Origin of the sequence: Bacillus sp. H1a (genome assembly GCF_000633475.1) — a bacterium.
GTDB classification, from domain to species: Bacteria; Bacillota; Bacilli; order Bacillales; family Bacillaceae_G; genus Bacillus_A; species Bacillus_A paramycoides.
The window spans coordinates 57,672-115,342 of the sequence record NZ_AYMH01000037.1 but is presented as its reverse complement, the minus strand read 5'-3'; the positions used below and the strand labels follow the sequence as shown (position 1 = coordinate 115,342).

At 35.2% G+C, this 57,671-nt stretch carries 44 protein-coding genes, 6 pseudogenes and 1 riboswitch (2 of these 51 cut by a window edge); of the genes and pseudogenes, 32 read left to right on the top strand and 18 right to left on the bottom strand.

The genetic code is table 11. The features are described from left to right. From U860_RS0116995 to U860_RS0116925, 14 genes and pseudogenes are all read left to right on the top strand, one after another. A protein-coding gene (locus U860_RS0116995; protein ID WP_025149505.1) for a DUF3578 domain-containing protein crosses the window boundary here: on the top strand, nt 1-2,421 show its 3' portion. It extends 117 nt beyond the left edge of the window; only the last 2,421 of its 2,538 coding nucleotides appear in the window; its start codon lies beyond the left edge, outside the window; its stop codon occupies nt 2,419-2,421. Then, the gene (locus U860_RS0116990; protein WP_025149504.1) at nt 2,396-4,840 is read left to right on the top strand and encodes a restriction endonuclease-like protein; all 2,445 of its coding nucleotides are present in this window, start codon (nt 2,396-2,398) and stop codon (nt 4,838-4,840) included. Before U860_RS0116995 ends, U860_RS0116990 begins: the two co-directional genes overlap by 26 nt. Before the next feature lie 226 nt (nt 4,841-5,066). Further along, nucleotides 5,067-6,575 (top strand): hypothetical protein, encoded by a 1,509-nt coding sequence (locus U860_RS0116985; protein ID WP_025149503.1) that lies wholly within the window; start codon nt 5,067-5,069, stop codon nt 6,573-6,575. Between the two features lie 20 nt (nt 6,576-6,595). Further along, the gene (locus U860_RS0116980) at nt 6,596-8,584 is read left to right on the top strand and encodes a hypothetical protein (protein ID WP_025149502.1); all 1,989 of its coding nucleotides are present in this window, start codon (nt 6,596-6,598) and stop codon (nt 8,582-8,584) included. 13 nt (nt 8,585-8,597) lie between these two features. Next, the gene (locus tag U860_RS0116975; RefSeq protein ID WP_025149501.1) at nt 8,598-9,548 is read left to right on the top strand and encodes a hypothetical protein; all 951 of its coding nucleotides are present in this window, start codon (nt 8,598-8,600) and stop codon (nt 9,546-9,548) included. 62 nt (nt 9,549-9,610) lie between these two features. Beyond that, a complete protein-coding gene (locus tag U860_RS0116970) occupies nt 9,611-14,944 on the top strand; it encodes a DEAD/DEAH box helicase (RefSeq protein WP_025149500.1) in 5,334 nt (1,777 codons plus the stop codon). A gap of 342 nt (nt 14,945-15,286) precedes the next feature. Then, nucleotides 15,287-15,754, top strand: a pseudogene (locus U860_RS0116960) (TIR domain-containing protein); the annotation flags it as partial. Nucleotides 15,755-15,935: 181 nt separating this feature from the next. Continuing rightward, complete coding sequence (locus tag U860_RS0116955; RefSeq protein WP_025149498.1) at nt 15,936-17,003, top strand: hypothetical protein; 1,068 nt, start codon at nt 15,936-15,938, stop codon at nt 17,001-17,003. Between the two features lie 126 nt (nt 17,004-17,129). Next, nucleotides 17,130-17,268, top strand: a pseudogene (locus U860_RS37030) (MerR family transcriptional regulator); the annotation flags it as partial. A gap of 54 nt (nt 17,269-17,322) precedes the next feature. After that, on the top strand, nt 17,323-17,649 hold the full coding sequence (locus U860_RS0116950; protein ID WP_025149497.1) for a nucleoside triphosphate pyrophosphohydrolase: 327 nt from the start codon (nt 17,323-17,325) through the stop codon (nt 17,647-17,649). Between the two features lie 196 nt (nt 17,650-17,845). Continuing rightward, nucleotides 17,846-18,700 carry a DnaD domain protein gene (locus U860_RS0116940; RefSeq protein WP_025149496.1) on the top strand — a complete coding sequence of 285 codons (855 nt, stop codon included), beginning with the start codon at nt 17,846-17,848 and terminating at the stop codon, nt 18,698-18,700. Then, nucleotides 18,697-19,983 carry a replicative DNA helicase gene (gene dnaB / locus U860_RS0116935; protein ID WP_025149495.1) on the top strand — a complete coding sequence of 429 codons (1,287 nt, stop codon included), beginning with the start codon at nt 18,697-18,699 and terminating at the stop codon, nt 19,981-19,983. The genes U860_RS0116940 and dnaB overlap by 4 nt, the downstream gene beginning before the upstream one ends. 424 nt (nt 19,984-20,407) lie before the next feature. Beyond that, complete coding sequence (locus U860_RS0116930) at nt 20,408-20,953, top strand: hypothetical protein (RefSeq protein WP_025149494.1); 546 nt, start codon at nt 20,408-20,410, stop codon at nt 20,951-20,953. A 2-nt stretch (nt 20,954-20,955) separates the two neighbouring features. Beyond that, nucleotides 20,956-21,615 (top strand): PspA/IM30 family protein, encoded by a 660-nt coding sequence (locus U860_RS0116925; RefSeq protein WP_025149493.1) that lies wholly within the window; start codon nt 20,956-20,958, stop codon nt 21,613-21,615. A 45-nt stretch (nt 21,616-21,660) separates the two neighbouring features. Here the strand turns inward: U860_RS0116925 and U860_RS0116920 are convergent, their stop codons facing one another. Continuing rightward, nucleotides 21,661-22,236, bottom strand: a complete 576-nt coding sequence (locus tag U860_RS0116920; RefSeq protein WP_025149492.1) for a TetR/AcrR family transcriptional regulator — start codon at nt 22,234-22,236, stop codon at nt 21,661-21,663. Nucleotides 22,237-22,378: 142 nt separating this feature from the next. Between U860_RS0116920 and U860_RS0116915 the strand changes: the two genes are divergently transcribed. Continuing rightward, complete coding sequence (locus U860_RS0116915; RefSeq protein WP_025149491.1) at nt 22,379-23,854, top strand: MDR family MFS transporter; 1,476 nt, start codon at nt 22,379-22,381, stop codon at nt 23,852-23,854. A gap of 60 nt (nt 23,855-23,914) precedes the next feature. Here the strand turns inward: U860_RS0116915 and U860_RS0116910 are convergent, their stop codons facing one another. From U860_RS0116910 to U860_RS0116880, 6 genes are all read right to left on the bottom strand, one after another. Further along, nucleotides 23,915-24,442, bottom strand: coding sequence for a permease (locus tag U860_RS0116910; protein ID WP_025149490.1), 528 nt, complete (start codon nt 24,440-24,442; stop codon nt 23,915-23,917). Then, complete coding sequence (locus U860_RS0116905; protein ID WP_025149489.1) at nt 24,439-24,921, bottom strand: hypothetical protein; 483 nt, start codon at nt 24,919-24,921, stop codon at nt 24,439-24,441. The genes U860_RS0116910 and U860_RS0116905 overlap by 4 nt, the downstream gene beginning before the upstream one ends. Next, a complete protein-coding gene (locus tag U860_RS0116900; protein ID WP_025149488.1) occupies nt 24,914-25,255 on the bottom strand; it encodes a PadR family transcriptional regulator in 342 nt (113 codons plus the stop codon). The genes U860_RS0116905 and U860_RS0116900 overlap by 8 nt, the downstream gene beginning before the upstream one ends. 353 nt (nt 25,256-25,608) lie before the next feature. Then, nucleotides 25,609-25,734, bottom strand: a complete 126-nt coding sequence (locus U860_RS31645; protein WP_002170647.1) for a YjcZ family sporulation protein — start codon at nt 25,732-25,734, stop codon at nt 25,609-25,611. Between the two features lie 1,209 nt (nt 25,735-26,943). Next, nucleotides 26,944-28,119, bottom strand: a complete 1,176-nt coding sequence (locus U860_RS0116885; RefSeq protein ID WP_025149487.1) for an MFS transporter — start codon at nt 28,117-28,119, stop codon at nt 26,944-26,946. A 289-nt stretch (nt 28,120-28,408) separates the two neighbouring features. Then, on the bottom strand, nt 28,409-28,720 hold the full coding sequence (locus U860_RS0116880) for a helix-turn-helix transcriptional regulator (RefSeq protein ID WP_002170651.1): 312 nt from the start codon (nt 28,718-28,720) through the stop codon (nt 28,409-28,411). A 143-nt stretch (nt 28,721-28,863) separates the two neighbouring features. Between U860_RS0116880 and U860_RS33545 the strand changes: the two are divergent. Then, nucleotides 28,864-28,944, top strand: a pseudogene (locus tag U860_RS33545) (HPP family protein); the annotation flags it as partial. Between the two features lie 17 nt (nt 28,945-28,961). Here U860_RS33545 and U860_RS0116875 read toward each other — a convergent pair. Beyond that, entirely contained in the window at nt 28,962-29,228 is a 267-nt protein-coding gene (locus tag U860_RS0116875) for a YmzC family protein (protein WP_025149486.1), read from the bottom strand. A gap of 551 nt (nt 29,229-29,779) precedes the next feature. On the opposite strand from U860_RS0116875, the gene U860_RS0116870 reads away from it, so the two are divergent. The 5 genes from U860_RS0116870 (at nt 29,780) to U860_RS0116850 (ending at nt 35,325) form a co-directional block, all read left to right on the top strand. Beyond that, nucleotides 29,780-30,628, top strand: a complete 849-nt coding sequence (locus U860_RS0116870) for a PRD domain-containing protein (protein WP_025149485.1) — start codon at nt 29,780-29,782, stop codon at nt 30,626-30,628. Nucleotides 30,629-30,773: 145 nt separating this feature from the next. Further along, nucleotides 30,774-32,672, top strand: coding sequence for a beta-glucoside-specific PTS transporter subunit IIABC (locus U860_RS0116865; protein ID WP_025149484.1), 1,899 nt, complete (start codon nt 30,774-30,776; stop codon nt 32,670-32,672). A gap of 92 nt (nt 32,673-32,764) precedes the next feature. After that, nucleotides 32,765-34,204 carry a 6-phospho-beta-glucosidase gene (locus U860_RS0116860; RefSeq protein ID WP_025149483.1) on the top strand — a complete coding sequence of 480 codons (1,440 nt, stop codon included), beginning with the start codon at nt 32,765-32,767 and terminating at the stop codon, nt 34,202-34,204. A gap of 176 nt (nt 34,205-34,380) precedes the next feature. Continuing rightward, nucleotides 34,381-34,914, top strand: coding sequence for a CDP-diacylglycerol--serine O-phosphatidyltransferase (gene pssA, locus U860_RS0116855; protein ID WP_025149482.1), 534 nt, complete (start codon nt 34,381-34,383; stop codon nt 34,912-34,914). A gap of 39 nt (nt 34,915-34,953) precedes the next feature. Beyond that, on the top strand, nt 34,954-35,325 hold the full coding sequence (locus U860_RS0116850; RefSeq protein WP_025149481.1) for an ATP synthase subunit I: 372 nt from the start codon (nt 34,954-34,956) through the stop codon (nt 35,323-35,325). Nucleotides 35,326-35,428: 103 nt separating this feature from the next. Here U860_RS0116850 and dhaQ read toward each other — a convergent pair whose 3' ends face one another. After that, the gene (gene dhaQ, locus U860_RS0116845; RefSeq protein WP_025149480.1) at nt 35,429-36,427 is read right to left on the bottom strand and encodes a DhaKLM operon coactivator DhaQ; all 999 of its coding nucleotides are present in this window, start codon (nt 36,425-36,427) and stop codon (nt 35,429-35,431) included. Between the two features lie 13 nt (nt 36,428-36,440). Beyond that, nucleotides 36,441-37,013 carry a dihydroxyacetone kinase transcriptional activator DhaS gene (gene dhaS, locus U860_RS0116840; protein WP_025149479.1) on the bottom strand — a complete coding sequence of 191 codons (573 nt, stop codon included), beginning with the start codon at nt 37,011-37,013 and terminating at the stop codon, nt 36,441-36,443. Nucleotides 37,014-37,191: 178 nt separating this feature from the next. On the opposite strand from dhaS, the gene dhaK reads away from it, so the two are divergent. The 4 genes and pseudogenes from dhaK to U860_RS36475 form a co-directional block, all read left to right on the top strand. After that, the gene (dhaK, locus tag U860_RS31640; RefSeq protein ID WP_025149478.1) at nt 37,192-38,943 is read left to right on the top strand and encodes a dihydroxyacetone kinase subunit DhaK; all 1,752 of its coding nucleotides are present in this window, start codon (nt 37,192-37,194) and stop codon (nt 38,941-38,943) included. A 293-nt stretch (nt 38,944-39,236) separates the two neighbouring features. Then, nucleotides 39,237-39,343: riboswitch (SAM riboswitch) on the top strand. Nucleotides 39,344-39,425: 82 nt separating this feature from the next. Continuing rightward, nucleotides 39,426-40,484, top strand: a complete 1,059-nt coding sequence (locus tag U860_RS0116830) for an LLM class flavin-dependent oxidoreductase (protein WP_025149477.1) — start codon at nt 39,426-39,428, stop codon at nt 40,482-40,484. Then, nucleotides 40,477-41,433, top strand: coding sequence for an alpha-L-glutamate ligase (locus U860_RS0116825; RefSeq protein ID WP_025149476.1), 957 nt, complete (start codon nt 40,477-40,479; stop codon nt 41,431-41,433). The genes U860_RS0116830 and U860_RS0116825 overlap by 8 nt, the downstream gene beginning before the upstream one ends. Before the next feature lie 61 nt (nt 41,434-41,494). Further along, nucleotides 41,495-41,581: pseudogene (locus tag U860_RS36475) on the top strand (dihydroxyacetone kinase); the annotation flags it as partial. Nucleotides 41,582-41,778: 197 nt separating this feature from the next. Here the strand turns inward: U860_RS36475 and U860_RS0116815 are convergent. After that, nucleotides 41,779-41,937: a hypothetical protein gene (locus U860_RS0116815; RefSeq protein WP_025149475.1), complete on the bottom strand. Its 159-nt coding sequence runs from the start codon at nt 41,935-41,937 to the stop codon at nt 41,779-41,781. Nucleotides 41,938-42,629: 692 nt separating this feature from the next. Between U860_RS0116815 and U860_RS0116810 the strand changes: the two genes are divergently transcribed. After that, entirely contained in the window at nt 42,630-45,017 is a 2,388-nt protein-coding gene (locus U860_RS0116810; RefSeq protein ID WP_025149474.1) for an immune inhibitor A domain-containing protein, read from the top strand. Nucleotides 45,018-45,299: 282 nt separating this feature from the next. On the opposite strand, the gene U860_RS0116805 is transcribed toward U860_RS0116810, so the two are convergent. Both U860_RS0116805 and U860_RS37025 read right to left on the bottom strand, forming a co-directional pair. Then, on the bottom strand, nt 45,300-46,130 hold the full coding sequence (locus tag U860_RS0116805; RefSeq protein ID WP_025149473.1) for a VanW family protein: 831 nt from the start codon (nt 46,128-46,130) through the stop codon (nt 45,300-45,302). Nucleotides 46,131-46,218: 88 nt separating this feature from the next. Further along, a pseudogene (locus tag U860_RS37025) lies at nt 46,219-46,401 on the bottom strand (hypothetical protein); the annotation flags it as partial. A gap of 587 nt (nt 46,402-46,988) precedes the next feature. On the opposite strand from U860_RS37025, the gene U860_RS0116795 reads away from it, so the two are divergent. The 3 genes from U860_RS0116795 to U860_RS0116785 all read left to right on the top strand — a co-directional run bounded on the left by U860_RS0116795 (nt 46,989) and on the right by U860_RS0116785 (nt 49,804). Beyond that, complete coding sequence (locus tag U860_RS0116795) at nt 46,989-48,722, top strand: S-layer homology domain-containing protein (protein WP_025149472.1); 1,734 nt, start codon at nt 46,989-46,991, stop codon at nt 48,720-48,722. A gap of 141 nt (nt 48,723-48,863) precedes the next feature. Then, entirely contained in the window at nt 48,864-49,178 is a 315-nt protein-coding gene (locus tag U860_RS0116790) for a PadR family transcriptional regulator (RefSeq protein ID WP_025149471.1), read from the top strand. A gap of 17 nt (nt 49,179-49,195) precedes the next feature. Continuing rightward, complete coding sequence (locus U860_RS0116785; protein WP_025149470.1) at nt 49,196-49,804, top strand: DUF2812 domain-containing protein; 609 nt, start codon at nt 49,196-49,198, stop codon at nt 49,802-49,804. A 36-nt stretch (nt 49,805-49,840) separates the two neighbouring features. Here the strand turns inward: U860_RS0116785 and U860_RS0116780 are convergent, their stop codons facing one another. Then, complete coding sequence (locus U860_RS0116780) at nt 49,841-50,311, bottom strand: hypothetical protein (protein WP_025149469.1); 471 nt, start codon at nt 50,309-50,311, stop codon at nt 49,841-49,843. A 204-nt stretch (nt 50,312-50,515) separates the two neighbouring features. On the opposite strand from U860_RS0116780, the gene U860_RS0116775 reads away from it, so the two are divergent. Next, entirely contained in the window at nt 50,516-50,827 is a 312-nt protein-coding gene (locus U860_RS0116775; RefSeq protein ID WP_002170671.1) for a heavy metal-binding domain-containing protein, read from the top strand. 408 nt (nt 50,828-51,235) lie between these two features. Here U860_RS0116775 and U860_RS0116770 read toward each other — a convergent pair whose 3' ends face one another. The 3 genes from U860_RS0116770 to U860_RS0116760 form a co-directional block, all read right to left on the bottom strand. Then, entirely contained in the window at nt 51,236-52,561 is a 1,326-nt protein-coding gene (locus tag U860_RS0116770; RefSeq protein WP_025149468.1) for an alpha-glucosidase/alpha-galactosidase, read from the bottom strand. Between the two features lie 77 nt (nt 52,562-52,638). Further along, entirely contained in the window at nt 52,639-54,171 is a 1,533-nt protein-coding gene (galT, locus tag U860_RS0116765) for a UDP-glucose--hexose-1-phosphate uridylyltransferase (protein WP_025149467.1), read from the bottom strand. Further along, nucleotides 54,168-55,337, bottom strand: coding sequence for a galactokinase (locus U860_RS0116760; RefSeq protein WP_025149466.1), 1,170 nt, complete (start codon nt 55,335-55,337; stop codon nt 54,168-54,170). The genes galT and U860_RS0116760 overlap by 4 nt, the downstream gene beginning before the upstream one ends. Nucleotides 55,338-55,595: 258 nt before the next feature. On the opposite strand from U860_RS0116760, the gene U860_RS0116755 reads away from it, so the two are divergent. Both U860_RS0116755 and U860_RS36470 read left to right on the top strand, forming a co-directional pair. Continuing rightward, on the top strand, nt 55,596-56,501 hold the full coding sequence (locus U860_RS0116755) for an AraC family transcriptional regulator (RefSeq protein WP_025149465.1): 906 nt from the start codon (nt 55,596-55,598) through the stop codon (nt 56,499-56,501). Then, nucleotides 56,494-56,607: pseudogene (locus tag U860_RS36470) on the top strand (hypothetical protein); the annotation flags it as partial. The gene U860_RS0116755 and the pseudogene U860_RS36470, both read left to right, overlap by 8 nt. A 78-nt stretch (nt 56,608-56,685) precedes the next feature. Here the strand turns inward: U860_RS36470 and U860_RS0116750 are convergent. Beyond that, nucleotides 56,686-57,671, bottom strand: the 3' portion of a protein-coding gene (locus U860_RS0116750) for an MFS transporter (protein WP_025149464.1). It continues 196 nt past the right edge of the window; 986 of the gene's 1,182 nt are visible here — the last part of the coding sequence; its start codon lies off the right edge, out of view — the gene reads right to left on this strand; it ends in the stop codon at nt 56,686-56,688.

The following is a 57,671-nucleotide window of genomic DNA, read 5'->3' as shown; positions in this document are numbered from 1 at the left end:
AAACTTGGAATAGAAAAAGAAGCAGGAACATTATTGGATTTTAATGTAACCATTGATGAGATTCTACGAGTTTGGCAAAATTTCATAAATGATAGAATAATTAATAATCCTGACTTTTATCCAGGTGGGAGATCAAATTTCCTTGTATCGCTATTTGTAGAACTACCTTTCATAGAGGTAACAAAGATTAATGGAGAAAAGGCTATTACATTTAAAGAATTCCAAACAGATAACCTACCAAGTGAAAAATATGATAAAGTCATGCTCTTTTTAGAAGAGATAATGAATGGTACATATAATCCAAGTACGTTACGTGAACAAACGGATGAGAATTTATATAGAGTGAAATCTAATGCGCGCCAGGATTTGAGAGTGTTGGGGTTTTTGAATGAATCTCATGAAATGAATAAGCTTCTATTAAATGAATATGTTCAATCGAAAGATAAGAAAACCTACATGGCACAGCTGGTTTTAAAACAGGATTATTTCTGTCATGCTTTATTTGTTCTTGGATTGTTAGAGAAGTATTCAAAGGATGAAAAGAAAAAAGCTCTAGTCGACTTAGGGATGACGATTGTCCGAAATTCAGTAGGGAATAATTTAATGCTTGAATCGGTGGCGAGGAAGCGTACGAATAACTTACTGGATTGGTTTGAACGAGTAGGACTAATTAATGATGAATGGATTCCTGTTGAACAAGATGTAAAAGATGATGGAGAAAAGGGCGGTAGTATGAACAGTAATTTACGTGAAGGTTTTTTAATGGTGATGGATGGTTATCTAGATGCAAAAAAGGGTAGTACAAAAGACCATAGATTAGCCAAGTTTTTTCGAGAGGACATAACGGCGGAAATTAAGCGTTTACCTTTTATAGATCATAGTAAGTACAGTGTTACAGGCTCAGCTGGAATAGGGGTTTGGGCATCTATTCCATGGATTGCTATTATGCATAAGGATATTACCACATCAACTCAACGGGGATATTATATCGTTTATTTATTTAGTGAAGATATGGAACGACTCTATTTAACTATAGGACAAGGGGTGAAAGATACACCTAATAATGAGATGAAGAAGATTAAGCAAGAAATTCGTCAACATATAAATATGTCTAACAAGGTGAAGAAGGACGATAATATTTACCTTGGTACAGGCCCAAAAGCGACGGGTTATGCAAATTCTACAGCTGCCTATATTGTATACGATGTGAACCAAATGCCAGATGAGGTTGAGTTAGTAGAGGATTTAAAAGAAATGCTTCACTATTATGATGGATTCATTAATTATAAAGAGAAAGGCATTAAATATGAAATGATTTATGAGAGGAAAGAAGTGTATTTAGATCAACAATCAATTATCGATCATGTGTCTTCTTATATTCAAAGTAAAGGTTTCTTTTATGAGAAAAAGGATCTTATTAATTTCTTCCTTTCATTAAAGACGAAGCCGTTTGTAATTTTATCAGGTATTTCAGGTACAGGGAAAACGAAAATTGTTCAGTGGTTTGCGGAGAGTTTAGGAGCAACGGAAGAGAATGGACAATTTACGCTTATTCCGGTTCGACCTGATTGGAGTGATAGTTCTGATTTGTTTGGGTATGTGAACCTTCAAGGGGAGTTTCAAGAAAGACCGTTAATTAAAGTTCTTGAAAATGCAGATGCAAATCCAAATAGACCTTATTTTGTAGTGTTGGACGAGATGAACTTAGCTCGAGTGGAATACTACTTTAGTGATTTTTTAAGTGTAATTGAAAGTCGTAAATGGAAAGAAGGAAAAATTGTTACATCACCAGTTCTTCCCGAGTCAATTACGAATAAGCATATTACGATTCCATCAAATGTATATATTATCGGAACTGTGAATATGGATGAAACGACACATCCGTTAAGTAAGAAAGTATTAGATCGTGCGAATACAATTGAATTTAATACCGTTAACTTAGGTTATTTTAATTTCTTAATGGATATAGAAGAGAAGGAAGCTGAAATTGTTTCTAATAGCTCTTTAGCAACAAAGTATCTTCATTTAAAAGAATGCTTTAAAGAAAACGAAGATCTTGTGAGGAATATATCAACTATTTTAATAGAAATAAATAAAACACTTGAATCAGTTGGGGCTCAAGTTGGATATCGTATACGAGATGAAATCTGTTTCTATATGGCATACAACGAAAAAGGGAAGTTATTATCGTTTGATGAAGCGCTTGATTATCAAATATATCAAAAGATTTTACCGCGTCTTGCAGGAAGCGATGGAAGAACAGAAGAGGTATTAAAGCAGTTATATGTATTATGTGCAAATGAAGAATATGATAGTAGCAATAATCACGCTTCCTATGCTAAGTATCCTCGTTCTGCTAACAAGCTGTCTCATATGTTAAGGAGGTTCGAGTATGATGGTTTCACCTCTTTCTGGATCTAATAACGAGATAGAGCTAGTTAAGATTGAAACAGAGGAGCTATCATTGACGATTAAAGGAAATCCTTATCATGAAAAATATGAGAGTTTAAAAGAATATCACGCTATGAACGCGGCTGAAATGATGTATTTTCATGTAGATGGGAAGGCAGAAATCGTTTCTGTATTTGATACTAGATTGCAGAGGCTAGAAGAATGGAACGAACATCCACCAATCTTTTTTGAAAATAGAAGTTATCAGCTTGTTGTTGTTCCGAAAAATAACAAGCAGCTCTCTTTTTATCATGAACATCCGGGGTTTCGAAAGCAAGTTAGTTCCATTCAAATGGGTTCACTTCATGTGTTAATGGGGAATCTTTCATTTCCAAATGAAGTAGGAAATACAACGTTTGAAATTAAAGATGAGAAAGAAACTTTATTAACCGTTACATTTGAAGTTTTTCCGGCAAAACTTGATTATAAGGATGATTACAGAGCCTTATTAGATGAAATAAATGATGAAATTTATAATTTAGCGTTCCATTTACTAAAGAGAACTTACTTAGGAGCATCTGCAATTTACGCTACAAATCCATCGAAGAGTGAGTTTTATCGTATTTTAAATGATTCCTTTGAGCGATTTATGAAGTCGATCTCTCATATTAAAAGGCAACCGCATCATACGCTTATGACTAGACATCAACTTGTACGAGGAGAAAAAATTCGTAAATTGGATTCTGTCGGAATGAATTATTTGCGAAAGCGACCACACTTACTACAAGGAGAAAACAGTATACCGACTAAAGGAATTACAGCTTATAAGGAAGTGTCTTATGATACGCTGGAAAATCGTTTTGTTAAATGGATGATTCAAAGAGTCGTACATAAAATAGATGATTTAATTAAGGCGCTAGAGAAAAAGTCTAGATATACACGTGGTGAAACTGATGAAGATTTACTACAACGTGTAAAAAGTATGAAGTATCGAATGAAAAATGAATTGAACGATCCATTTTGGAGAGAAATTGGAAAATTGGATCGCTCAGTCTTTTCACTCGTTATCCAAATGGCGGCAGGCTATAGAGATGCGTATCAAACCTTCTTAATGCTATCGAGGGGGTTAACATTACGAGGGCAAATTTTCAAAATGTCGGTAAAAGATGTCGCAAGGTTATACGAATACTGGACATATTTAAAACTCGGACAAATTCTATCAAAGAAATATATACCGCTTCACCAAGACGTTATTCAAGTTAAGCAAGATGGTTTATATGTAACGTTAGATGAAAGTAAAACCGCGAAAAGAACGTTCAAGCATCCAGTCACTGATGAAGTAATAGAACTGTATTTCCAGAAAAGAAACGGTAGACTGCCAACAGTTACACAAAAACCAGATACGATGCTCGCTATTGAGAAAAAGGGAAAGAACTATCAATATCAATACATTTTTGATGCGAAATACCGAATTGATTTTGCTGAAAGATCTCATTATAAAAGGAAGTATGGCACCCCTGGTCCAATGGAAGAAGACATTAATACAATGCACCGTTACAGAGATGCATTAGTTGTGGAACAAGAGGGACCTTTTGAGCGGACAGCTTACGGAGCGTACGTATTATTCCCATGGAACCAAGAGGAAGCGTACGAGAACCATCCATTTTATAAAAGTATAGAAAAAGTAAATATCGGTGGATTCCCGTTCTTACCAAACGCAACAAGACTAGTCGAACAATTTCTAGATCATCTCATTGAAAAAAGCCCAGAAGAAATTATAAGGGAAGGCATCCTTCCAAGAGGAACAAAAGAAGAATGGCACTCTTCACTAGAAGAAAAAGTACTAGTAGGCAGCGTGAAAACTGAAAGTGACTATGAAACATATAGAAAAAATGGCGTATATCAGCTACCAGTTACACAGCTAAAACCAGGATGGCAAGAAGCTAAGTACATAGCATTATATGCACCGAGAAAATGGCACGGAGAAAAAGGCGGCATTCAATACGTAGCTAAAATTAAAAACATTCAAATGCAACCAAACGATGAGTTTGTACATTTCGAACTAGAGCCATGGGAAAAACTAGAGCACCTCATCCGCCCGGTAGGATATGGCATTCAAATATACACCATAACAACTATGTCGTTATTAAAAGAAGTACAAGAACTCCCAGAACTATTCATGAAATCAAAAGAAGAACGAACTCTTTGGAAAACGCTGCGTCGTTTTACGAAGCAAGTTAAGGTTGAATTGGATCATAACAACTTAGATGAGGCTTCTACTATTAAGAGTTATTATGTGCAGGATGTTCAGATTTGGGTTGATTATGAGAATGAGGTTGTTATGGTGGGGAGAGATGGGCTAGTTAAAGAGATTGCTTTGGAGTTGGTTGTTGGGAGGGGATCGGTGTTGTTTAGGGAGGTTTTAGAAGTATTAAATGTTGGGGAATAGTGCTTAGATACGAGGGGATTAATGGGTAGGGATCAAGTTTATTTTTGTATGGAACAAGTGAGGTGTTATGAACTGTTTTTACTTATTGGAGTTCATAATCTGGGGGATCATCGCAGATATGTAGATTGATTAATTCGAAATGTATTTTATTGGATAATATGGTAGACAACCTATTCAAAAAGTCTTTACAATAATGTAAAGACTTTTATATTACGTGGTGATAATAATGAAAAAAGCATTTGATAGAGTTGGTAATCTTGTTCATGCGAAAGATGCTCATAAGGGCATTAATGGATATACATGCCCTTGTTGTAGGGAAGAAGTAATGAAGGCAGAGGGGATAAGACAATCGGCTCATTTTCGTCATAGGAGTCGTCAGAAGAGGGAGTATTGCGATTTATATGTACAAGGTTTAGGGAATTTTGATAGTTTTAATGACTATGCAACTAAAATGCGCATCCCATATATAACATTTGAAGAGAATGAGGATGATTGGGATTTTTATGCTAGGTTTCCTAAAATAAGAAGAGGACTTACAAGTATGTTTGAGGATTTCCAGCTATATTTTAATGTGACGTGTCTTGAAATGGGGTCTCGAATTTCAGCTATAAAGCTTAGGCATGATTCTGACAATAATAAAATGAAAATTTCACCAAGGGATTCGTACCATTTCGATATAGATAATAAGGAAGCCGCGAAGAAATTAGAATTGCATTGGCCAATAAAAATCATTGGTTTTACAAGGGGGATATATATATTCCGTTTTATTCATGGTGAATTTGTTCGAGTAGAGCAAGAATTTTTAACGTTAAGCGATGTGTTCTATGTTGTGGCAAAACGAACAATTATATTTCCTGAGAAGATAATGGTACAAAAGTTGAAATCTAAAAATGGATGGTTTGCTTATAGGATACAGTTACCTAAGGTGATAGATGATAGATTAATCGGATCTTTTTATAGAGAAACAGGGTATAGATTGCAGAATCCATTTTATTATTTAGATTTATTAACACCGTCTATGTATGGAAGGAAGGACTATGCGTATATGATTTATTCTAGTATGTGTAGTATGGCTATTACCTTTCAGACATTTCGAAAGAATGATTTTACAGTGGTCCATATAAGTCCTGATATGACATCAAAACAATACGAGAAATGTAAAGAAATAGTAGATATTTCAAATTTGGAGCAAGGATTTCACACGTTTTATATAAAAAATCATGAGGGGAAAATGTTGGATTTATATGTAGATAGAAAAGCTAAACAGCATGAAGTTATTGAATATGAAGCCCCTTTTATAATTAATAGAGGAAAGGTAAGTATTTTTGAGGACAAAAAAATGAATATACAGGGCAGGGTGAATATTCAAAGTGATTATCCTCTTCCTTTGTATAAAAAAGAAATTGATAAATTTCCTTATATTTTAAGCCAAAGTGTAAGTGATCATAATGTGAGTGAAGGTGACAGGTTATATACACCAGGTGTATGGAGTGTTGAGTTTGTAGGAAATGAAATAAATGACAACTTAGAAATAAATTGGTCAGATTTAATACTAGCATATTTGAAAATAGAAAGTACAAAAACATTTATTATTACAAATAAAGAATATCAAGGTTTTCTTAATTTAGTTGAGACGATAGTGGACGAGAGTAAGAAAAAGAAATTGAAATTTTTTCTGACTATGTATCGTAATAGGGTTCCTAAAGATGTTAAAGATTTACTAGATCACATTTAAATTTTCTTGGAGGGGTTATATTGAAAGTTATCTTTGGTGCTATAGATTGGATAAATGAGAGGAAGCAAACGTTTATAAAAGTACTAGCAAAAGTACAGAATAATCACTTGTGTAGATTAGAAGATAGTATCGAGGAATTTCCAAACACAGGGAAAGTGTTTTATTACAAAGTACCATCAGATGCTTATAAAGGGAAATTAGGTTTTTATACGGTAGTTGAAAGTAATACCTATGATATTAATATACCAGTCTCTTCTAAGTATGTAGTTTCACAAGAAGCTTCTAATATTGGATATGTTGAAATTGTTAAGGTGGATTATTCTGTTGAAAGGCATGAACTAGAGCTCGTGTCTCTCATTAAGAATGGGATAGTGAAAACTCATGAATTCACTTCTAAAATAGTACTTTTAACTGCAGATGGGTATTTGATAGGCCCTTATTCACCAAAGCTTAACAAAGAAAATCAATGGATTGCCGAACTTAATGATAACGGGTTGTTGGATGTAAGAAAGAATAATGTTGATATCATTGAATATTATGATGCTAATTTTGGCGTTGAAAGATATTTTATTTCTACATCTTTTATAAATACAAAAGTGGATCGTTATTTAGATTGTTCAAATAATGATAGGATAGTACGAGATGCTTTAAAAATATTGAAAGATGAGAAAGAGACCCATGAGATTACTAGGAAAATAACAAAGATGCTAGTTGACTTAGTTAGTGAAATTCCTGAAGAAGTAAGAAAAGGTCGTATTTCTCGAGCTGTTAATTTATTGAAAAATCACTTGATTTTACCGGAAGAGATGGAGCTTTTTGAAAAAGAATTATTACAATATGGACCGGTTATAAAAAAAATTAATGAAGAGATAGATAAGGATTTATTAGTAGCCCGAAAAAAACTAGAAAGTGATCATAAAAAAGTTATTAATGAAACAAAAAAATTAAAGCTTGAAAAAGAAAATTTAAAAGTAGAATTAAAGAATATAATAGATAAAAAAAATCGAATAGATGAAGATATAAACAAGGCTGAAGAGGCGTTGCAATTAAAGTTACGAGAGATGCAACAAAATGTGTATCAAACAATGTTGAATCTATTGCCTTTACCAATGACCTTGTCCACAGGCAATGAAGCAGAATCTAGTGTTACTAATGTAAGAAGTTCACAATGGTTTGTTAGAGAGCAAGAAAAAGAAATTATGATAGATGGGATAGAAATACTAATTCATAACATTATTACGAACTTAGAACGAATTCATGTGGAGAAGGAAAGGGCAGAGCTTATAGCATTAACTACTATCGGGGCCATTTTATTTAGAAATCCAATCATTATAGAAGGTGAAAATAGTTTTGATATAGCACAAATTCTAGGATGGACAATTGCAGGTAACGATCATATTACTATTTTTCCTGATATAAAGGAGTATTCAAATGAGGTATTAACATCTTATTTTACCCAATATAATCGAATAGATAAGATTAAGTCATTACATTTATCAAATATCGAGAGTTCATCTGCGGAGCTGTACATTCCTTCGTTTATTGATTACTGGAGTGTGTCAACAAATTGTAGATACCCTGAATTATTAATAGTTAGTATGAAAGATATAACGGAAGTAAGTAATGATTTTATAGGAAAGTTAAAATATGCTCCGGTTATTAATACAGATTCTATAGGAATAAAAGGCGAATTGCGCAAGGCACGCTTATTGGGAGAAGTTAAGTTTGGCTTTATTTCGATAGAGGATTTTGTAGAGAATGAGCTATTAGTTGGAAAATCAAAAGCGTTTCATGGATTTAAAGATGTAGTAGAAGAAATAGGTATGCAACCTAAAAAAATTGTACATACATTTAAACAGTGGTTTTGTTTATTTGAGAAGGTAGAACATGATGAGGAAATGATCATAAATTGGGTTTTACAAGTATTTTTACAGAAGTATATTGATATAGAGCAGTTCAATTTTATTGCAGAGGAACTAGATGTGGAAGTGAGTGTATCTTTACCATAGGAGTTGTTTGCTCATGGAGTTATTAGAATTAAAGCAAAAAGTTGATATTTTAAACACTCTTAATAATCATGTTAAATCTCAAATTATATTTTACGCGTTAGAGAATGGGCCAATACAGAAGGTTCATTTCTCGAAGCTATATCCTCTTGTTCAACGGATGCTTGGAATGGCAATGTTTCAAGAGATTATATATTTATTTGATAAAGAGGAAAATATGACAATTGCAAAGCAAGTTTTAAATATGCTAAGTAGTTTAGGAGAGATTGCGAAGCTTCCTAATGGTTACTATTTACCCTTGCCAGAACGAGTGGTAGAGTTGCCGGTCTCGAAGAGTCGAGTTTTATTAAGCTCAATACAAGGTCGGGAAAAAAGAACTAATTATATAGGAGTTGGAAGCGGATACAGTTCAGATGAGGTTGGCTTGCCGAAGTTAATGTTAGAGGAATGGATGCCTTCTGTTGGAATAAAAGAGTTTTTTCGAATATTAAATCAATCTCAGATGTGTAATTTATATGATAAACCAGATCAAATATTTATAGGTCGAAAAAAAAGAGAATGGATGAGTTATGAGAAGGGAATAAATCACTGTAATAGTACTGCTATAGTTAAATACTATATAGCTCAAGGGCCAGCAAGTTATTATTGGCTAAAAAAAATTAGGAGTCGGATAAGTTATTATAAGATTCCTAATGAGTATGTTAACGTAGCTAAATTCGCTTTAGAAAAACAAGCTGGAATTAGTAGGAAAGTGGAATGTTTTGAGATAAATGATACATTCTTTAAGGTGAAATTTTTCCATCGTCTTCCTGAGGATGAGCGGAATATGCTTATGTTATTTGGATTTCCAGAGAATGTGTATGATCCGTTCTGCTGGATTATACCTACTGTACACTATGACGATTTTGTTTACGTTATTAATAGATTAGGAATGAAAGTCGATTCTCTATCTATCACTAGTAGGTAAAAGGTTCTTTTTGTTTCATAGTATTTGATAAATGTATAGATAATAAGAGAGGGGAAGGGAATTTGACTGATTATACGATCAAATCGATATCAAAACGATTGCACCAAAAGCTTCAAGAATATATTGAGGCCCAATACCCAATAAGTGAAACGTCTTTATTACTTGAGCGTAGGAGGTTATTAGAATCCCAAGGTGTTATTTCAAAAGAGCCATATATAGAAGCTACACCGGTATACGAACCAGGTGAGGTATATACGGATATTAAAATGCCTAAGCATTGTCAAGAAATGATGATGTCCCTTTCTAAAATGATTCCTGATGTAGGCGTATTCCCGCGACCTTATGTTCATCAAAAGGAAGCTTTAGAAGCTTTTCTTGAGGAGCAAAAAGATTTAGTTATTGCAACAGGGACTGGATCTGGTAAAACAGAATCCTTTTTACATCCTATTTTAAATTCATTATTGGATGAGGGATATAAAAGACCTGAACAATATAAAAGAAATGCTGTAAGAGCATTAATTTTATATCCAATGAATGCTTTAGTGAGTGATCAAATTACGAGGCTACGAAAATTGTTTGGAGATAAAAGGGTTTCTAATTATTTTGAAGAGAAATGTGGAAGGCATCCTTTATTTGGAATGTATACATCGCGTACTCCATATCCGGGAGAGCGTACAGAAAAGAAAGATAAATATCAACTTGCTGAAATTATTAAATACTACAATGAAATTGAAGAGAATGATCCGAATTTAGGAGAGGAAATGAAGAAGAGAGGAAAGTGGATAGCAAAAGATTTAAAGAAATTTAGTCGTGGTAAGCGTGGTGAATGGGAATCAAAATATGTAACGGTTCCTGGTGATCGAGAGCTTTTTACAAGACATGAAATGCAGCAAACACCTCCAGATATTTTAGTTACGAATTACTCGATGTTAGAGTATATGTTAATGCGCCCTATTGAACGTTCTATATGGGAAGGAACGAAAGAATGGTTAGCACAAGATAAAGAAAATAAATTCATTTTAGTATTAGACGAAGCTCATATGTACCGTGGGACAAGTGGTGCTGAAGTAGCCCTACTAATTAGGCGTCTGCAAGCTAGGTTGGGAATTGATCGAGATCGCTTACACTGTATTTTAACGAGTGCAAGTTTAGGTAGTGACAAGGATGATAATGCAGCAACTGAGTTTGCAAAGCAGTTGACCGGAAAAGCAGAAACAAGGGAATTTAAGCTTATTAAAGGCACAAGAGAGACGCGGAAAGCGGGACGTATAGGTACAACGGAAGAAGCAAATATATTTGCTAATATAAATAGTGATCTATTTACAAAAAGAATTTACCAATATAGAGAGTTAAAAAAACATTTGGATGAACTATTAACGCAATTAGATTGGGAAGAAACGCCTTATGATATTGAAGATTTATCTTCATATTTGTACAAACAGTTAGATGGTTTTGGTCCGTTAGAAACTGTTATAACTTCTATAAGTGGAAACGCTAAGAGGTTTACAGAAATCGCAGAAAGCATATTTCCAAAAGTAGAGAGAGAAGTTGCTGAGAAAGCTACTAGTAATTTACTGATGTTAGCAAATGCAGCAAAAGAAAAAGGGAGAGTGTTATTACCAGTTCGGATTCACTTGTTCTTCAAAGGGGTCTCGGGGATTTATGTTTGTACAAATGCAAGTTGTAATGTGAAAAGGAAAAATGATGAGCAGTCTTTACTAGGGAAAATGTATGATTCGTCAAAATTAAAATGTAGTTGTGATGAAGGGGCAAGGGTGTATGAATTATTGACACATCGAAAGTGTGGATCCTCTTTCATTCGCGGGTATGTAGCGAAAAAAAATCAAAACTATTTATGGGCAGAGAAGGGTTTTGGAATTGTTGGGGATGAATTGACAGAAATACATTTGTTAGTAGAAAAGCCTCATTCAAAAGTTTGGGACAGTTCTAATCCACCTAATCGTGTTTGGTTAGATATTAAGACTGGATTTTTAGCGTACAATCAACCGAGTGAAGAGGAAGAGTATTTACAGCTATATATTCCGAATAAGAAAAGTCAAGGAAAGAAGAAAAATAAAAAACAAGCTGTAATTACTTTCGATCAATGTCCTTGTTGTATGAGGAAAATAAATGGTACACTTCAAGATTTAAAAACAAAAGGGGAGCAACCATTTGCCAATATAGTTCGCGAGCAATTTATGTTACAACAACCTATTAAAAACGATAGTAGTTTGCCAAACGAGGGACGTAAAGTTTTGCTATTTTCAGATGGTCGTCAAAAAGCAGCAAGGCTTGCTCGTGATATACCATATGAAGTAGAACTAGATTCTTTCAGACAAGTAATACTATTAGCGGCACAAAAGCTAATTAGTGGGGACGAAGAAGCGAAATTAAGTGGGTCGTTATATACTGCTGTTTTGGACGTGATAGATAAACACAGAGTACATTTTTTTGAAGATGAAGATAGAAAATCTATCATGAAGAATGTACAAGTATTTAAAGAAAATTTTGATGATGACTATGACGAGTTAGTTGATGATGGTGATGTGGAAGTATTAAATAGATTTAAAACCGAACTGTTACGTCAAATTTGTCATCCATTATATTCAATATACGCTACTGCTACAGGGTTTATTGAGCCGATGGAAAAAGAAAAAAGGAAGATGAAAAAAGCATTAAAAGAAATTTTGAGTGAAAGTGATATTTATACAATTACAGCAGTGTTTATTCAAGAATTATTAGATAGTGTAGCAATTGATACGACTATTGAATCTCATGAACGTATTAAGGTGAAGGGATTTAACCAAGGCACTTGGGGAGTAGATAGAGGTTATAGATCGAGAAAGTTAAATAAAGTTATTGATATGTATATTGAAAAAGAAGAGGAAAAGGAGCAAGTTTTTGAAACACTTTATAAATTATGTGTAGAACATGAAGCAAAATGTTATTTAACGCCGAAAAAATTGAAACTAGTACCTGGAATTGAAGTGGATTGGTATAAGTGCAATCGTTGTAAGGAATTGAATATGGTTGTAGCGAAAGGGAAATGTATAAATTGTTTATCTGATGAAGTTGAAATACTAAATCCTGAGAGCACAATTTTAGATTCAGAAAAAGGATTTTGGCGCTCTCCTATTAATGGGGTTATAAATAAAAATGAGAAAATTTCTAATTTAACAGTTGAAGAACATACCGCGCAGTTATCTCAAAAGGATCCGAAAGTCGCACTTGCAACAACTGAAGAGTATGAACTGCGTTTTCAAGATATTATTTTGGATGATTTAGACGGGGCAGTAGACGTACTAAGCTGCACAACGACTATGGAAGTTGGAGTTGATATTGGTTCATTAACAGCTGTTGGATTGAGAAATGTACCACCACAAAGGGAAAATTATCAACAGCGAGCAGGACGAGCGGGACGCCGTGGTTCAGCATTATCGACAGTACTCACATATTCTCAAGGTGGACCTCATGATCATTATTATTTTAAACAACCGGATATGATAATTAGTGGTGCGAGTAGGAAACCGATTATATATATTGATAATGAAAAAATTGCTAAACGTCATCTAAATGCTTTCTTTATTCAAACTTATTTTCATGAGCATGTTTTGAAAGGTGGTAGAACAGATGGCATTTTAAATAGTTCTCTAGGAGATACAAAAGCATTTTTTGAAAGCTCGTCAGTCCCAAGTATGGCTGGATTTGATGAGTGGTTAAGGTTTGTAACTAGCAATTTACCTATTCACTCTCCTGTGATTTTTAATATTATCCCGGATGAGGTTATTTCAAAGATGGAAGGTTCAGAAACAGCTGCTATGACATTAAAAATCAAAATAATAAAAGAAGCTGCCTCTCAATTAATTAATGATTTACGAGAAAATTATGAGGGGATTAAACATACCTTAATAGATATAGAAGATGAGGATACTGAGCATAATTCTAATAATAAGTTTTTAGATTTCTTGTTTAACCATGGTATGTTACCTACATATGCTTTTCCAAAAGATTTGAGTAGTCTTTATATTGAAGAATGGGATCATATTTCAAAAAAGGTAATTACAAAACAGCGACCACAACTGGAAATAAATAGAGCCTTGAGTGAATATGCTCCAGGAAAACAAGTTGTTGTAGACAAAAAAACATATAGAATAGGTGGTATTTTTGTCCCAACTCCTAGAAATCGATTAAAGCCAGCACGAGATTTGAAAATAGACGGATTGAAGAAGGTCACATATTGTGATTCTTGTTTATTTGTATCATTAGATGAATTTGATAATAATCAATGTCCTGTGTGCTGCAGTAAGCTGAAAAAAGACTCATTTCTAAGGCCAACTGGTTTTTCTCCAGAAAAGGGTAGAGAAGTAAGAGAAGGTGATAGAGAACAAGAGTTTACATATGCGATGCCGCCTCAATTACCAATACCAGTGAGTGAAGAAAGTCTAAATTTAAATAATTTTGAAGATTCCTCTTTACTAAAATATACAAATGCTTTAGATAAAAAGCTTATTGTCATGAATAAAGGTATAGATGGGAAGTCGGGATTTGAAATATGCGTAGATTGTGGTGCTATTTGGGTAGCAGGAGAAAAAGAGCGTAAACCTTTTCATGATGTCCCTTATCGTTTGAAAAAAGAGTTTGGTCAAAAAGATTCGCAATGTAGAGGAGAAACACGAAAAGTATTTCTCGGGAATGTATTTCATTCAGATTTATTATTACTGCGATTACAATTTGGTAGTGATATAGATTTTAATTCTGAAAAACAATGGGTACATGACGGGTTAAAAACAATAGGGGAAGCTTTAGTGTTGGCAGCAAGTAGAGTCCTGGATATTGACTATAATGAGCTATCAGCAGGGTATCGTTTGCTACCATTATCCATAGGTGGAGCTGATATATATTTATTTGATACACTTTCAGGCGGCGCTGGATACGCTCATATTGCAGGGACGGTACTAAAAGAAATAATAAAAGAAGCTCGCTATATTCTAGCTTATTGTGAAAATAATTGTGAAAAATCATGTTATAAATGTTTGCGTCATTATGCGAACCAATTTTATCATAATCAATTAAATCGTTTCGTTGCATTGGAACTACTTGATTATGTAGTAAGCGGGACTTTAAAACAATTATCATTAGAAGAACAAAAAGAAATTTTAGCACCTGTTAAAAGAATGATGGAGATTCACAATGAAGTATACGAAGAAATTGAACAAGACGGTAAGTACTTTATAAAGAAAGCCGATGGACATCTTATCGGTGCCAAAAATAATATAGAGTGTAGAATAGAGAAGCAGAATAAAATACCAACTAGATATGTTTCAGCCTATGAGGTATTATATGATCTGCCAAATGTGTACTTAGGCAGTGAAGATGGAAGTAAAGTGACGAGTTAAACAGAGGTAGAGAGATTTTAATAAGTGTAAATGAAAAACAGGTATTAGGATTGAAATAACAATTCTAATACCTGTTTTTGTTTAGGTGGAGATTGGTATAAATGTCTAAATTAGATTCACATATTTTCTAGTAATTTCTAAAAGTGACGTAAATAATGCCTGTTAACTTGTTATTCTTAAGATGTTCATTATTTTGAAGAAAGAAGTTGATAGGATGTCTCGAGAAATAGATGAATTTTTAAGAACTTATACAAAAGCAATTAAAGAATCGACAGCTGCGGTCTTTGCTGGTGCGGGACTTTCAAAACCAACGATTCTCCAGATTTAACTGATACAACAACAGAAAATATTAAGAAGAATCTACGTGATATGATATATGAAACTTCTGTATCGATTGTAATTATTTCTCCTAGTATGATTGATAGTGAATGGATTGATTGGGAGATTGAATATTCATTGAAAGAAATTACGCGAGCAGATAGAAAGTCTAGGACTAATGGTATTGTTGGTGTGATCATGAAGCACAATGGTGGTTATGGATGGATTGAAACTAATCAAAAGAATGCGGATGGTTGTACTTCAAGGGTCATTAGTAATAGCAAACTCTACAGTATTATATCGAATAACAGATTTAATTTGAAAAATCCAGAGTATACATGTGAAAAATGTAAAACTGTTAATTCGTTAACAGGATCGTATATATCCATAATAAATGAAGAGAATTTCTTAGCAAATCCAAGTGAGTATATTGAAAATGCATTTGAAAAAAGTCAGGAAATTGAAAAGTTTAATATCATAAAATCTCGATAATTAATATAAAAGGGCGTGTGTTTTAAATATTTTAAACATGGCTTTAGCCACAGCATATCATAAGGGTATTTCTTCATAATCAATGATCCCTGGATAGCAAATGTCTCTTTTGAACTCCTATCAAATTAAAAGTCAAATTAGGGGATATGTAACGGAAACCAAAGTGGAGGGGAATAAAATTATGAAATTTAGATATAGTTCTATGTATATTAGAGAAGAAATTAGGTCTATAGAAGATTTGGTAAAGATATTAAATCCAAGTGTAATCCAATTACAATTAGATACTAATATTTGTATATATCTTAGAGAGTTTTATAGGACACCTAGTAAGACAATAGTAGATGAAGTACTTTGGTATGAATTGAAAAAAAATTTTATGCATATTGAACAATATAATGTATCCATTGATTATTCTCTAGGAGTAGAGGAATCCTGTAGGAATCTTAATAATTTTAAAATTAATTATGAGAAGTTAGATGAAACAGTTGATATTTTAAGAGATCTATTCAAAATGGATTTTCTACAAATAATTGAACATGGTAAATTAATTCAATTTTCGGAACCTGTAAAAGATAAGTCAAAACGAAAATCATCTAAAGCTGAAAGTTTAGAGCAAGAAAATTCATTTCAAAATTTGATTATTTTAAGTTATGCATGTTTACTTAAATTGTATTTAATTTATAATGATGTAACTGAATCTTCTAATGTAAAAAAAATGATTAATTATATTGATTTTCTAGCTAATGAAATCAATATAATGAGTTTAACTCATGTAATTTATGGTAATTTATTATTGAGTGGTCATCCTAAGGCTGTAAGATTAATCCATCCGAGTAAGAAAACTATTCCACACTTTATACATGGAATTTGGAATGCTGCATTAGACCTTACGTTACCTACACTAGTGAGTGGAAGATTTAGCTCTGCGAAAAAGGTTCCAGTGTTTGTAACAAGGGATGAATTACTTTGGTTAATATTTGATTCAATGAAAATGAAGTATATGTTTAGTGGTAGTGAGAAGTTTACTCATCCGCCTTTTATAGAAATAGATTTTTCTAAATGTAATTGGAATATGGACGAAATGGAACAAATAAATAAGCATTACAGTAAGATTCAAGAAAAACGTTTATATAATTTTATTATACAAAATGAAAGTGTAGAAGAAAGATTAGATAAGTTAAGGAGCTTATGTTTAGTTCTTGAAAATGATGTGAAAGAATTTTTAAGTACTAAAAAGGGGTGGAAGTAACGGAATATTATATAAAAAGCCTTTCTAATCGGTAAAAGAATGAGAGTGGTTTTTAGAGATTTATATATAGTGGATTTGAAAAGATTGAATGCTCTCCTCTATCCTGAAGTAGGAGAAACTATGTATTATCTTGATATTTCACAAATTAATTTAGAAAGTATGATAATAGTTAAAAGGCATAAGTTCACTATCCGAATTCCCAACCATCTTCACAACCGAAGAAGAAAACTATATAAAAGAAGCAATGAAGCAGTTTAACACCTAGTTAAACTGCTTTTTCCATTATAATAGAAGAAAAACCTAACGGAGGGGAATCCCCATGCCAACCTACAACAAACTAGTCCGAGACAAAATCCCACAAATAATAAAAACCAACGGAAAAACATGCACAACAAAAACTTTATCCGAAAATGAATACATAACAGAAATCTGCAAAAAAACACAAGAAGAACTAACCGAATACCTAGAAGCAACAACAAAAGAACATAAACTCGAAGAACTATCCGACCTCCTAGAACTAATTAACGCCCTAGCCGAACACGAAGGCACAACACTAGAAGAAATCAACAACATCCGTAAAAAGAAAGCAGAAGAACGAGGTGGCTTTTCAGATCGAGTCTTCCTAATCGAAGTAACCGACAACTAGCCCCTACCAAGCCCCTACCAAGCCCCTACCAAGTAATAAATCGCTAAGAAAAAACAAAACAAAAACAACTACAAGAACAAGCATCGTAGTAGTAGTGAAAAAAATTTGAAATAACACGCCAAAAACCAGTTCCTCCTTCCTATATATAGTACAAAGAGGAAATTTTCATTTTTGAATGGGGACGGGAGGAATTGGGATGGCGGTGTATCGTAATGTGCAGGTGAATTTTTGGCAGGATGATTTTGTTTTGGATTTGACGCCGGAGGAGCGGTATTTTTATGTATACTTGTTAACTTGTTCGAAGACGACGCAGTGCGGGATTTTTCCTTTTCCGAAGCGGTTAGCTGAGATGGAGACTGGTTATAACAGGGGGACTGTTGATAAGTTAGTGCAGCGCTTCATTGATTATGGAAAGGTTCTTTATGATGCGGAGACAAAGGAGTTATTTATTTTAAATTGGCTTCGTTATAATCCTGTGACGAATACGAATGTGGAGAAGTGTGTGCTTTGTGAGTTGAAGAGTGTGAAAAATAAGGGATTTGTACATATGTTTCTTCGTAAGTGCGTGGAGGAGGAGCTAAATGTTCCGATGCTTTTAGCTCATTTCGGTATGCCTGGTGATTTGGCTGTTGATGTTGATCTGGTTTGTGAAGAGGCGGAAGAAGAGGTTATAGAGGAAGAAACGGGAAGTAGAGTGTACACATTTTATGAGCAACATTTCGGTAGTTTGTCTCCTTATGTGGCAGAGGAACTGAGTGAGTGGATGGTTGATTTGTCAGAGGATCTTGTGCTGAAGGCTCTTCAAATTGCGTATGAAAATAATAAGCGGAGGATTGCTTATGTGAAGGGGATTTTGCGAGATTGGCACGGGAAGGGATATACGAAGGTTTCTGAGGTTGAGGAGGCGACGTCGAAGTTTCGACAGAAGGAGTCACCTGTTAGTACTGGGGAGACGGAGAAGTTTTTGGCGAAGTGTGAAGAGTGGGAGAAGAATGCGCCGTCAGAGGAAGAGTTGCAACGGTTCTTAACGGAACGCGGGTGGCGACCGTGAGTATTCAAAATGTGGAGGCGGAAAAGACGGTATTAGGCTCTCTTTTAATGGAAGGAGAGCTTATTAAGGAGTGCCGTTTGACGGAGCATTATTTTTCTATGCCAGTGCACAAGGCTATATTTCGGTTAATGCGAAAAATTGAAGATGAAGGGCAACCAATTGATCTTGTGACGCTCGTTTCTAGGATGAATCCCAATTTTTTGGAGAGTATCGGGGGAGTGGAGTATTTTATAGGGTTAATAGAGGGCGTGCCTACGATTGCCAACTTTTCTTATTATGAGGGGCTTGTTCGAGGCGCGTGGAAAATGTATCAGGCTGGCGTTCTCGGGCACAAGATGGGAGAGCGTCTTATTGCGGAGAAGAATGAGAAAATTATTGGTGAGACGATTACCGCACTTTGTGAGCTAGAAGAAAAGGACTGCGTATGTGAGTTTGATTTGAAGGATGCTTTAGTTGGGCTATATGAAGAGCTTCATCAAGATACGAAAGAGAATACTGGTATTGAGACTGGTTATAAATCGCTAAATAAGATGACGTGCGGTTTGCAGGAGGGTGATTTTGTCGTCCTTGGTGCGCGTCCTTCTATGGGAAAAACGGCGTTTGCGTTAAATATTGCCTTGCATGCGGCGAAGTCTGGATCAGCAGTTGGACTGTTTTCGTTAGAAATGAGTAGTAAGCAATTGTTAAAAAGGATGGCGTCTTGCGCGGGCGAGGTGTCAGGGGGAAGGTTAAAAAATCCGAAGCATCGTTTTACGATAGAGGACTGGGAAAAGGTGAGTAAGGCGTTTGCGGAGATTGGTGAATTGCCGCTTGAGATTTATGATAAGGCTGGCGTTACGGTGCAGGAGATTTGGATGCAAGCTCGTAAGTTAAAGAGGAAGCATGGCGATAAAAAGCTTTTAGTCATTGTAGATTATTTGCAGCTCATTACAGGTGATCCGAAGTATAGGGGCAATCGATTTCAGGAGATAAGTGAAATTTCACGTAAGCTCAAGTTATTAGCTCGTGATTTAAATGTATGTGTAGTAGCGTTGTCGCAATTGTCTCGTTCAGTAGAGTCACGTCAAGATAAGCGCCCGCTTTTATCTGATTTAAGAGAGACGGGACAGATTGAGCAAGATGCGGATGTGATTATGCTTATGTATCGTGAAGATTATTACGATAAGGAAACTGTGCAGAAAGAGATGACGGAGATCCATGTGGCGAAGCATAGGAACGGGCCTGTTGGGAGTTTTAAATTGAGATTTTTGAAGGAGTTTGGGCGGTTTGTGGAAGGTGGATGATAGAGTGAAACTTTAATCAGTGGGGGTTTTTTCCATCCCCACTGATTATTAGTTGAACCAATCGGGCTTTTACGGGCAGTGGGTCTCCCAACTAACTTCCTTGCATTCGCCAAATTTTAAGTTGGGAGTCTTACTGCCCGTTAATGCGGGATAAAATAGAAGAAGTAGCTAAGAAATTAGATGTAAGTTTCTAAAGTGAATAGAAATAATGAAAAATAACCCAATTTCTCTATTTTATATGGAGAAGTTGGGTTATTTAGTTTTGAAATAATTATGAGAAATTTCTTATATATTTCTCATATATTCATCATGTTTCTTTCATTCTCTTCTCACGTCTAAGTTTTACACTCATATGTATCAAAGATAAAGGAAGGTAATACATTTTTTACTTATCTCAAAACGAATGATAGATGGTGGTGAACAGATGAAAAAGAATAAACGTAAAAAATTACGTTGGTTAAAATGGATTTTGATCCTTCCGTTACTTCTGGCATTACTATTGTTTGGATTACATAGTATGAAGTTTGACAGGTGGGATCATGAGAAGCATAAGCAAGCGGCGTATACTGTTTCTCACGATAAAGAAAGAGAAGCTTTCGTTACACAAAAAGAAAAGTTTAATAACTTTGAGCGAAATCAGCATCATGAAAAACACCATGAAAAAGAGTTTGAAGGTTTATTCTTCATACCATTCCTGTTAGCGTTTGGATTTGTTCTTTTCGGCTGGTTCATGCTTCGTAAGTCTGAAGGGAATATGGTTAAAAAGTGGACAGGCATATTGCTCCTAGTTATTGGTTTATTACCGGTCCTTCCGATGCTTGCATTTGTTGCAACGATTGTTTGGGCATATAAAAAATTAAAAGAAAAAAGAATGGCAACTGATATAGATTTATACAGCGACTTTCAAGTACAAAAACAAGTAGATATTTTAGATCAATGGGAACGTAATATTCGTAAGGAGGAGAAGTAATAATGGGTATTTTAAAACGTATTAAAAATATTGTAGTGGCGGATGTGCATCAAACGTTAGATAAGCTAGAAAAACCTACTAACATGTTAAAGCAATATCTTCGCGAAACAGAACAGCAAATTACGAAGGCTGAAAAAGCACTTTCGCATCAATATTATTTAGAAAAGAAATATGAAGCATTAATTTCAGAAACGGATGCTCTTATTGTGAAGAGAACTCGCCAAGCGGAACTTGCAGTATCACGCGAAGAAGATCATATGGCACAGTTAGCCCTGCAAGAAAAAATTGTGAATGAGAAAAAAGCGGAACTGTATCGTAAGCAGTACGAAATAACAAAAGAGCAAACAGCGACGCTTTATGAACAAATTGACAAACTGCAAAAGAAATATGGAGAGTTGCAATATAAAGAACTAGTTCTTGTCTCACGGTTAAATGCGGCGCAAGCGATAAAAGAGAGCAACAGAGCAATTGATTCGTTCCATACAGAAAGTACAGCGAAAGGCTTTGCACGCATTGAATCGTATGTGCAAAAGCTAGAAGCAGAAACAGCTGCTAGTAACTATTTTTATAATTTAAAGTCTCCGAATCAACAAGAAGTGTTAGATCAAAATTTACAAGAAGAAGTACAGCGGGAGTTAGAGAAATTAAAAGAGAATAAATAATATGTAAAAAAGCCCATTTCATATGGGCTTTTTTTATTGATAAAATTATTCCTTTTCAAACTGAAAAATATTTCGATTAATGAGTTGATGGAAGTGTGTATCCATTTCTGCCGCAGAAATTTCTCTTCCGTTTTGAAACCACCATGCGCTTAATGATGTGATTACCCCTGAATAAAATTCGATGATTAAATCATTTGGCATCGTATGATTTTTACACAGTTGATTTAACGCATCCGTTTCCTGTTTTCTTGTCTCATGGCTTAAATAATGTATACGGTTAATAAATTGTTCGTCAGACATTTGCGATTCTAATATTTTACCGATTTCTTCATGATGCAGAAATTGTTCCATCACTTGAAACGGCTTGCTTAATCGATCTAAAAGCGGTATTTCAGCAATCATCTCGCCATATCGTTTAAATCCAAATGCTAATAAAGCATCTTTGTCTTCAAAATGCTTGTAAAATGTTGTTCGATGTACCATCGCACGATCACAAATTTGGTTAATCGTGATGGTACTATATTTCTGCCTTGATTGTGTCATTAATTCAAATAAGGAATCCCAAAGTAATTTATGTGTACGTCTAATGCGTAAATCAAGTTGTTTTTCATTATCGTTCATCTACAATTCTCCTTTTTTGTAGATTAAATATACAACGGCTGAACATTGATTCTCCCTTTTTAATCTACATGTGTATATTATATTACATGTGTTCCGGTGTATATAAAGCTTTTTAAGTAAAAAACAGGAGGAGAATTACGAAATGAATATGACAACTAAGAGCCCTACAAGTGGCAAAGTTGATACTTCTAATATGAAACATGCCCCAATTTTAATTGCATTACTTTTAGGGGCAATGGTTGCATTATTAAACGAAACATTACTTGGTAACGCATTAACCGTATTAATGAAAGAATTTGATGTAACAGCTTCAACAATTCAATGGCTTTCTACAGCTTACATGTTAGTTGTTGGGGTTTTAGTGCCGATTACAGCATTACTTCAGCAATGGCTCACAACGAGACAGATGTTCTTGATCGCTATGGTAACATTTTTAGTCGGTACATTAATTGCGGGCTTCGCACCGACATTTTCTGTTTTATTAGTTGGCCGTATTGTCCAAGCAGTAGCTACGGGGTTAATTTCACCGTTATTAATGAATACGATTTTAATTATTTGTCCACCTGAAAAACGTGGTGCCACAATGGGCTTAATCGCACTTGTTATGATGTCCGCTCCAGCAATTGGTCCTACATTATCAGGAATAATCGTTGATTCACTTAATTGGCGCTGGTTATTCTACATTGTTATTCCTATCGTAATCATTTCCATTGTAATTGGAATGAAGTACATTCAAAATGTGACGGAGCTAACAAGGCCAAAAGTTGATTATCCATCCATTCTTTTATCGACATTAGGATTCGGTGGTATTGTGTATAGCTTTAGTGCATCAGGTGATTTAGGATGGTCAGATGCGAAAGTGTATTGCTCTTTAATTGTTGGGCTTATATCACTATCCATTTTTGTTGTTCGCCAATTAAAAATAGAGAATCCAATTTTAGAACTACGCGCATTTAAAGTTCCGATGTTTACGTTATCGGTTGGATTAATCGTGATTGTTATGATGTCGCTATTTTCAACGATGACTTTATTACCGATGTTCCTGCAAACAGTTTTACTTGTTACAGCCTTTAAATCAGGAGTTATAATGCTTCCAGGTAGTATTATTAGTGCCATAATGGGACCGATTGCAGGTAAACTATTTGATAAATTTAGCCCGAAAGTTATTATCATTCCTGGTATTGTGTTCGTAGGTATTGCAATGTTTTTATTTAAAGGCATTACTCCTGACACAACAATGCTACAAATTATTATCATGCACAGCGTATTAATGGTTGGACTCATGTTTGTAATGACAGCACAAACATACGGTTTAAATCAACTAACACTAGAGCTATATCCGCACGGTACAGCGCTGTTTAATACGTTACAGCAAGTAGCTGGCGCAATTGGTACAGCTATATTTATCTCTAAAATGTCTTCAGGTACAACTAGGTATATGGAAAGCTCAGCAAATCCAATGGATCCAGTAGAGAAGTTAAACGGTTTAACATCCGGCTTCCAAGGTGCATTTACACTTGGATTAATCTTTATCGTTGTTGCTTTTATCGTATCGCTATTTTTAAAAGAACAGAAGAAGGGAGTAGAAGCAACGGGGGTTTTACAGAGCGAGAATTAATAAGGTATGTAGTTGAAGGTTAATGTAAAAAAAGACATCTTTATGATTAAAGATGTCTTTTTACATTTCTTTCGTTATATCATACTGCAACAATTGCCGTTGATCATAAAACTTCTCAAAAATGATGCCCATTACATAGAAGAAGAATAGACCGAAGCAAATGTGAATGAGTGTAAATGTAGTTCCGAATGAAGAAAATTCATACACCATAATTGGTAATTTTGCAGTTGTCCAAACGCCTAAGAAAAATACGATGTACCTAATGCTTGCGCCTTTTTTTAATAGAAGTGCTGCAATCGGAAAAGCGACGTAGAGGGGACCTGCTGCAATTCCTCCTAATAATAGAGAGAATAAGATTCCATATATACCGGATTTTTCTCCCATATATTTAATTAATGTTTCTTTCTTCACCCATTGATCAAGTAACCCTACAAATACTAGGACAGGAGGAAGGAGAAACAGCATATCTAAAATACTATTCCCCGTTAATTGTAATGCGCTCCATCCTAAAGATTGGTTTATAAAAGTTAATACGATGAGCCCAATTAGCAAAATGAAAAAGAAACGATATCTTTTTAGTTCATTCATACCATCACCACCCAAATGATATATGAGAATAAGAGGGACATGAGTAATGCAGATGCATTACGAGCGTAAGCAAAGCTTCGCCCGAATATCTTTTGTTCCATCGGCAAGGTTGTAATTCCTACTGACATTAGTGTAGACATGAGTGCTGCAACTTGAGGGAGGCCTGCACCATGTTGGACTAATGTATTGCCAAGTGGGAACACGACAAAGCTTGGAATGAGTGCAACGGAGCCAAGTAGTGCTGAATAAATAATACCTATGAATCCGGACTTTTCTCCAATGATGGAAGAGATGAAGGACGGCGTTAATATAGAAAGTGATAGTCCGACGAAAAGCATAATGGAGAGCATGGCGGGTAGAAGGTTTCGAAATATTTTCCATGACTTAAATAGAGCATCTTTCGTTTTATTACGATCCTTCATAAAAGAAATCCCCGTAAGAATAATGGCTAAAGTGTAAAGGATGACACCATTAATCATGATTAGATTCCTTTAAGTCTTTATATTTGTCTAAGAAAAATGATAAGTTTTTCATTTTTTCTTCAATATCCATTTGAAAATCTGCTAATTGTTCTTTTCCGGCTGTAGTAATTTTGTACATCTTTCTCGGTTTATCTTGAACTGATGTATTTACATAAGATTCAATAGCACCTTCGTTTTCTAATTTCTTCAGTGTGCGGTATAGGATCGCACTATCAATTGGATTGACCGGAAGTTCTTCTTCGCATTTCTGCAATAGTTGCCCACCATAATTATCTCCCTCGGCTAAAAATAACAAAAGAAATGCACCTGTATGTCTTCCTGTATGTTTCATGAATATACCTCCTTAAAATGATTTTTGAATATATACTGTCATTAACAGTATACTGTTAATGACAGTATATGGTGAATAGAATGCCATGTCAATTTTAAAATGTGCACTTCAAATGTTACCGAGGGGGAAATAACAATAAATATTAGGGGGAAAGTATAATTGGGCAATTGGTGATTCCTTTTCTAATTTTGTTAGATAAAAAAATAAAAGCCTACTGTTTTCTTGTGACAGTGGCTTTTAGAGTTGGTAAACTACTATATTACGCTTTGGGAATCTCGCATTTTGATAGTAACATATATATGTTAGTTGCATATTGAGAAATAAAAAAAAGACACTCTCAAGAGTGCCTCTTCTTAGCAGCCGAATCCGCCGCCACAACAGCTAGCTCCAACTATGATTAATAAGATGAAGAGTACAACAAGTAAGGCGAATCCACCGCCAAAACCACAGCCTCCACCACAACTACCGCCATAGCCCATATCAATCCCTCCTTTCATAAAGAGAATTAAGGTCACACATGTACGTTAATGGACTTAATTCACTTTATGTTTTTACGGATTAATGGAGCAGGTCCTTTTGAAAAAATAAAAGCACTCGGTATTTTAAGAGAATTGACGGTCTTGCTTTTGCCACGGGTGCTATGTTGTTTACATATTGTATTTTATTCTGTGAATTGGGAGAAGGGAGATCTTTATGGCTAATTCTGGACGCCCAACATCTTTTCGTGATTGGAGAGCATCTACTCAAAAGGATTAATAAAAGCATAAGAAAAGAAGACATCAATTAAGATGTCTTCTTTTCTTATACAATCCAAATGAGTTAATAAGGTATATCCTAGTGCTTTAAAAATAAGAAGAAAATAACAATTGTCGACTCCTGTTTTAGTATAACATTTAATAATCAGGAATTCTATGTAATGTTGCATATATATAAATTTTATGATATTTAATTGTATATTTTAGTTGTCTGTTATTTGTTTTAACTATATTATTTTTTGAGTGCTTCAGCAATGGAGCTTTTTTGTAAAAGGATACTCATTATCAATGGGAATGTGGATCTACTTATATGTTCATATTTACTCGGAAATTATACAGAAAAACAATCTTTTTAGCAGCCCAATTTACTGTCTTAACACCTTGAGTTCACACTCTCATATTCGAGTGGATATACACATAGCTAGTTGAATGGACGTATTTTATGTTTATATAATTTGAATGAGTAGAGATTTTAAAAAAAGAAAAGACACCATAAGGTGCCCACACTCCGACTTGAGCTATCGTAAATTTGAAATATCTTCAAATTATTATGAAACAGACTAACATGTTTTAAATCAGAAAGTAGAAACCCCTCAAGTACGGAATGATATACTTGAGGGGTTTTGTGTATGTAGATTTATTTTATAAACGTCTACAATAATACAATTCCATTATGCTTTAAACTGATCCCCATAAGAAATAGACCATACCACTAACAAAAAACACTAATCCTAAAACAAAAACAACTAAAGCAAGTATTCCATTTTTATTATGTTCCATAAAATTAGCTCCTTTTTATAGGTGTTTATTTTTTTACAAAAAAAGCCTTTAGTCATAATTATGGCTAAAGGCTTCGATCATCATACTTTTTTGTTTGTAAAATCTTACAAGAAAAACAACCTGTATTCTATATGGAGAAGAATTTATAATGTACTAGCTCGATAACGAAGCCTGGCTATTAGAATTGAAAAATTTTAGTTTTATTATAATTAATAGAAATGAAAGTAGTGTAAATATAAATCCGCTCCAAATAAGCTGGTGAATACCTAAGTTTGAAATGAACCAGCCTCCAATTGATGTTCCTAAAGTAATTCCGAGGTTTGAGAATGAAACGAATAGGCTATTACCAAATTCAGGTGCTTCTTTTGCTTCGCTTATTAACCATGTTTGGCCAACAATTAATCCACCAGCATGTACGATTCCCCAAATGAATACCATGAAAATCATTGGAACAAGGTAGGAACCTAAATAATAAACCAATATGTAAACAACAGAATATAAAATAGGGAATGATATTACGGTGTTTACTATGCTTTTTTGCAGGAGACCACCAAATAAATGATTACCTAAAATCATAACTATACCAAATATGAATAGCATGATACTGATGAGAGATCCATTCATGGAAGTTACTTTTGCAAGGTACTCGGCGAAGTAGCTGTATACGGAAAACATGGCTGCAAAAAGGAATGTGACGGTTAAAATATTTAACCATAATCCTGGTTTTCCGAGTATACGAATTTGTTTGCCGAAAGACATTTTTTCTTTAACAGGCATAGAAGGAAGGAAGATTAATATTCCAATGAATGCAAGGGTGTTAACAAGCGCTCCGAATAAGAAAGCAATTTCGAGTGAAAACTGGTCTGCAAGGTAAGAGGTTAATGGTACACCTAGAGCAAATCCAACAGTAATGCCCATGAAAACTTTTGTAACTGCTTGACCACTCTTTTCTGGTGGGACAAGTTTAGCAGCAGTTACAAGGGCGATTGAAAAGAAGAGTGGATGAAGTGCTGCCGGTAAAATACGAAAAATAAGCATGATTTCAAATTGTGTTGTATAAGCGTAGATTATATTTGAAATAACAAAAATAAAGATTGCTGTTAATAAAATTATTTTGCGATTAATACTAGAGACGAGCAGAATTAGAAACGGGCCAGAAATAGCAACAACTAGTGCGAATATACTTACTAAAAATCCGGCTTGTGCAGTTGAAATACCGAATTTCTGAGTGATTTGTGGTAATACACCGACAATACCCATTTCAGTAGTAATAATTCCGAACACACCTATTGCGAGTGTCAGAATAAGTAAAGGATTTACTTTTTTCATTTATACAACTCTCCATTCGTATTAGTATTTTGAAAGTAAATTCATTAACAAAGAAATGTGCATTACAAGTATGATTGGATGTCAATATTATCAGGATTATGTAATTTTAAATACAATAACATATATCTAAATAACTAGATATGATATGTTAAAAAATTTTCTCCTTTCTATGTTTCTTGCTTTTATAGGTAGTGCAATTTTATAAAAAAGTAATTGGATACCTGTAAAAAAGCAGAATGTGTAAAGCTAATAATCAATTGGTATGCTAATTGATTATTAGCTTTTACTTTTATAATTCGTTTTGGACGTATTCAGAAAACTCTCGTATTGTTTCTTCATTTCGACGATAGTATGTCCATTTGCCAATTCGGTCAGAGTCTAGTAGTCCTGCCTTTTTCATAGTTAATAAATAACTAGAAATAACCGATTGGGCTAAGCCAGTTTTAAGCTGGATATCTCCTACACACACTCCAATCTGAAAATTAATCCCTTGTTCTAAATAAGGTTTTTCGTCGAAATGGTCTTCTGGATTCTTTAGCCATGATAAAATTTGACATCTTGTTTCATTTGACAATGCTTTATAAATTAATGAAGGTTCCATAAGGATATTATATCTGCTTTTATAGATTTGTAAATGGGTTTTTGCTGATTTTAGGAGAAGAAGGTATATGTAGATTCTTTTAAATGTGAATGAGATGCTCTAGTAATAGGGCTTTTTTTCTGGATGTGAATTTATAAAAAGTTGCACCATTATCTCAGCCACGTAATATTATTGGTGGTCATTTTATTTCAACTTTCATCGGTCTATCAATATATCATTTATTTCATCTAGCTTTATTTAATTAATATTCCTCAGCAGTAAACTCTCTTATTAGTTGTACTTCGTATGTATCAGGGTTAAACTTAAATATTTTAATTTGACCAAAGTTATCTTTGTCTGCAAATGTATTCTCACCGATTTGGGTCATATTGCTGATGTTTGAGGTAGGATCGCTACCATGATCAGTGATTTCCACAACTTTTTCACGGTCCCAGAATGCAACGACAATGATCAAGATGATAAGGCATACACGTATGTAACGTAGTTCTCTTGTAATAGAATTTTCCATTTGGTAGTCTCCTTTGTTGTTTGTTAGATTTTGTGTATAAAAGAGATAATTCTTATGAAAAAATAATGAATAGAATGTAAATAAAAAAGACACTGTAAAGTGTCTTTTTTATTTGAGTTATGCGCATTGCTTAATAAGACGTTAGTTTCTCAGTCTGACTATGAGTAACTATGTAGGGTAATTCAATTATAACATTTTAACCAATAATGGGTCTATATGGAATTTGTGGGATAATTATGCTTAATTATTCAGAATCGTACATTTGGTGTAGTATATTGATTAAGAAAGGGAAGTCCTTTATGGAATTTAAGAAAAAACTGAAAAATTATTAGGTACTTGTTTTCCCTTGTAAAAAAATGTTCAATAATTTGTTATTGCAAACGCTTACTCGTTGTGTATAATAAAGTTAAGTTAATAAGTAAAAGGATTGTTACTGTTCGGCAGGCAAAACCTAAATTGATCCAAAGGGGCTACATGTGTAGTTTTTTGGAATCAGTTTAGGTTTTTTTATTACCTTTTGTGACTTTATAAGAAAAAGAAGGTGGAACAATATGAAGATCCACAAAATCTTAAATAACAATGTTGTTTGCACGAAAAAGGAGAATGAAACTGAAGTAGTACTAATGGGCAGAGGTTTGGGATTTCAGAAAAAAGTAGGCGATACAATTGATGAATCTAAGATAGAAAAAACCTTTGTTATAGAAACAAAAGAATTATCTGAGAAACTTGCTAGGTTGTTAACTGAAATTCCTGTGGAGAATCTTGAAATTACAGAGAGAATTATTCAATCTGCTAAGACAGTTTTGTCAGGACCTTTAAGTGATTATATTTATCTTACATTAACTGATCACTTAAGTTTCGCATTGACGAGACATAAAGAAGGAATGGATCTTAAAAATACATTGCTTTGGGAAATTAAAAGGTTCTATCAGAAAGAGTTTGAAATCGGTTTACAAGCTTTAAATATTATTGAAGAAGAGACTGGATTTAGACTTTCAGAAGATGAAGCTGGATCAATCGCATTGCATTTCGTTAATGCTCAACAAGGAGAACCAGCGATGCAGCAAACGGTGGCGATGACGAAAATCGTCCAAGATATTTTAAATGTTGTAAAGTACCACTATAAGATGAACGTAGATGAAAATTCATTTAATTATAGTCGGTTTGTAACGCATTTACGATATTTCGCCCAGCGTTTAATGCAGAAGGAATTAAATTCGGCCGATGATGATTTTTTATATGAGCAAGTAAAAAGTAAGTATTATGAAGCATATTGTTGTACAGAAAAAATTGAGGCATACTTACAAAAAGCACATAATAATCATCTTTCAAAAGATGAAAAAGTGTATTTAACGTTGCACATTCATCGTGTAACGAAACGCAATGAATTATGTAATTGAATAAACGGGATTGTTACTGTTTGGCAGGCAAAACCTAAATTGACTTCTAATGGAGTGATTCGTATGTATCACGCGTTAGGGTTAGTTTAGGTTTTTTCTTTTATAAAAATGATAAATGGGATGATTGTAAGGAGGGAGAACTACTATGAAGTATGAACAATTGGCAAAAGACATACTGAAAAATGTTGGCGGAAGAGAAAATATAAATAGTGTTGTACATTGTATAACGCGTTTACGGTTTCAATTAAAAGATGAGGGGAAAGCAAATACAGAGATACTGAAAAATATGGAAGACATTGTGACTGTTATGAAAAGCGGTGGACAATATCAAGTTGTTATTGGTAACCATGTGTCTGATGTGTATAAAGCGGTCGTTTCGGCTGGAGGGTTTCAAGAAACAGAGGAAGAAGCTACTAGTGAGAAGAAGAAGAAGAGTAGTCTTATAGATATTCTTTCTAGTATCTTTACTCCTATTTTAGGAGTATTAGCGGCAACAGGGATGATTAAAGGATTTAATGCCTTATTTATAGCGTTAGGTTGGTTAAGTACTCAATCAGGAACGTATCAAATATTAAATGCAGTTGGCGATTCGTTATTTTATTTCTTCCCAATCTTCTTAGGATATACAGCAAGTAAGAAATTTGGAGGATCACCATTCATTGGTATGGCAATTGGGGGAGCTTTAGTTTATCCGGCTTTATCAGGTTTAAAAGCAAGTGAGCCATTATTTACGTTATTTGCAGGAACGATGTTTGAATCACCGATTCATATTACGTTTTTAGGAATACCAGTTATATTAATGAGTTATGCATCATCTGTTATTCCAATTATTCTCGCTGCTTATTTTGGAGCGAAAGTAGAAAGGTCTTTAAAGAAAGTTATTCCGGATGTTGTGAAAACATTTTTAGTACCATTCTTTACATTATTAATCGTTGTACCAGTTACATTTCTCGTTATTGGCCCAATTGCGACGTGGGCAGGACAGTTTTTAGGTCAGGCCACACTTTGGATTTATAATTTAAGCCCGTTAGTAGCAGGAGTACTACTGGGCGCTTTCTGGCAAGTACTTGTTATTTTCGGTCTTCATTGGGGAATTGTTCCGATTGGCTTTAATAATTTAGCAGTGCACGGTATCGATCCGATACTAGCGCTTATATTCGCTGCTTCATTTGCTCAAATTGGTGCTGTTCTTGGAGTTTGGATGAAAACGAAAGAACAAAAATTAAAAACACTTAGTATTCCAGCTTTTATTTCGGGTATTTTCGGAGTTACAGAACCGGCGATTTATGGTATTACACTTCCTCTTAAAAAGCCGTTTATTATGAGCTGTATTGCTGGAGGAATTGGCGGTGGAATACTTGGTGTATTCGGTACACAAGGATTTATGACAGGTGGACTTGGTATATTTGCGCTTCCAACATTCATTAGCCCGAAAGATGGGATTACAGCTGGATTTTGGGGAGCAATTGTTGCGATGGTTGTCTCTTTAATATTAGGTTTTATTCTTACTTACTTATTCGGTTTTACTAAAAAGCAAACATCTACAGAAACAGCTGAAACAATTGATAAAATAGCTGCATCAAACCATGATGAAGTAATCTTTAGTCCTTTTCATGGTATTGTTCAGCCGCTCCAAGATATTGATGATGCTGCATTTGCATCAGGTGCGTTAGGTGAAGGAGTTGCGATTGAGCCTTCAGAAGGAAAGTTGTTTTCACCAGTTTCAGGTACGATATCTGCGCTCTTCCCAACGAATCATGCAGTAGGAATTACGGCGGATTCAGGTGCTGAAATTTTAATCCATATTGGGATGGATACTGTGAAACTAGATGGCGAATTTTTCTCTTCTCATATTGAACAAGGAGCGAGAGTAGAAAAAGGACAATTACTTATTGAATTTAATATAGCAGAAATTCAAAAGGCGGGTTATATTGTGACAACACCAGTTGTTGTTACAAATTATGATAAATATAGCATTAAGAAAACTGAAGTAGAAAAGATTCAAGCAGGAGATTCCTTACTAGAGTTAGGAGTTAAAGAGTAGTTACATTTCATACAGGTTCAAACGAAGAAAGGTATTCTTTGAAAATGGCAATGCCTTTCCTCGTTAATTCTTATATAAAGGAGTTTTTATATATGTCTAAAGTTATTTTTCCTAAAGGATTTTTATGGGGTGGAGCGATTGCAGCCAATCAAGCGGAAGGAGCATATTTAGAGGATGGAAAAGGATTAACGACAGTTGACTTATTGCCAACTGGTGAAAAACGTTGGAACGTTATGAAAGGGGATATTCATTCTTTTACGCCAGTAGAAGGGGAGTTTTATCCGTCACATGAAGCAATTGATTTTTATCATCGATATAAAGAAGATATTGCTCTTTTTGCGGAAATGGGCTTTAAAGCTTTACGCGTATCTATCGCTTGGACACGCATTTTCCCAAATGGTGATGATGAACAGCCGAATGAGGCAGGATTACAGTTTTATGATAACTTATTTGATGAACTTTTAAAGCATGGGATTGAACCGGTCGTTACGATGGCTCACTTTGATGTTCCTGTTCATTTAGTAGAAAAGTATGGAAGCTGGAAAAATAGAAAGCTTATAAACTTCTTTGAGACGTATGCAAAAACTATTTTTAATAGATACAAAGATAAAGTGAAATATTGGATGACATTTAATGAAATTAATATGCTTTTACATTTACCTTTCATGGGAGCAGGGCTAGCCTTTAAAGAAGGCGAGAATAAAAAACAAATTCAGTATCAAGCGGCGCATCATCAACTTGTCGCAAGTGCGTTAGCTGTGAAAGCGTGTCATGAAATTATTCCGGATGCAAAGATCGGTTGTATGCTTGCTGCTGGTGCAACGTATCCATATACATGTAATCCAGATGATGTTCTTCGTGCGATGGAACAAGACCGTGAATCATTCTTCTTTATTGATGTACAAGCAAGAGGAGAGTACCCTGGATATGCGAAACGATTCTTTAAAGATAACAATTTGACGATTGAAATGGAAAAAGAAGATGAGTCAATCTTGAGAGATAATACAGTTGATTACATCGGATTTAGCTACTATTCAAGCAGAGCAACAAGCACGGATCCAGAAGTGTTAAAAAGTATAACGAGCGGAAATGTATTTGGTTCTGTTGAAAATCCGTATCTTGAAAAATCAGAGTGGGGATGGACGATTGATCCGAAAGGGTTCCGTATTACAGCGAACCAACTTTACGATCGTTACCAAAAACCTTTATTTGTCGTGGAAAATGGTCTTGGCGCAATCGATCAATTAAATGCTGAAGACGAGGTAAATGACGACTACCGTATTGATTATCTGCAAAAGCATATGATTGAAATGTCAGAAGCAATCCAAGATGGAGTAGATATTATCGGGTACACAAGCTGGGGACCAATCGACCTTGTAAGTGCTTCTACTGGAGAAATGAAAAAACGTTACGGATATATATACGTTGATAAAGATAATGAAGGAAAAGGTTCATTAAAAAGATCGAAAAAGAAAAGCTTTAATTGGTATAAAGAAGTAATTGAGACGAATGGTGAAAGTCTGAAATCTTAAGTATAAAAAGAAGGCATCAATTAAGATGTCTTCTTTTTTGTATAATTTGAATGCAATAAGAAAGTAAGGAGATATATTTCCCTTTACATGAACATAAAGGTGTAATATAGTTTAGTTAAGTTAACTAAATTGTATATTGAAACTTAATAACAGCATGATTGGAGGAAGAGCGTGTTATGAGTTACATACCAAATATGATCACGATAGCAAATTTTGTATGTGGGCTTTTGGCTATTCACGCGGTTCTTGTTCACGATATTTATTTGGGAGTAGTTTTTATTATTACAGGTATGTTATTTGATCTTTTTGATGGCATGATTGCTCGGAAACTTGATTGTGTTTCGGGAATAGGTGGACAATTAGACTCCTTTGCGGATTTAGTTACCTTTGGAGTAGCTCCGTCTATTCTTGCATATAGTGTCGCTTTAAAAGATTTACAGTCTATCGGGATGCTATGTGCGCTAGCTTACAGTATTTGCGGAATGCTTCGGCTTGCTAGATTTAACACGCAACAAAGCAAACTCCCGACGTTTATCGGAATGCCAATTCCATTTGCAGCAATGTGTCTCATCATTTTGTGCTTTTTAAATAATCCCGTTCTCCTGGCGCTTGGCACATGTGTACTTTCTTATTTAATGGTGAGCAAAATAAAATTTCCTCATTTTAAAAAGGATATATCAGAAAACTTGAAGTCTGAAAGATGGAATTGATGATACGTAAATACAATGAGAAAGGTAAAGGAGCATAACATGATTCGTATGGCACTAAGATCATTTAACATACAAATGTATTGTTTGCTGGGCGTAATGTTATTGGGGTGGCTTATGACACCTTTTCCAGCCCATTTTGTAGGGATAAGCATCGGCCTTTTGGTTAGTATGTACTGTGTTTGGATTTTAGGAAGGCGTATTGAAAAGTTTGGAGATAGCATTGTAAAAAAAGAAAAAGCACCGATGCTTGGAATGGTTAATCGATTTGCAGCCGCAATACTTGGTGCGATTATTATGTATGAAATTGAACACCACAATTTCATGTGGACATTTGCTGCTGGAATTATGGGTGGTTATTTTTTAATTGTGATTAATTTAGGATATTACAGCATGAAAGATGCGAAGAAATAGAATAGTATAAAATTTTGGGGGTCCACTTAAAGTAGCCACAATCTTTTCATAAACAGATTGTGGCTGTTTTTATTAATATTTCTGGTGGAAAGTACTGAAGTGGTTACCAACCACCCACACTAACATCTGCCTTCAACCATTTCTCCCAATCCAAATCCTCTATCTTAAGAAAACTCAACGAAACACCTTTCATATCTAAAGAAGTTAGCAGAGTACCGACTTTTACGAACTTTATGTGTAAGCCTTCCAGCTCGCATAAACGGCGAATGTCGTTTGCGAAAATGTATTGTTCCATTAATGGTGTCGCACCTAATCCGTTAATGAGGATCGCAAAGTTGTCACCTTTTCTCCAGCGGTAAATGCTTTTTAGTTTGTTCATAAGTTCAATTGCTAATATTTCAGAAGAAGATAGTGCTTCTTTACGGTATCCTTTTTCGCCGTGGATGCCGACTCCGTAAAAGACTTCATCGTCGTTTAATGTGAATGAAGCTTTTCCTTGTACTGGATCGTGTGCAGGTGAAAGGGCGACTCCTAATGTGTGTAAGTTTTCGATTACAGAACGACCAAGTGCTGTTAGTTCTTCTAAAGAATGGCCTTCAAGAGCGGCTGCACCTAGTATTTTTTGAACAAAAACAGTGCCAGCTACGCCGCGTCTTCTTTTATTAAAGGAAGCATCATCTTCAATTGAAACGTCGTCATTTACGATGATGTGGTCAATTTGTCTTCCTTCTTCTTTTGCGATTTGTTCTGCTGCTAGAAAGTTTTCTACGTCGTCTTTAAAGTTTTTAATGATGAATAAAATACTTTTGTCTTTTGGCATGAGGCGAGTTGCCGCTACAATTTGTTCCACTGTAGGCGGAGTGAAGATACTTCCGTTTACTGCCGCTGTAAGCATTCCTTTTCCTACATAACCAATATCGGCTGGTTCATGTCCGCTACCACCGCCGCTTATAATGGCAACGTTTTGTTTCATGTCTGCGATATCTTTTACATAAATGATGTTATGTGTTTCGTCGTAATTTACTTTGTCGTTATGTTCAAAATAAAAGCCATGCAGCATGTCTTGAACAATATTTTCTACATCATTCATAATTTTTTTCATTGTTCTTGCCACCTTATGATTTGTCTGCTGATTGCTCGAGTAAAAGTAGTAATTGATTATTTATCATATTTTTCATGAGAGAAGACATAATGGATGGATCGACTTCACATTTACTTTCAATCCAATCTTTTATCGTCCCAACGAAGCCGTGACTATAAAAAGAGGCAATCGTATTTTTCGTTTCATTAGAAAGAGTTAGTCTGCAACTCATTGATAGTTCATCAATAATCTTCATATATAAGTTTTTCGTATGCTCAAATAAATAGTGATTAAATGAGTTTTGCTCAATGACTTTAAATGCATTTCGGTAAAATTTTTGATTTTCATAAAAGTAATCAAATAATAAATCGAAAATATTTTCCCATTTCTCATAGTCGAGAAAGTCTATAATGTTTTCTTTCGTTTCTTCTCTATAAATCCAGCTTAATAGTTCAAATTTATCTTTAAAATGATAATAAAAAGTTTGCCTACGCATTTGACAGTGTAACATAATATCGCTCACTGATATTTTATGAAATGACTCTGTTTCCATTAAATATTTTAATGAGTTCGCGATTATCTTTTTAGAAATTATAGAAGAGGTCATCTGAATCATCCCTAGAATGTTATTAATATAAAAATCCTATCCATAAATGAGAGCGGTGTCTTTAGACAGATTGTCCATTTTGTCCGTTTACTATAAAACGCTTTCATTTTAACATGAGTAGTAAGAAGAAGATTTCAAATATATCACAATATATTAAAGGAATTGAGGGAGAATCACAATGAAAAAGATTATGAATAAACCTGAAACATTAGTAATGGAAATGTGCAACGGAATGGTTATGGCTCATCCAGAGCTTGAGTTTTTGAAAAAGTATAAAGTCATTAAGAAGAAAGAAATGAATGAAAATAAAGTAACGTTAATTAGCGGCGGCGGTAGTGGTCATGAGCCAGCGCATGCAGGGCTAGTCGGAAAAGGAATGCTAGATGCAGCAGTGTGCGGAGATGTGTTTGCTTCTCCTTCGCAAATTCAGGTATATCAAGCGATTAAAGAGACGGCTAGTAAAAAAGGTACGTTATTAATTATTAAAAATTACAGCGGCGATATTATGAATTTCAAAAACGGAGCGCATTTAGCGACTGAAGATGGAATTGAAGTAGACTACGTAAAAGTGGATGATGATATTGCAGTAGAAGATAGTCTGTACACAGTAGGGCGCCGCGGTGTTGCGGGAGTTATTTTAGTGCATAAAATTGCCGGCGCAGCAGCGGAAGCAGGTATGGATTTAGGAGCGGTGAAAGCTGTCGCAGAAAAAGCAGCGGCTAATGTGCGTACAATCGGTTTAGCGTTAACTTCTTGTACAGTTCCAGCAAGTGGATCACCTACTTTTACACTTGGTGAAGATGAAATGGAATATGGCGTTGGTATTCACGGCGAACCAGGAATTAAGCGTGAAAAAATGATGTCAGCAGATGAATTAGCTAACCGTATGACAAACGATTTAATAAAAGACTTAGGAGTAAAAGATGGCGAGGAAATCGCGCTTCTTGTAAATGGTTTTGGCGGCACACCACTTCAAGAACTTTATCTATTTAACAATGCAGTTACGCGAGAATTAGCTGCTAGAAACATTAAAATTAATAGAGTGTTCGTCGGTAATTATATGACAAGTATTGATATGGCTGGTATGTCTTTAACGGTAATGAAGTTAGATGATGAGCTGAAAACGTTATTATCAAAAGAGTGTAATACACCAGCATTTAAAGTCGATGGACCAGTTGAGAGTGTAGAGTACGTGAATGTGCTTGAAGAGACAGAAGAGAAGGAAGTTTCCTTTGAATTAGAAACAGCAGAAGAACACGCTGTTATTAAAGATAATGTCATTACATTAAACAACATGATTTATCTCGTTGATAAAATGAGCGACGTTATTATTAAAAATGAAGTACCGTTTTGTGAGTTAGATACACATGCAGGTGACGGCGACTTCGGAATGAGTGTGGCAAAAGGATTTAAGCAATTAAAACGTGAGTGGCATTCTATTGTAGAACAAGAGAATGTAACGATCGGATCATTCCTTGACGGTTGTTCAATGATTATTATGGAACATTGCGGTGGCGCTTCTGGTCCAATTTGGGGCGGAGCATTCCGCGCAGCTAGTAAAGCAGCAGGTGAAAAACGTGAGCTAACAGTTGGAGAATTCGCTGAAATGTTGCAAGCGGCACTTCAAGGTATACAATCTATCGGTGAAAGATCGTTCGGTAGAGGAGCGGTAGTTGGTGATAAGACGCTTGTTGATGCACTTGCTCCTTGTGTAGATTCTTGGATCGACAGTGCTTCAAACGGTACAGACGTGAAAACTGCCTTTGAAAAAGGAGCAGAAGCAGCGGTTAAAGGAGCAGAGTATACGAAAGAAATCGTCGCTCGCATGGGCCGCGCCGGTACAGTTGGTGAAAGAAGTTTAGGATATCCAGATGCAGGTGCACATGCGCTTGGGGTTATCTTTACGGAGATTGTGGGTAGTTTGAAATAGAAATTAGAAGATCCCTTCTACCTTAAGGTGGAGGGGATTTTTTAATATAGTTGATTGATATTTGGATAGAAAGCTGATATGTAAGCATTTAAAGTTGGAAAATTAGTCACATTCTTTGTATTTTTATAGTTTGCTTTAATCATCTAAGTTATTAGATGTTTAAGCTGACTTTGGAAAGAAAGTAGTTAAACTTAATTAAGGAAGATATATCATTATAATACTCATCGGAAAAATAGGTATTAAGTGTTGATTTTTATTATTCTGACGATTATAATAAATAAAAAAACAAATAATTCTTATGTTGAGAAGTGGAGGGACGGGCCCTATGAAACTTCGGCAACCTCGTATTAGACGAAAGGTGCCAAATCCTGCAGGTGAAAAAACACCTGAAAGATAAGAGCGGTTCACTTAGTAAAGAAAGCTACTCTTATTTCAATAAGAGTAGCTTTTTTTATGACTAAAAGATGAAGGAGGAATATGTAGTGGAGTATGGTTTTTGGTTACCGATTTTTGGGGGATGGCTTCGAAATATAGATGATGAATCTATGCCGCCTACGTTTGAGTACGCAAAACAAACAGCGCAAGCGGCAGAGCGATTAGGTTTTTCAACAACGCTTATTGCAGAATTAAACTTAAATGATATAAAAGGTGTTTCAGCACCAAGTTTAGAAGCATGGACAACCGCGGCGGGACTTGCTGCAGTAACGGATCGATTAGAGATAATGACAGCTGTAAGACCTGGCTTCCACAATCCAGCAGTTACAGCGAAAATGGCAGCGAATATCGATCAATTAAGTAATGGCCGTTTTACATTGAATGTAGTTTCAGCATGGTGGGAAGAAGAAGCGAGGCAGTATGGTGGGGTATTTACCGCACATGATGAAAGGTATGATCGAACAGAAGAATTTGTAACAATTTTGAGAGAGCTTTGGAAGGAAGAGGTATTTTCTTATGAGGGGAACTTTTATGAGGTTCATAATACACATTTAAATCCAAAACCTGTGCAGAAACAAGGAATTAAGATCTATGCAGGTGGTGAGAGCGAGCGAGGGAAAGAGGTAATTGTAAAACACGCGGATGCATATGTAATGCATGGGGGAACAGTGGAAGAGGTGTGTGTGAAAATAGAAGATATGAAGAATCGTAGAAAGAAAGTAACAGGGGAGCCATTGCAGTCATTCGGGCTCGCGGCGTACGTCATTTGTCGTGATACCGAAGAAGAGGCCTTGGAAGAATGGAGACGAATAACGGATGTGAAAGATGATGCTTTAGGTTATGCGGGTTATCAAGATTTTATTAGTAAATCACATTTGGAACAGCAAGTGAAGCTGAATGATTACTCCGTATCTAATCGTGGGTTACGCCCTAATCTAATTGGAACACCAGAACAAATTGCAGAAAGGATACTTGCTTTTGAAAAAGTGGGTGTTACATTATTACTTTTGCAATTTTCGCCACAGCTTGAAGAAATGAAACGATTTTCTGAAAAGGTGATGCCATTAGTTGAATTGAAAAGAAAGGAATTGATTACAAATGAGTAAAATTTACATATTACATGAGAATAAGGAATGGACGGATCATTTGGTGAAAAGGTTGGAAGAACAAGAGTTACCTTATGAGGAATGGTTTTTGGATGAAGGAATTATTTCGTTAGAACAAGAACCTCCCCAAGGTGTTTTTTATAGCCGCATGAGTGCTTCTTCACATACAAGAGGGCATCGATATGCACCCGAGTTGACTGAGGGGGTTCTTGCTTGGTTAGAGGGACACGGGCGAACAGTATTTAATGGGTCTCGTGCATTACGCCTTGAAGTAAGTAAATTGAATCAATATACAGCATTAAGAAATTTTGGGATACAAGTGCCGAAAACAATTGGTGCTGTTGGTCGTGATAATATAATAAAAGCAGCAAGGGAGTTAGGGGAAGTACCATTCATCACAAAGCATAACCGGGCAGGTAAAGGCCTTGGTGTTCAACTTTTTCATTCCATTGAGGCTTTAGAACAATATTTGGATGGTCCGACGTTTGAAGAGCCTATTGATGGAATTATTTTAATCCAACAGTATATTGAAGCACCTGAGCCATATATTACACGGTGTGAGTTTGTAGGCGGCCAGTTTGTATATGCAGTTAAAGTAGATACATCAGAAGGGTTTGAGCTTTGTCCAGCAGATGCGTGCTCTATTCATGATGCTTTTTGCCCAGTAGGAGAAGAGAGTAAGAAAGAGGCTCCAACAAAATTTGAAATTATATCGGACTTCCATGAGCCAATTATTGAACAATACAAGGGATTTTTGAAAGAAAATGAAATTACTGTTGCTGGTATCGAATTTATTCGCAGTTCAGATGGTACAATTTATACGTATGATATTAATACAAACACAAACTATAATTCTGATGCAGAGTCTGTGGCTAATCAATTTGGTATGCTCGAGCTTGCTAAATTCCTTGGAATAGAATTAGAAAAACAAGTAGAGTCAGTTAAATAATGTTGATTAAAAAATAAGGTTCTGGTGCAAAGATAGGAAAAAAGAAGATATAGCACATTTTATCGGTGCAAGAAATTTAGGATATCCTTATGCAAGTGCGCATGCACTTGGAGTTATCTTTACGGAGATTGCCGGTAGTTTGAAATAGAAATTAGAAAATCCCCTCTACCTTAAGGTGGAGGGGGTTTTTAAATTTAGTTGAATGATATTTTAATGTGGCTTAGAAGCAAACCAATTACTTTAGTTGCAAATGATTTCGGTACAGAATTTAAGTGTAAATGGGCTGAAGTTAATAAGTAGTCTGCTATATGTTGTCTATTAATTACGAATAAAAAATTCTTTGTATTACCAGGAGTCACCGTGGCTGGATTGCATGTACATAATTGTACTAGATTTAGTCGAATCAACTTGTTCCTTAGAATCTGATTGTGAAGGGAATGCTAACCCTATAGATAAAGCAGCTGAAAGTGATAAACCTAAAATCATTCCAAAAAGTTTTTTCATTATTTTAACGCTCCTTTTTCGAAAGTTTTTTCTTTAGCTTGATGACTAATATAAAAGTATTTACTAGCTTTTACAGTATCGCTTTCTACTATATTTATTTGTATATTGGTATGTATATACTAGCAAGAAATTAAGTGTGATAGAGTTATATATATAAAGAAAAAAACTTTTTCAATAATTTTCTGATAATTCAAGAGGTAATTAGAATATAAATAGAAAAGGAATTCAATAGGATTCCTTAGGTGGTGATTATTTATTTCCAAAAAATAAGTGAATCGAGCAAATATGACTATTGCACTTAAAATAAATAAATAAATAACAGCCTTTTTGTAAAGTGAATCTACATAAAATGATTCAGAATCTTATAAGAATCCATATGGAAAGTATTCATTCAAATAACAAACAGCCCAAGTTCCAATGAGGGACTTGGGCTGTTTGTATGTTGTATTTTCTTTCCCAGCGCTACTCCATCGCCATCAAGATAAAAGAACGAGTGATTCCACTTTATGGTTATGTGCAAAACATAAACTAGCAGAACTTTTTTATTTTGCTATCTTATGTATCCTACCCTGCATAAAAAAATATTTCTCAACATTTCATTTGTTGAAAAATATTGAATATTCGTATTATAACGAATATTATATTGCTATCGGCAAAAAACGATAATTCGCAACAATTGGGGAGGAAATGCATTGAAAAAGAATAAGAAGTTAAAACCTTTATCAGTATTAGCAACAGCGGCAGTGCTAAGTAGTAGTTTTGCTTTTGGGGGGCATGCGGCGTATGCTGAAACACCAACATCATCTCTACCAATAGATGAGCATTTAATACCAGATGAGCGTTTGGCAAAAGCGCTAAAACAACGGGGCGTGATTGATCAATCTGCATCACAAGCTGAGACGTCAAAGGCTGTTGAAAAATATGTTGAGAAAAAGAAAGGGGAAAACCCTGGTAAAGAAATCTTGACAGGAGATAGTCTTACGCAAGAAGCTTCTGATTTTATGAAAAAAGTAAAAGATGCAAAAATGAAGGAAAATGAACAGGCGCAGCAGCAGGCAGCAGGACCAGTAGCTGGACAAGATGCAGGATTGAATCCTAGACAATTAAATGGAAAAGTGCCTACTACACCAGCGAAGCAAGAAGAGTACAATGGAGCTGTTCGAAAAGATAAAGTACTTGTTTTACTTGTAGAATTTAGCGATTTTAAGCATAACAATATTGATCAAGAGCCAGGATACATGTATTCTAAGGACTTTAATCGTGAACATTATCAAAAAATGTTATTTGGTGATGAACCATTTACGTTATTTGATGGATCGAAGATTAACACATTTAAACAATATTATGAAGAACAATCTGGTGGCAGCTACACAGTTGATGGAACTGTAACGGAATGGCTTACTGTTCCAGGAAAAGCTTCAGATTATGGTGCGGATGCGGGAACTGGTCATGATAACAAGGGTCCTTTAGGGCCACGCGATCTTGTGAAAGAAGCATTAAAAGCAGCGGTAGCAAAAGGGATAAATTTAGCAGACTATGATCAATTTGATCAATACGATCAAAATGGTGATGGAAATAAAAACGAGCCAGATGGCATTATTGATCATTTAATGGTTGTACATGCTGGCGTGGGTCAAGAAGCTGGCGGCGGTAAATTGAAAGATGATGCGATTTGGTCTCATCGTTCAAAACTTGGATCAAAACCATATGCGATTGATGGCACAAAATCTTCTGTTTCGAATTGGGGCGGAAAGATGGCTGCATACGATTATACAATCGAGCCTGAGGATGGAGCGGTTGGTGTGTTTGCGCATGAGTATGGTCATGATTTAGGCTTACCAGATGAGTATGATACAAAGTACACAGGACAAGGTGAACCTGTTGAGTCATGGTCTATTATGAGCGGCGGCAGCTGGGCTGGGAAAATTGCAGGAACAGAGCCAACAAGTTTCTCACCACAAAATAAAGAGTTTTTCCAAAAGAATATGAAGGGTAACTGGGCGAATATCGTTGAGGTAGATTATGATAAACTTCGTACGGGAATCGGTGCTGCAACATATTTAGATCAAAGTGTTACAAAATCAAAACGACCAGGAATCGTTCGTGTTAACTTGCCGGACAAAGATATAAAAAATATCGAATCGGCATTTGGTAAGAAGTTTTATTACAGTACAAAAGGAAATGACATTCATACAACACTTGAGACACCAGTATTTGATTTAACAAATGCAACGGATGCTAAGTTTGATTATAAGGCATTCTATGAACTTGAAGCGAAGTATGATTTCCTTGACGTAAATGCGATTACGGAAGATGGAACGAAGACACGTATTGATAGAATGGGCGAAAAAGATGTAAAAGGCGGTATGGATACAACGGATGGTAAGTGGGTTGATAAATCATACGATTTAAGCCAATTCAAAGGGAAAAAAGTAAAACTGCAATTCGAGTATTTAACAGATGTTGCAGTAGCTTATAAAGGGTTTGCGTTAGATAATGCAGCATTAACTGTAGATGGAAAAGTTGTATTCTCTGATGATGCAGAAGGTCAACCAGCAATGACGTTAAAAGGATTTACTGTGTCTAACGGATTTGAACAGAAAAAACATAACTACTATTTAGAGTGGAGAAATTACGCTGGTTCTGACACGGCGTTACAACATGCGCGTGGCCCAGTATTTAATACAGGAATGGTTGTATGGTATGCGGATCAAAGCTTTACAGATAACTGGGTAGGCGTTCATCCAGGTGAAGGATTCCTAGGAGTAGTAGATTCTCATCCAGAGGCAATCGTAGGGACATTAAACGGACAACCGACTGTGAAGAGCAGTACGCGTTATCAAATCGCCGATGCGGCATTCTCATTTGATCAAACGCCAGCATGGAGAGTAGATTCACCAACTCGCGGTATCTTTGACTATAAAGGATTACCAGGTGTTGCAAAATTTGATGACTCTAAGCAGTACATCAACAGCGCGATTCCAGATGCAGGACGTAAGTTGCCGAAACTAGGATTAAAGTTTGAAGTAGTAGGCCAAGCAGAAGATAAATCTGCAGGTGCAGTTTGGATTCATCGATAGAATAAGGTGAAACTAAGAGGAGCTGTCTCATAAGTTGGTGAAACCGACTTATGGACAGCTCTCTTTTTATTGGAGAAACGGGGCAGTTTAGTTTAGGAACAGGAAGATATAAACTACATTTTCAATGAAGACGAGAGATGATATTGCTAGAGAATTGCCTATTCTTTTAAAGTGAAAGAGACTATAGTAAAAAAATATATAGACTATCAAATAGTAAGAGATGAGCGTATGTTACATATAATTACAAAATACTTATCAGACTTGATTGTAAGCAATGATAAGTCACTCACTTTCCTTATTATTATAAGCTAATAGTGGTTCATACATCATTATAGCGTGATTTTCCGTTACATATTGGTCTTCTATAAACTGTTTCTGTTGATTATATACTCTACGTTGAATAACATTATGTCGTATATAACCACCCCAGTACGCAGATTGGATGGAGTGTTCTTTTTCATAAACCTCATATTGATAAAGCTGTGGATGGGCAACTCTCCATTCACCGACTAAATGCTTATCCGTAATATAAAGGTGAAGTTGATACGATTGGTCCGTTTCATTTTTGATTTGTAAATCCAAATAGTTATAAGAACAAGTCGCTCCGCTTCCAAATGGTTGGGTCCGCTTGGAATCAGGAAAGACATCAAAACTATGACGATATCGCTCTGTTACTGTCAATGGTGTATGTAAGGTCATCCAATATATTAAATTTGAAAGCTGACAAAGCCCTCCTCCAATGCCTGCTTGAAAAGATCCATAGTGTAGTATCATACCTTCTACATACCCTTTTCTCCTCGTAGGCTTACCTATTAAACGCCAGTAAGAGAATGTTTCTCCCGGTTTAATGACGATACCATTTAGTTGTTTAATAGCAATCTTCAAATTAACAACTTTATTCTGTTGATACCACATATCTACATCTTTGAGCTTACGAAGTAGTATCGTTCGGTGCTGAATCGCTGTACAGGGTAACTTTTCTTGTTGAAACGTTTTTGCATATTTTTTTCCGTCTGTTAACCACTGAATGTACCTCTTTGTAGAGTAATACCATGTCCCTAGTAGAATGCGATACTTAGACCGCTGTTTAGGACGTAAGTTCACTAAATTCATTTTATTTCCACTCTCCATCGTTTTCATATGATACCATTTCCGTAATTACACTCCCGATCAATTGTCGTATGAATGACTTTGAATTTACCCAAGTTTTCCCGCACAGAACTGTAATATTAATTGTAGCATTCTCTCGTTTGTTAATTACATTCTTATATATATATCTATCAATAAGTTGTACTTTTCTTAGCTGCATAATAATTAACATAAATAGATAAAAGACGCAAAAAAACAGTATAATTAATTTAATGGGGGCCTTATTTTTTTCCATTTTCCGAATGGCTTATAGTCATGTGAAACTCCGCTTCAATACGATAAATTCAAATAAACACATTATAAATATAAAGGATAATATTAAACAAAAAATAATGAAAATTAAAGAAATTCTAAAGTATTAATATGTTTTTACTAAATATTGATTGATAATAAGTTGTTTTTTGAGACTTTACTAGGTTCTATTGCAATGTTTCTGAGCAAATAAAAAGTTAAGTTAATTACAATGAAAGATTATGCAGATATTGGTATTTTTTGTAATTGGTTGTGCGCCGAAAAACCGCAGTCTAGTCCCAGACTGCGGTTTCGTTTATATAAAGCGTAAACAGTTTCAATACATTTCAAGGTTCGTGAAGCATGAAGAAGACTTTGAATTCCTGCTATAACAAATCGTTTTATATTTATATATTCGCAAGTAAAATAGCATAATATCAATACAAAAAATATAGTAATATGAGTTTTTGCATATTTTAAAATTTAGTATATCCTCCGAAAACTTTTAATTGTATAATGTGTTTTGTCATATTCATTTAGATTTTTCGACAAAAAATAACAAAAATAGAGGACGTATTGGGAGAAGGCATTATGTATACAAAACTATTAAAATCAATTACATCATTATCACTTATTGGTGGTGCTTTATTATATACAAATGTTGATGAGATTAAAGCTGCTGAAGCAGGCATTTTTTCTGATGTGCCAACATCGCACTGGTCCTATCCTGCGATTAAAGATTTAGCGAGTAAAAATATTATTTCAGGTTATGGAAATGGGAAGTTTGGTTTTGGTGATGTTGCGACGAGAGAGCAAGTTGCGGCTTTAGTTTATCGAGTGTTGGTACCGAATAAGCAAGGCGGTTCGTTTAGTAATGATGGAACTCGTTATGTATTAAAAGATGGATCTACTTTAAACAATCCTTATCGTGATATTCGCTCAGGTTCTACACTGTTTCCTGAAGAGGTTTTAACGTTAACGAAATTAGGGATTTTTAAAGGTGATGGAAATGGCGGTTTTAGACCGAAAGATTCTGTTAGTCGTGCGGAAATGGCACAAATTCTTACAAATGCTTTTCAAGTCTCTGCAACGAAAAAACATACATTTAACGATGTTCCAAATGGTTTTTGGGCAGAAAATGCGATTAGTGCGGTGCAGTCAAATGGGATTGCAGAAGGTACAGGTGAAGGGAAGTTTGGGCCGTATACTACAGTAACACGTGAACAATATGCACAGTTTTTATATAAAGCTTTGGAATATAAAAACTCTGATGTGAAAAGTACAGGAGATACTGCTTTATTAACAACGTTTAAAGATGAAGTACAAAAGCGTATTAATACATACGAAACGAACATTACACTTCCGTATCAAACGAAAAATAGTAATACAGAAGAAGTGATGAATACACTTTTTAACGCATATAAAGAAGTTGCAAATAAAAATGAGTATACAAATTATAATAGATCGAATGTTTCATATTCACTTTCTGGATCACCTGGAAATTATATGTTTACGTTACATATTACATATCGTGAAACGAAAGAACAAACGGAATATGTAATGAAACAAGCAAAAGCGATCGTTTCCTCTATTATTCAAGTGGGAATGGATGATCACGAAAAAGTGAAGGCGATTCATGATTACGTAGTGAAACACGTTTCTTATGATACGTCTTATAAAGCGTATACAGCATATGAGGCGTTAGCGAATCGTTCTGCCGTTTGCCAAGGTTACGCACTATTAACCTATCAATTGTTAAAAGAAGCTGGAATTGAGAATCATTTTGTAGTAGGAACTGGAGACGGACAACCTCATGCTTGGAATTTAGTTAAAATCGATAATAAATGGTACCACCTTGATACAACATTCGATGATCCAATACCGGATGAACAAGGCCGAGTAACGTATTCTTATTTCAACTTATCGGATGAACAAATTGCAAGAAATCACGAGTGGAATCGTGGTGAATCCCCACAGGCTACTACAAATTATTATGATACACTTACAAATAAAATTGCAGCGGGTAGCTCTAAAACAGTTGCATATGAACAAATATTAAAAGATACAAAACTAAATTATTTAGGAAATGAGTACGTTGCAAATAATTATAATGAACTGAAAAATAAAATGCAGCAGCGCTATAGTGCAAAACCAGAAAAGATTGAAGTTCTTTATAAGCAATCAATGGACGGTGCATTGCAAGATGTGAAAAATGCAATTGGAGAAATCAGTTATCCAAAAGGATCCAATCGAGTGTCATATAAGGCGGAGCCGTATAATGCAAAAGAAGGATATTCTTTGGTGACGATTACGTTTACGTATTAAAAACAACCTAGATCCATGTAAGGGATCTAGGTTGTTTTTTTATATTTGAATTTGACATATACAGTTAAACTGTATAAAATCAAACTATATAGTTGAACTGTATAGTTTACCTATATACTTATCGTTACATTGGAGGTCTTTATGAATAGAGATAAAAATTTACCATTAACGGAAACAACGTATTACGTTCTTTTAGCTTTATTAGAGCCGGCCCATGGGTATTTAATTATGCAAAAGGTTGAGGAACTTAGTAATCATCAAGTGAAGATTGCGGCTGGTACACTTTACGGTGCGGTTGAAAATTTATTGAAGCAACAATTAATAGAATCAGTACAAAGTGAAGATAAACGAAGAAAAGTGTATGTAATTACTAAGCGAGGAAAAGAAGTATTACATTTAGATTTTATGAGAATGCAGCATATTATTGGGGTTACGAAAAATTTACTGAGCCAATAGTTTAGGGGGATTAGATGATGTGGAGATTGAAATTTTTCATTGATTTTGAGAAAGAAGAAAAATGGTTAGAGGAGATGGCTTGGAAAGGCTATTATCTAGAAAGCAATACATTTGGTTATAGATTTAGAATCGCAGAACCGGAAGATGCGACAATTAAAATAGATCATAGAATATTTAATAGACGAAGTGATTTTATTAACTACTGTACGTTATTTGAAGATAGTGGCTGGAAACATATAGCCGGTAAATGGTGGTCAGGCACGCAATATTTTCAAAAGATAGATGAGGGAAGCGAAGATGACATTTTTTCGGATGAAATGTCACGAGTAGGGAAGTATAAGCGTCTATCTAAGACATTTCTCGAATTAGCGATATGTTATTTGCCGATATTAATCCTATTTATGTTTAGTAAAACAATTGATCTAGGAGCGATTCTAAATCCAAGAGATCTATACCTTACACGGGGGTTATGGGATATGCATGGTGCAGCATTTTTAGGATCATTCTTATTTGAGACACCATTTGCATTAATGAGGGGCTTTTCATGGTTATTTATTCCGGTTGCGATTGGTATGTTTTTCGTTTGCTCGTATAAAGCAAATAGGCTGTATGAAGAGAGAAAATGATGTAAGAGATCCCCTTAAAGTTGAAGGGGATCTTTTTTACGCTTTATCATTTTTAAAAAAATCCTTCATCATTTTAGTGCCTTTAATGTTCAATGTCACACCTTCTACTTTATCTTTCTTCTCATTTTTAGCGATTGTAATTTGATCTTTATTATCAACCCACACAAGATATTCTTCTTTCGAGTCACCTTTATATGTAACGGTTATAGTAGAATGGGCAGATTGTTTCTTTTCTTGATTTAAAGTGATTGTTTTAGGTGTTCCGTTTTGAACTGTTGAAGCAATAGATTTTATCATTTCTTCGTTATCTGTTTGTGCTTTTGAAACAGGGTTAGTTGTTGTTGCAAGTAACTCAATGTTTGTAATGTCTGCGGAGTTTAATTGAATGGTATTTTTCGAATTTTCTTGTTTAGTTTTTGGAGTATTATCTGTAGTAGAAGTGCTTGTACAACCTATTAAAGATAAAGATAGAATACTTAGGACACATACATATGTAATTTTTTTCATTTTTTATCCCCCTTCCACTTTAATTATAGCAATTTTCTGTTAATTTAGACACTATTTGTAAATGGATGAATAAATAAACTTCTATCCTTACAAAACTGTCACATTCTTGTAAGGTAATTCAATAGATTAGATACTTTTTCCCTGTCATAATAAAGACATAAGAAAGCTAATCAAAAACTATAAGTTATTAGGAGAGTGTCAGTCATGATTGTAACAACAACGTCTGGAATTCAAGGTAAAGAGATTATTGAGTATATTGATATTGTAAATGGTGAAGCTATTATGGGTGCAAATATTGTCCGTGATTTATTCGCTTCAGTTCGTGATGTTGTCGGAGGTCGTGCTGGTGCTTATGAAAGTAAGCTAAAAGAAGCTCGTGATATTGCAATGAATGAAATGAAAGAACTTGCAAGACAAAAAGGTGCGAACGCTATCGTTGGTGTTGACGTAGATTATGAAGTAGTTCGTGATGGAATGTTAATGGTTGCTGTAAGTGGTACAGCTGTACGTATATAATTAAATAAAAAACAGGCTCACCCCTTGAAGCATATGCTTTGAGGGGCTTTTTTATTTATAATTTGATTGGTTTTAAACGATACTTCTGTTTTAAAAAGCGTTCGTTGCATTTTAGCTTCCAAATGTTTTTTAGCAGTTTGATAACTTCAAGTTGTTTTCTTTTGTATAGAATGACTTTTAATAGACAATAGAATTAGTGTATTAATTAGAATCTCATTTTTTAACTTACACGCAGAAAGTGATTATTTACTATAAAAACGGTGAAAAATAACAGATTTCTTCGTAATTGGAAGAAGCCTGTTATTTTTTCAAACATATACGCTTTTAGGTTCTAGTGAACATGTTTTCACCTGAACAGACTAAAACTGTTTGGAATTCAGTCTATTCTGTAGTATTCATTCACGTTATTTAGATTGTCTCCACAACTGCTTCCCCTTTAAATTGAGGCAGCCAGTCACCATGTGCTTCAATAAGGTCATCGCATAATGAGACGATATCATCGATAGATAGTTCTGCCGCAGTATGTGGATCAAGCATTGCAGCCTGGTAAATGTGCTCTCGCTTACCCGTTATAGCTGCTTCAATGGTAAGAAGCTGGGTATTGATGTTAGTACGGTTTAGCGCCGCCAACTGTTCAGGAAGTTCTCCTACATAACAAGGTGTAATTCCACTCCGATCAACTAGGCACGGAACTTCAACGACAGCTTTTTCCGGAAGGTTACTGATTAAGCTTCCTGTATTCAATACATTTCCGTGGAGTTTAAATGCTTTATCGGTTTCCATTGCATCAATGATATAAGAAGCGTATTCATGTGTACGTTTATGCGTAAGGTTTTTGTTGTTAACAAGGTCTTCACGCATTTTCATCCAATCACTAATTTGATTGATACAGCGGCGCGGGTATTCATCAAGAGGAATATTCAACTTATCGATGAGCTCCGGATAATTCCTTTTGATGAAGTATGGGTGATATTCGGCGTTATGCTCGGACGATTCCGTTACGTAATAGCCGAAACGATTCATCAGTTCAAAACGAACCATATCCTCATGTTTTTCTTTTTGCTTTTCAGTCGCAAGTCTCTTGATTTCCGGGTACAAGTCTTTTCCATCTCTTGTCACTTCTAAAAGCCAGGCCATATGATTGATTCCGGCAATTTTCCACTGGACATTTTCTGTATTCATTCCAAGCGAATTAAATAAGTAAGGCACACACACCTGGACGCTGTGGCACAATCCGACCGTTTTTACGCCACCGTAACGAATCATAGCCGCCGTTAACGTCGCCATCGGATTTGTATAGTTTAAAAACCAAGCATCCGGACAAACTTCACGAATATCTTTGGCAAAATCAAGCATCACCGGAATAGTTCGTAATGCGCGGAAAATGCCGCCAATGCCGATTGTATCTCCAATCGTCTGAAGAAGCCCGTACTTTTTCGGAATTTCGAAATCAGTCAATGTACAAGGCTCATAGCCGCCGACCTGTATGGCATTAATGACGTATTTTGCTCCCCTTAACGCCTCTTTTCGGTCCGTATAAGTCTTGATGTGTACGTTACTACCGGAACTTTCCTTTAGGTTTTGCAGTATGTTCTCAGAATCTTTTAAGCGTTGATGGTCAATATCAAACAGAGCAAACTCGAACCCTTGGATACTAGGTGTTAACATGCAGTCACCCAATACATTTTTAGCAAAAATCGTACTTCCAGCACCTAGAAATGTAATTTTTGACATTTATAAAACCTCCTGAATATGAATTTTATATTCAACACATCCTGGAATAGAAAAATGATGTCGTATAATGCTCCACTTTATTCCAAAACGATAAGCTCTCTATTCGCGCTTTGTAATTCTCTGATAAAGCGATCAAATCCTGCTCTACCATCTTTATTCATTTTATAGACACCAGCATTTTCTAATATGCATTCAAATTTTTTTGCAACTTCAGTTTGAAGAAAGCTTTGGATGGTCTCTTCCGCATAGCCACCCTGGGCTTTTAATTCATCTGCCCATTTTTGATGGATTTCAGAAACATTGGCTTCTTTATTTAACAAGTACAGTTCAACTTCATGAAGCTCCTCAATCAAACGTGAAGGGAGAATCGCTAGGCCCATGACTTCAATAAGCCCGATATTTTCTCTCTTAATATGCTGTACATCTGGGTGTGAATGAAAAATTCCATCAGGGTATTCTTCACTCACATTATTATCACGTAGTACAAGATCAATTTCATACTTTTCTTCGCGACGCCGCACAATTGGTGTAATCGTATGATGTTGTGCGCCATTTTTTGATTGCGCACGAATTTGTAAGAATTCATCCGAATAGTTCTTCCAACTTTCATGGATGTAGGTGCTGGAATTAATTAGTTCCTCTTTGTTTAAAGAAGAGAGGCGAATCACACTCATTGGCCAGTTGACAATACCGCAAGAAATATTTGGATAGTCACATAGTTCAAATGTTTTAAGAACTTTAGCTTTGGCCATCGGAAAGTTATGGCGTCCAGCTTGATAATGATCATGACTTAAGATAGATCCTCCTACAATAGGTAAATCCGCATTTGAGCCAATAAAATAGTGTGGCATGATTTCTACAAAACTGAATAAACGAGAGAATGCCTCACGAGAAATTTTCATTGGTCGATGCTCCTTAGATAGTACGATGGAATGTTCGTTAAAGTATGCATATGGTGAATATTGAAAACCCCATTCTTCTCCATTTAGTTCGATGTTAATGATTCGGTGATTGCTTTTGCCTGGGTGATTCAAGTGGCCGAAATACCCTTCATTTTCAATACAAAGTAAACATTTTGGATAATTTCCCCTCGGTGTATTTCTAGTCGCTAAGATCTCTCTTGGATCTTTCTCTGGTTTGGACAAATTAATAGTAATCTCAAGTTCACCATATTTTGATTCTGCTAAATAATAAATATTTTTTGCAATTGCACGGGTCTTTATATAATCATTGCGTTTACTTATTTCAAAGAAATAATCTGTTGCCTGTTCGGGACTTTTGCGATATGCCTCCTGAAAATTCTCATTGACCTTGGATGGAAGTGGTGTAATCACATTCATTAAAAGCGCTTCGAACATATCACGATTGGCTTGGTTTTTAGTGATAATAAGATTTTCCGTCGCTTTATCCATAAGTGTATCTAACAGCACATGTGGGTCCACTTCAACTTCGCTAGTAATCTCTCCCATTTCCGATTCGCCAATCAAACGTAATAGTTGATTGTGCATATAAATTCGGTCATTCTTCTCAATGGCTCCATTCTCAATCGCAAGTGTAGTAAAATCGTAAATTGCTTTACATGTGTTCATCGTTTTCACCTCACTCATCATCCAATCACTGTAGCTCCACTACCAATGTGTGCCACATAGAAGACAGGCGCATATCCAACAATTTTGAGATATTCATCATAAACATTATTTTTAAAAGTGTGGATTTCACTTTCTTTTACTAATGCGATGGCGCACCCACCAAATCCTGCTCCAGTCATACGGGCTCCAAGCACACCCTCTTGTTTTTGTGCAGTGGCCACCAATGTATCCAATTCAAGCCCGGTTACTTCATAATCATTTCTTAAAGATGTATGGGAAGCATTCAATAGCTTTCCGAATTCTTCTAAATCACCTGCAGTAAGAGCTGCTTTGGCTTTTTTTGTACGTTCATTTTCGTAAACTGCATGCTTCGCGCGTTTAATTAAGATTTCATCCCCAATAAGATTTTGATTTGCATCAAATTCTGTTTCGCTTAGTTCTCCAAGTGCATGAATTTCTAACTTCGTTTGGAGACGTGCGAGTGCTTCTTCACATTCAGCCCGACGCTCATTATATTTTGAATCTGCCAGTTCACGACGTTTATTAGTATTCATAATTACAATCGCATAGTCGTCCAAAACTACTGGAACCATTTCATACTCTAGCGTATTGGTATCAAGGAGAATTGCTTTCTCCTTCTCACCAAATCCAATGGCAAATTGATCCATGATACCGGAATTTACACCAATGAATTCATTTTCAACTTTTTTACCCATTTTCACTAATTCAAGTCGTGTTACTTCTAAGTTAAACAAGTTTTCTAATACTACGCCTACAAGTAATTCAAGTGAAGCACTACTTGAAAGTCCCGCTCCATTCGGAATTGTGCCCTCAACTAATAGCTCAAAACCACAGTTTATTTCATGACCTGCTTCTTTCAGTGTTAAGATAACTCCTTTTACGTAATTTCCCCAATTAGCATTTTTATCGTAATCTAGTTCATTCAACGTGAAGCTAATTACTCCAAGTTCTTCAAAGTTCGTTGAGTAAACTAATACTCTATCATCCTCGCGACGTCTAGCTATTCCGTAAGTTCCATAGGTAATAGAAGCGGGGAATACATAGCCGCCATTGTAGTCTGTATGTTCTCCGATTAAGTTGATACGTCCTGGAGAAAAATATTGAGTTGTTTCTTGAGACCCAAATACCATAGCGAATTTTAAGGCTAGTTCACGTTTCCTTTCCATTCATCTTTATTCTCCTGTTTTATAATTTTCCTCTCGACCTAATTTAAATCACAACGAGAAAACGTTTATAAAGTTAAGTGTAAAAAGGCTAACTAACTACATTAATGTCCTTCCTATTGTTTTCTATTTCATGTATATTTTAACAAGAAGACGCTTTCAGTTTTATATCATTTTGTGACCTTGATTTAACTTTTTGTTGCGTTTTTTTCATCAAAAGGAAAATTAAGTTATAGAAATCGCGAGGAGGGAAGAGGGCCTATGGAACAGGCAATCTTTATTAAAAAAGAACAGCATTACTTCTCAAGCGAACTTTATTTTGATTTTTGTGGTTTTTCAAAAACACTGCCTTTACATGCTTTTGGACCAGCTGTACGCAACAGCTACATTATTCATGTCGTGTTGGATGGTAAAGGAGCGTATCATGTAAAAGATAAAAAATATTCATTAAAGAAAGGCAATGTTTTTCTCATTCCCCCAGGAGAGTCGACCTTTTATCGCTCGGATGCAGAAGAACCATGGCTGTATGCGTGGCTGGCATTTGGTGGGAAGGTAGCAGAGGATATTATTCATCATTCGCGTTTTAAAAAAGATAACTACTCTGTTACCTCAACTAATATTCAACAATATTTGGAAATTATATTGGAGTGTATGAATTGCTCTCACAATACATTAGAAGATGAATTAAAGTTGAACGAGTTGATTTATCGGTTTTTAAGATTATTAATTACAGATGGTGGCGAATTTTCGCCAGGAATAAAACAAAAGTTTTCACGACTCGCAATTGAGGCAATGAAATATATTGGAGAGCACTATGTAGAGGAGATTACAGTAAATGATGTGGCAGATCATCTTGCGGTCAATCGAAGCCATCTTTATCGAGTCTTTCACAATCATTTCGGGATGAGCATGAAGGACTGGATTTTAAGGGTGCGCATTAATCACGCAGCGCATTTACTTTCGATGACAAATGAATCAGTAGAAAACATTTCTTATCAAGTTGGCTTTCGTAGTTTAGTAGTCTTTAGCCGCATGTTTAAAAAAGTGACTGGAGAAACACCTACGCATTATCGAAAACGTATGTCGAAAGAGAACTTTCAAACAATCTCTTTATCAAGCTTGAAGCTAGTACTTGATGAACAAGAAATCATTTCACGGGCCACTTAAGGAGCAGATTGGCTATCAAGCAGCACATCACCAGTTCGTAGCAAGTGCACTCGCTACGAAGCTTGCACATGATATCATTCCAGAAGCCCAAGTGGGCTGTATGCTTTGAGGGGCTTTTTTTGTTTTCGAGTTAGAAGTAAAAAGAATGAGCTTTATCCTTTAGGAAAAGGCTCATTCTTTTCATTTAAGCTATAAGATCTTTCGTTTCTATCTTTCTTTTGCTCATGACTAAAGTTAAAATGAACAAAATTAAGCTTAGAAGTGCCATTATAATAAAAACTTGCGTATAACCATTAAAATAGTCACGAGCGATTCCTGCTAAGACAGGAATGAAGCCACCTATAATGTATCCTCCTGATTGCATCATAGCAGTCCATGCACTCGCATCTTCTGAAGTTTTTGTTTCATATAGCGGTAGCATTAGAGCGAGTGGAAATACACCGCCGAGCCCGATCCCTAGTAAAATAGAAGTAATCCATGGTGTAGTTAATGGATATATCATGAGCGATAAACCTATCAGTACAAAACAGATGCTTCCTAATAACCAAAGTGCTCGGTTTTTATAAATATCAGCTAACGTTGGAATTAAAAAGCTGCATATCATTTGAATAACTGTAAAAACGGTTATAAGAGTACCAGCTTGTTGGTTGCTTACACCCATACTTTGATTTGCTGGCGCAAGCCAAGTAGTAATAGAATAAAAGATTCCTGATTGTAGTCCGAAAAAGATTGTGAACAACCATGCTTTTTTATTTCTTAAAGGCAAACTATTATTCTTTCTATTTTGTACGTGCGTATTCTTTTTTCGTTTCATAACCGGATACCAAAATGTAATGGCTACGATAGTAAGTACACCCCAAAAAGCGAGTGCCATATTCCAAGATCCTTTTAATACATGTTGTAAAGGAATCGTTAATCCTGCGCTTAAAGAAGCGCCAGTTCCCATGCCTACTGAATATATTCCAATCATTAAGCCGATTTTAGTAGGGAATTTTTCTTTAATAAAACCTGATAGTAACGGTCCTGCAAGCGCGATTCCAATACCGATAAATAGAGAGCTCGTGAATAATGTAAAAAGGGAAGAGGTAAAGGCTCTCATACATGTTGCAAAGCCGATTAAAATAAGGCAAGCCATAATTGCTTTCTCTGCACCATATTTTTTAATTACCT

What these genes read in the sequence shown, in the direction of transcription:
- galT (WP_025149467.1), bottom strand. Translation starts at nt 54,171, where the DNA reads ATGATGAGTGAGGTGAAAACGATGAACACATGTAAAGCAATTTACGAT.
- U860_RS0116860 (WP_025149483.1), top strand. Translation starts at nt 32,765, where the DNA reads ATGTCTAAAGTTATTTTTCCTAAAGGATTTTTATGGGGTGGAGCGATT.
- U860_RS0116955 (WP_025149498.1), top strand. Translation starts at nt 15,936, where the DNA reads ATGAAATTTAGATATAGTTCTATGTATATTAGAGAAGAAATTAGGTCT.
- U860_RS0116975 (WP_025149501.1), top strand. Translation starts at nt 8,598, where the DNA reads ATGGAGTTATTAGAATTAAAGCAAAAAGTTGATATTTTAAACACTCTT.
- U860_RS0116770 (WP_025149468.1), bottom strand. Translation starts at nt 52,561, where the DNA reads ATGTCAAAAATTACATTTCTAGGTGCTGGAAGTACGATTTTTGCTAAA.
- U860_RS0116905 (WP_025149489.1), bottom strand. Translation starts at nt 24,921, where the DNA reads ATGATTAATGGTGTCATCCTTTACACTTTAGCCATTATTCTTACGGGG.
- U860_RS31645 (WP_002170647.1), bottom strand. Translation starts at nt 25,734, where the DNA reads ATGGGCTATGGCGGTAGTTGTGGTGGAGGCTGTGGTTTTGGCGGTGGA.
- dhaK (WP_025149478.1), top strand. Translation starts at nt 37,192, where the DNA reads ATGAAAAAGATTATGAATAAACCTGAAACATTAGTAATGGAAATGTGC.
- U860_RS0116825 (WP_025149476.1), top strand. Translation starts at nt 40,477, where the DNA reads ATGAGTAAAATTTACATATTACATGAGAATAAGGAATGGACGGATCAT.
- U860_RS0116900 (WP_025149488.1), bottom strand. Translation starts at nt 25,255, where the DNA reads ATGAAACATACAGGAAGACATACAGGTGCATTTCTTTTGTTATTTTTA.
- U860_RS0116780 (WP_025149469.1), bottom strand. Translation starts at nt 50,311, where the DNA reads ATGAAAAAAATTACATATGTATGTGTCCTAAGTATTCTATCTTTATCT.
- dhaS (WP_025149479.1), bottom strand. Translation starts at nt 37,013, where the DNA reads ATGACCTCTTCTATAATTTCTAAAAAGATAATCGCGAACTCATTAAAA.
- U860_RS0116885 (WP_025149487.1), bottom strand. Translation starts at nt 28,119, where the DNA reads ATGAAAAAAGTAAATCCTTTACTTATTCTGACACTCGCAATAGGTGTG.
- U860_RS0116790 (WP_025149471.1), top strand. Translation starts at nt 48,864, where the DNA reads ATGAATAGAGATAAAAATTTACCATTAACGGAAACAACGTATTACGTT.
- U860_RS0116870 (WP_025149485.1), top strand. Translation starts at nt 29,780, where the DNA reads ATGAAGATCCACAAAATCTTAAATAACAATGTTGTTTGCACGAAAAAG.
- U860_RS0116985 (WP_025149503.1), top strand. Translation starts at nt 5,067, where the DNA reads ATGAAAAAAGCATTTGATAGAGTTGGTAATCTTGTTCATGCGAAAGAT.
- U860_RS0116760 (WP_025149466.1), bottom strand. Translation starts at nt 55,337, where the DNA reads ATGGAAAGGAAACGTGAACTAGCCTTAAAATTCGCTATGGTATTTGGG.
- U860_RS0116785 (WP_025149470.1), top strand. Translation starts at nt 49,196, where the DNA reads ATGTGGAGATTGAAATTTTTCATTGATTTTGAGAAAGAAGAAAAATGG.
- U860_RS0116775 (WP_002170671.1), top strand. Translation starts at nt 50,516, where the DNA reads ATGATTGTAACAACAACGTCTGGAATTCAAGGTAAAGAGATTATTGAG.
- U860_RS0116925 (WP_025149493.1), top strand. Translation starts at nt 20,956, where the DNA reads ATGGGTATTTTAAAACGTATTAAAAATATTGTAGTGGCGGATGTGCAT.
- U860_RS0116875 (WP_025149486.1), bottom strand. Translation starts at nt 29,228, where the DNA reads ATGGAAAATTCTATTACAAGAGAACTACGTTACATACGTGTATGCCTT.
- U860_RS0116805 (WP_025149473.1), bottom strand. Translation starts at nt 46,130, where the DNA reads ATGAATTTAGTGAACTTACGTCCTAAACAGCGGTCTAAGTATCGCATT.
- U860_RS0116990 (WP_025149504.1), top strand. Translation starts at nt 2,396, where the DNA reads ATGGTTTCACCTCTTTCTGGATCTAATAACGAGATAGAGCTAGTTAAG.
- pssA (WP_025149482.1), top strand. Translation starts at nt 34,381, where the DNA reads ATGAGTTACATACCAAATATGATCACGATAGCAAATTTTGTATGTGGG.
- U860_RS0116915 (WP_025149491.1), top strand. Translation starts at nt 22,379, where the DNA reads ATGAATATGACAACTAAGAGCCCTACAAGTGGCAAAGTTGATACTTCT.
- dhaQ (WP_025149480.1), bottom strand. Translation starts at nt 36,427, where the DNA reads ATGAAAAAAATTATGAATGATGTAGAAAATATTGTTCAAGACATGCTG.
- U860_RS0116930 (WP_025149494.1), top strand. Translation starts at nt 20,408, where the DNA reads ATGAAAAAGAATAAACGTAAAAAATTACGTTGGTTAAAATGGATTTTG.
- U860_RS0116940 (WP_025149496.1), top strand. Translation starts at nt 17,846, where the DNA reads ATGGCGGTGTATCGTAATGTGCAGGTGAATTTTTGGCAGGATGATTTT.
- U860_RS0116755 (WP_025149465.1), top strand. Translation starts at nt 55,596, where the DNA reads ATGGAACAGGCAATCTTTATTAAAAAAGAACAGCATTACTTCTCAAGC.
- U860_RS0116865 (WP_025149484.1), top strand. Translation starts at nt 30,774, where the DNA reads ATGAAGTATGAACAATTGGCAAAAGACATACTGAAAAATGTTGGCGGA.
- U860_RS0116920 (WP_025149492.1), bottom strand. Translation starts at nt 22,236, where the DNA reads ATGAACGATAATGAAAAACAACTTGATTTACGCATTAGACGTACACAT.
- U860_RS0116950 (WP_025149497.1), top strand. Translation starts at nt 17,323, where the DNA reads ATGCCAACCTACAACAAACTAGTCCGAGACAAAATCCCACAAATAATA.
- U860_RS0116910 (WP_025149490.1), bottom strand. Translation starts at nt 24,442, where the DNA reads ATGAATGAACTAAAAAGATATCGTTTCTTTTTCATTTTGCTAATTGGG.
- U860_RS0116880 (WP_002170651.1), bottom strand. Translation starts at nt 28,720, where the DNA reads ATGGAACCTTCATTAATTTATAAAGCATTGTCAAATGAAACAAGATGT.
- U860_RS0116850 (WP_025149481.1), top strand. Translation starts at nt 34,954, where the DNA reads ATGATTCGTATGGCACTAAGATCATTTAACATACAAATGTATTGTTTG.
- U860_RS0116815 (WP_025149475.1), bottom strand. Translation starts at nt 41,937, where the DNA reads ATGAAAAAACTTTTTGGAATGATTTTAGGTTTATCACTTTCAGCTGCT.
- U860_RS0116795 (WP_025149472.1), top strand. Translation starts at nt 46,989, where the DNA reads ATGTATACAAAACTATTAAAATCAATTACATCATTATCACTTATTGGT.